The following is a 44,829-nucleotide window of genomic DNA, read 5'->3' on the forward strand; positions in this document are numbered from 1 at the left end:
CGACTATCTGCAGCTTGACCGCATCCTGGGGGCGCAGCTCCCGCGTTCCACCGCCCATGACGAGATGCTGTTCATCATCCAGCACCAGACGTCGGAGCTGTGGATGCGGCTGGCCGTCTACGAGATCCGCGCCGCCCGCGAGGCGATCCGCGAGGACCGGCTGTCGCCCGCCTTCAAGATGTTGGCCCGCGTCGCCCGCATCTTCGAACAGCTGAACTCGGCCTGGGACGTTCTGCGCACGATGACGCCCAGCGAATACACCCGCTTCCGCGACGATCTCGGCCAATCCTCCGGCTTCCAGTCCTACCAGTACCGGGAGATCGAATTCCTGCTGGGCAACCGCAATCCGGCGATGCTGCGGCCCCACGCCCACCGTCCGGAAATCCATGCCCTGCTGGAACAGGAACTGTCCCGCCCCAGCCTGTATGACGAGGCGCTGCGCCTGCTCGCCCGCAACGGCCTTCCCGTCCCGGCGGAGGTTCTGGAGCGCGACGTCTCGCAGACCCACCAGCCCAATGACGGCGTGACCGAGGCGTGGCGAGTCATCTACCAGTCGCCCGAAACCCATTGGCCGCTCTACGAACTGGCCGAGAAGCTGGTGGATTTCGAGGATTACTTCCGCCGCTGGCGCTTCAACCACGTCACGACGGTGGAGCGGGTGATCGGCTTCAAGCGCGGCACCGGCGGGACCGGCGGCGTGTCCTACCTGCGCAACATGCTGGCGGTGGAGCTTTTCCCGGAACTCTGGCGGGTGAGGACGGTGCTTTGACGGGTTTGCACAGGATCGTGGATTGGGACGACGCCTACAGCAACAGCGCCTACATTCCCGGCGGCGACACCTACCCCGCGCGATGGGCGGAGCGGGCCGCCGCCTTCCGGGCGGAGATTGCCGGCGCCGGCCGGGCGGAGCTGGACCTGCCCTATGGCGAGGGGGAGCGGGAACGCTACGACCTGTTCCGGCCGGAGGGGCCGGCCAAGGGAACGGTGGTCTTCGTCCATGGCGGCTACTGGATGGCCTTCGACAAGGGGCGCTGGTCGCATCTGGCCGCCGGGCCGCTCGCGCGCGGCTGGGCGGTCGCCATGCCCGCCTACACGCTGTGCCCGGAAAACCGCATCGCCGGCATCACCCGGCAGGTGGCGCGGGCGGTGGAAACCATCGCAAGGGCACAGGCCGGGCCGCTGCGCCTGACCGGCCATTCCGCCGGCGGTCATCTGGTCAGCCGGCTCGCCTGCGCCGACGCCCGGCTGTCGGAAGAGGTCCGGGATCGGGTCGCGCATGTCGTTTCGATCAGCGGCCTGCACGACCTGCGCCCGCTGCTGAACACCGGCATGAATGCCACGCTGCGGCTCGACAAGGCGGAGGCCGCGGCGGAAAGCCCGGCCCTGCTGCATCCCCGGCCGGGCACCGGCATCACCTGCTGGGTGGGGGCCGATGAACGGCCGGAGTTCGTCCGTCAGTCGGAACTGCTTGCCAACGTCTGGCTCGGGCTGGGGGTGGCGACCGCTCTGCGGCTGGCCGAGGGGCGACACCACTTCGACGTCATCGACGATCTGACGGACCCGGACTCCGAACTGGTGGCGACGCTTCTGACGGCGTGAGCGGGATCACTGGGTGAAGAACATTGCGGCGAAGACGGCGGCGGTGGCGGCGATCACCGTCACCAGCCCGTTGCGTCCCAGCGCGCGCTGGCGGTAGAGCGCCACTGCCACCACGGTGACGGCGACGCTGGTCAGGATCAGGCCCAGCTTGGCTTCGGTCATTGCCGGCTTTCCTTATTCGATGGGACTCAGTGCGGGCCGATCCAGCCCAGCGCGCCGGCGGCGGTGACCAGCAGGATGACCCCGCACAGCAACACCAGCCAGCCGGTCATCGCCAGCCGCCAGCCCGGGCCGGCCTGGTCCAGTTCCAGGTAATGCAGAAGGATTTCCCGCCCCTTGGTCACCGCCAGCGCCAGCAGCAGCGCCGCCCCGGCGATGCCGACATTGCCGCCCGCATCGCCGTGGCGGGCGAACAGAAGGGTGACGAGGGTCAGGCCGATCAGCACCAGCCAGGACAGCGTCAGCCGGTCGAACTTCTTGAGAAACGTCATGGCCGGTCTCCTCAGCGGATAAGATAGACGAGCGGATAGAGGATCACCCAGACCAGATCGACCATGTGCCAGAAGGCCGCGCCCGTCTCCAGATTCTCGACCAGCGTGTCGGGGCCCGAGCGGCTGACCAGCAGCAGGATGACGATCCCCAGCACCACATGCAGGGCGTGGAAGCCGGTCAGCAGGAAATAGAGGGTGAAGAAGGTGTTGGTGTCGATGGTCAGGCCGGCGCCCAGCGTCGCCGAATATTCCATCGCCTTCACCGCCAGGAACACCGATCCGACCGCCGCCGCGATCAGCATCGCCCGGCGGGCCTGCGCCACCGCGCCGCGCCGGGCGGCGGCGACGCCGCGGGCGGCCAGATAGCCGCTGGTGACCAGCACCATGGTGTTCAGCGCGCCCGCCGTGCCGTTCAGATGGGCCTGACCCGCGGCGAAGGTCGCCGGGTCCAGCACCCGGGCGACGGCGAAGCCGATGAAGGCTGCGCCGAACACCGCAAGTTCGCTGAAAATCAGGATCCACATCATCAGGTTGCCGGGCAGGGCGGCAAGGCCGCTCGCCCTTTCGTCCGGGCCCGCCATTTCCAGGTCCGTCATCTCGATGTCGGCCATTTCCAAATCCCGTGTCCAAACCTTGTCATCACGTATGCGAATGATATGTCCGCCATCCCCCATTCGGCTTGATCTCGGTCAAGGAATGCCCTCCTTCCACGGTCAATTATTCGTCCGACCCGTGGCGGTAAGACGCTGCGACGCCCGTCTTCCGGCCCCTGCTTCCAGACTGCGGCTTCGCGCAACCAACGCCTCCCGAACCGACCCCACTCGACCGACAGATCGAGACTTCCAGGGATCCCGAGCGATGACCGAACGCTTTACCAAGGCGGCCGCGCGCAACATCTTCTATGGCGGATCGCTATTTTTCTTTGCGACATTTGTCACGATGACCGCGCTTAGCCACAACTACATCGTCAACACCAGCACCGACAAGAAGGGGCTGACCGAGGCGGTCACCCGCGGCAAGCATGTGTGGGAAAAGAATTCCTGCATCAACTGCCACACGCTGCTGGGCGAGGGCGCTTATTTCGCACCCGAGCTGGGCAACGTCTGGCTGCGTTACGGCGGCGACAAGGACCCTGAAGGTGCGGTGATGGCACTGAAGGCCTGGATGGCGGCCCAGCCCTCCGGGATCGAAGGCCGGCGCCAGATGCCGCAGTTCAACCTGTCTGAGAAGGAGGTCGAGGATCTCGCCGCCTTCCTGGAATGGACCAGCCGCATCAACACCCAGAACTGGCCGCCCAAGCTGTCGGGCTGAGGAGATTTTCGTCATGAAGTACGAATCACAAAAAGTCGCCCTCTATTACTTCGCGGCGGCCATGGGGCTGTTCGGTGTGCAGATCCTGGTGGGTCTCCTGGCCGGCACCGTCTATGTTCTGCCCAACACGATGTCGGAGCTGCTGCCCTTCAACATCATCCGGATGATCCACACCAACGCTCTGATCGTCTGGCTGCTGATCGGCTTCTTCGGCGCCGCCTATTACCTGATCCCGGAAGAAGCTGAAACCGAGCTGCACAGCCCGAAACTGGCGTTGATCCAGCTCGGCCTGTTCGTCTTCGGCGCGCTGGCCGCCGTCGTCGGCTACGTCTTCCGCATCCATGAAGGGCGCGAGTTCCTCGAACAGCCCCTGTGGATCAAGGCCGCCATCGTCGTCGTCGCGCTGATGTTCCTCTACAACGTCACGCTGACGGTGCTGAAGGGCCGCCGCACGGTCATCACCAACATCCTGCTGGTGGGCATGTGGGGCATCGCCATCTTCTTCCTGTTCTCCTTCTACAACCCGGGCAACCTGGCGCTGGACAAGATGTACTGGTGGTACGTCGTCCATCTGTGGGTCGAGGGCGTGTGGGAGCTGGTGCTGGCCTCCATCCTCGCCTTCCTGATGATCAAGATGACCGGCGTCGACCGTGAAGTGGTCGAGAAGTGGCTGTACGCCATGGTCGGCCTGGCCCTGTTCAGCGGCATCCTCGGCACCGGCCACCACTATTACTGGATCGGCACGCCCGGTTACTGGCAGTGGATCGGCTCGCTGTTCTCCACGCTGGAAGTCGCTCCCTTCTTCACCATGGTCGTCTTCGCCTTCCTGATGGTGTGGAAGAGCGGCCGTCGTCACCCGAACAAGGCGGCGATGCTGTGGTCGCTGGGCTGCGCGGTCTTCGCCTTCTTCGGCGCCGGGCTGTGGGGCTTCCTGCACACGCTGGCCCCGATCAACTACTACACCCACGGCACCCAGGTCACCGCGGCGCACGGGCACCTCGCCTTCTACGGCGCCTATGCGATGATCAACCTCGCCATCATCACCTACGCCATGCCCTACCTGCGCGGCCGGGCGCCCTACAACCAGACGCTCAACATCTGGAGCTTCTGGCTGATGAGCGGCGGCATGGCCTTCATGACCTTCGCCCTGACCGCCGCCGGCATCGTGCAGACCCACCTGCAGCGCGTGATGGGGCTGGGCTACATGGAGGTCCAGGAACAGATCGCCATGTTCTACTGGCTGCGTCTGGGCGGCGGCGTCGCCGTCGGGATCGGCGTGGTGGTCTACCTCTACGCCATCTTCGGCCCGGCCCGTGAAGAGCGTCCGGTTGCCGTCGCCGGCGGCCTCCAGGCGGCCGAGTAAGCCTCGAACCTCCGGCCCCCGTTCGCATCCGCGGCGGGGGCCGTCCGTTTTTCAGGAGTTTCCCATGATCCGCAGCGCCGCCCCTCTTGCCGTCGTGCCTGAAACCGCCGATGCCGCCAACAGCGCCGATCTGCCCTACTATCAGCCGACGGGCGACGAGTGCGCGCTGTTCGAGCATGCCTACAACCACCGCCTGCCGCTTTTGCTGAAGGGGCCGACCGGCTGCGGCAAGACCCGCTTCGTCGCCCATATGGCCGCCAAGCTCGGCCGCCCGCTCTACACCGTGTCCTGCCACGACGACCTGACCGCCGCCGACCTGACCGGCCGCTACCTGCTGAAGGGCGGCGACACCGTCTGGGCCGACGGGCCTCTCACCCGTGCCGTCCGCGAAGGCGCGATCTGCTATCTCGACGAGGTGGTGGAGGCGCGCAAGGACGTCACCGTCGTGCTGCACCCGCTGACCGACGACCGCCGCATCCTGCCGCTGGACCGCACCGGCGAAACGCTGGAAGCGCCCGCGGGCTTCATGCTGGTGGTGTCCTACAATCCCGGCTACCAGAATGTGCTGAAGGCGCTGAAGCCCAGCACCCGCCAGCGCTTCCTGGCCGTCGAGTTCGATTTCCCCGCGCCCGAGCGCGAGATTCCCATCGTCGCCACTGAAAGCGGCCTGCCCGAAAACCGCGTCGCCCCGCTGGTGCGGCTCGCCAATGCCCTGCGCGCCCTGAAGGGCCAGGATCTGGAAGAGGGCGTGTCGACCCGTCTGCTGATCTACTGCGCCACGCTGATCCGCTCCGGCATGAAGCCGGAACGCGCCATCCGCGCCGCTCTGATCGAACCGCTGACCGACGATCCGGACATCCGCGCCGCCCTGCTGCGCGTTGCCGAGGTCACGCTGGGCTGATCGGAAAGGGCGGAGGGCATCGTCATGCTGGAGTTCTTCGAGCCGGAAGAGACCGTCGGCCGTCTGTGGCACCGCCTGATCGGCGGGCGGTCGAGCTACCCGCATCATCCGGACGCCGCGGTGACGCTGGAAACCATGCGTCCGCGGCTGGCGGTGTTCTTCCGGGCGCTGGGCGGCGACCGCGGGGTGCGGCTTGCCGCCGGGTCCGCAGCGGTGTCCGGGCACCGGCTGTCGCTGCTCGGCCGCATCGGTCTGGGGGAGGAGCGGGTGGAGCGGGCGGCGCTCGACGGCAATGTGCTCCAGCTGCCGACGGCCATCGACCTGTTCCCCGATTCGGCGCTGAACGAGCGGCTCTATGAATGGCTGGCCGCCTTCTTCGCCCATGCCGAAGCCGAACCGGCTCCCGCCGACCCGCTGCAGGCCGACCTGCAGGCGCTGCGCAGCGCGGCGGCCACCACGGTGCGGGTGCTGACGCGCTGGCCCGGCCTGTCCGGCATGCACGAGGAACTGGCCCGCGCCGTCGCCGCCACCCGGCCCGCCCGCCGCCTGCCACCGGTGGAGGCCGATGTCGAGCGCGCCGCCATGGCGCTGCTCGGCGCCGGTGCCGTCACCAGCGAAGGCGCGCGTATGCTTGCGCCGACTGTGCCGCTGTCTGATTTCACCGCCCCCTATGGCTATGCCCGCATGCTGCCGGTGCCGCTGTGGGGCCTCGTCGCACCGGGTGCCGAGCGCGATGCCGCCGCCGCGACCGACAGCCCCGGCGAGGGCGGGCAGGCGGCCGAGGGCGACCAGCGCCGCCGCGCCGCGACCCGCCGCCAGACAGACCAGATCCAGCGCAACGACCCGCTGATTCTCAACCGCTTCGAAAAGATGCTGAGCCTCGCCGAGGCGCTGAACATTCCGCGCGCGGTCGATGACGACGACGCGGAGAATGCCCGCAAGGCCGCCGACGACCTCGACGAAATCGCCGTGGGCGCGCATCAGCGCAAGGCGTCGACGACGCTGAAGCTCGACCTCGACCTCGGCGCGCCGGTGGTGGACGACACGCCGCTGGTGGCGACCCTGAGCTATCCCGAATGGGACCATGGCCGGCAGGCGCATCTTCCCAACCATTGCCGGGTGATTGCCGAGACGGCACCGGCCGACGGCGAGTCCTGGCAGCCCGACGCCGCCGCCCAGCGCCGCATCCGGCAGGTCCGCCGCCAGTTCGAGGCGCTGCGCCCGCGCCGCATGCTGTTCACCGGGCAGGCCGACGGCGATGAGCTGGATCTGGCCGCCCTGGTGCGCAGCCGGGCCGATCTCCAGGCCGGCGGCTGCGGCAGCGACCGCGTGCACCAGCAGGTGCGCAGCGCCGCCCGCGATCTGGCGGTGGCGGTGCTGGTCGACGGCTCCCTGTCGACCGACGGCTGGATCGAGGGCCGCCGCGTCCTGGATGTGGAGAAGGAGGCGCTGCTGGCGCTGACCCACGGCCTGACCGCCTGCGGCGACGACCATGCGCTCTATTCCTTCACCTCGCGCCGGCGCGACTGGGTGCGGGTGCAGACGCTGAAGGGCTTCGAGGAACCGCTGGGCGCCACCGTCACCCGCCGCATCGGTGCGCTGAAGCCCGGCTATTACACCCGCATGGGTGCGGCGATCCGCCATGTCACCGCCCAGCTTGCCGAACGGCCTAACCGCCACCGGCTGCTGGTCTTGCTGACCGACGGCAAGCCCAACGACGTGGACCATTACGAAGGCCGCTACGGCATCGAGGACACCCGGCAAGCGATCCGCGAGGCGCGGCGCGACGGGCTGGCGGTCTTCGCCATCACCGTCGATGCCCAGGCACGCGACTACATCCCCTATCTGTTCGGGCGCGGCGCCTATGCCATATTCCCGCAGGTTTCCCACCTGACCAAGGCGCTGCCGGCGCTGTACCGGCAGGTCGCCTGCGCCGCCTGACCGAAAAGGACCATCGACCATGAGCGAACCGGTGCAGATCGGACCCGTGAAGATCGGAATCGTCACCATCTCCGACCGCGCCAGCCGTGGCGTCTACGAGGACAAGGGCGGCCCGGCCATCCGGGAGGAGTTGACGCGCATCGTCACCTCCCCCTGGGTGGCGGAGGCGCGGGTCATACCGGACGAGCTGGACCTGATCGCCGCCACACTGACTGAGCTGTGCGACGTTGCGGGCTGCGATCTGGTGGTGACCACCGGCGGCACCGGCCCGGCCCCGCGCGACGTGACACCGGAGGCGACGGAGCGGGTCTGCGACAAGATGATGCCGGGCTTCGGCGAACTGATGCGTTCGGTCAGTCTGCGGGTCGTACCGACCGCCATCCTGTCGCGCCAGACCGCCGGCATCCGCGGCCGCAGCCTGATCGTCAACCTGCCGGGCAAGCCGTCCGCAATCCATGATTGCCTGATGGCGGTATTTCCCGCGATCCCCTATTGCCTCGATCTGATCGGCGCCGGGCGGATCGAAACCGACCCGAAAATCTGCGTCGCGTTCCGGCCAAAATCCTAATATGCGAAATCATCATAGTTTGTGTGGAAATAAAGGATAGCTGCGACAAAATAGCGTCCAGTTCTTCCACTTGACGGCGGTCAAGCAGAGGTCTCGGAGATGGGGTGAATATTCCCTCACAAGAAACACTCAACCGAGACGACGCCATGAAGACCAAGCTCTCTCTCGTCACTGTCAGTGCCGCCGCCCTGATGCTTCTGTCCGGTATCGGTGCCGCTTCGGCGGCTGAAACGCTCTATGCCGACCCGAAGGTCAAGCAGCCCACGGTCAGCGTCGTCCAGGATCCGGCGGCCGTCCCGGCACCGGAGAAGGCCGGCAAGCGGGCGCCGAAGACCCACAAGGTGCAGCTGAACACGTCCGAGGTCGAATCCATCCTCGACGACGGCACCTCCTATACCTACTGGACCTTCAACAACACGGTTCCGGGTCCGATGGTGCGGGTGCGGGTTGGCGATACGGTGGACGTCTCCATCTCCAACGCGCCGGAATCGACGATGAACCACTCCGTCGACTTCCACGCCGCGACCGGCTTCCTCGGCGGCGGCCAGATCACCCAGGTGGAACCTGGCCAGACCAAGTCCTTCAGCTTCAAGGCTCTGACGCCGGGCGTCTTCGTTTATCACTGCGCCACGCCGATGGTCGCCCACCACATCTCCAAGGGCATGTACGGCCTGATCGTGGTGGAGCCGGAAGCCGGTCTGCCGCCGGTCGATCACGAATTCTACGTGATGCAGCAGGAAATCTACGCCACCAAGGCGAAGAACCAGGCGAATGCCGAGGACGACTATGACGGCCTCGTCAACGAGCGTCCGAGCTACCTGGTGTTCAACGGCACCGTCGGCGCGCTGACCAAGGACAAGCCGCTGAAGGCCAAGGTCGGCGAGACGGTCCGCCTGTTCTTCGGCGTCGGCGGCCCGAACCTGACCTCCTCCTTCCACGTCATCGGCGAAATCTTCGACAAGGTCTATAACCTGGGTGGCCTGGAAAGCGAGCCGTCGAAGGGCATCCAGACCGTCACCGTCGCCCCCGGCGGCGCCACCATGGTGGAGTTCAAGGTCGAGTATCCCGGCAAGTACGCCCTGGTCGACCATGCGCTCAGCCGCGCCACCAAGGGCCTGATCGGCATCCTGGAAGTCGAAGGCAAGCCGGACGACACCATCATCAAGGACAAGAGCGGCGACAGCCGCAAGCAGCTCGGCGAAATGAAGCACTAAGCACGTCGTCTGCTGTGAAAAAAAGCCGCTCTCCCGCAGGGGAGGGCGGCTTTTTTCGTGCGTGCAGGATCAACCACGATCCCTGGAGCAGCACAGTCACCCGCGGCCCGCCGAACAGGCCGGTTTGCCGGTCCTCGGCGATGGCGTCGGCGAAGCAGGCGAACGAACCAGCCTGCACGGGGCCAGCTTGCGGGCGCCGCGCCTTCGGCCTGCTTGACCCGGCTGATCGAAAGAGTTACACAGCCAAAAATGCGTGAATACCGGTAGGGATGTGCAGCGTAGGGTCGCGTGTTGCGCCATGCCCGCCGCCGGCCATGCCGCTCACGCCGCAAAGGTCGGATGGCGAGATGGCGGACACGGTCGAAAAGACGCGGACGATCCTGGTGGTCGAGGACAATGTGCTGATGCGCAAGCTCTTCGTCCGCTGCCTGGAGGAAGGCGGCTTCACCGTCGTCGAGGCGTCCGACGCCTCCTCCGTGCTGGACCTGATGCGCGACATGGCGCCCGATCTGGTGGTGATGGACATCGTCATGCCCGGCCTGTCCGGGCTGGACCTGATCCGGCAGATCCGCGCCGATGGCGATCTCGCCGCCACGACGGTCATTGCCGTCACCAACCTCGCCACGCCCGCCGACAAGCGCCGGCTGGCCGATGCCGGCTTCGACGGCCATGTCTCCAAGCCGATCAAGCCCAAGGAATTCCAGGCCGCGGTCGCCGGTTTCCTCGGCACTTGAGCCGCAAGATCTGATCCGGCGGCTCTGACTTCGCGTATCACCCAAAACACACGCAAAAGAGGAGGAGCCGCGGCGATGGCGCGTTATCTGGTTACCGGCGGCTGCGGCTTCATCGGCTCGCACCTGATCGAGCGGCTGCTGGCGGCCGGGCACGAGGTGCGGGTGCTCGACGATCTGTCGACCGGCAAGCGCGAGAACCTGCAGGATGGCGTGCCGGTCACCGTCGGCGATGTGGCCGATGCCGAGGTGGTTCGGTCGGCGATGGCCGGCGTGGATGGCTGCTTCCATCTGGCCGCCGTCGCCTCTGTCGACCGCTCGCGCGAGGCGTGGCTGGAGACCCATCACGCCAACCTGTCCGGCACCATCGCCGTCTTCGATGCCGCCCGCCGCGCCAACCCGGCCGGGCCGGTCCCGGTGATCTACGCCTCCTCCGCCGCCGTCTATGGCGACAACCCGAACATGCCGCTGACCGAGGATGCGGCGACCCGCCCGCTGTCCGCCTATGGCGCCGACAAGCTGGGCTGCGAGCTGCATGCGCGGGTGGCGGACGGGGTGCATGGCGTGCCGACCGCCGGTTTCCGCTTCTTCAACGTCTATGGCCCGCGCCAGGACCCGAAATCGCCCTATTCCGGCGTCATCTCCATCTTCGCCGGCAAGATCGCCCGCGGGGAGCCGATCACCATCAACGGCGACGGCGAGCAGGTGCGGGATTTCATCTTTGTAAAGGACTTGGTGCGATATCTGACCGCGGCGATGGACCGTCCGCAGTCCGGCGCGCCCGTCTACAACGTCTGCACCGGCCGCCCGACCTCGGTCAACCGGCTGGCGGAGGTGCTGGCGGAGCTGTCGGGCCGGCCGCTCGACCGGCGTCATGGTCCGGCACGGCCGGGCGACATCCGGGTGTCCATCGGCGATCCGTCCCGTCTGGTCGCCGCCTTCGGCATGAGCTGCGACACGCCGCTGGAGGATGGGCTGCGCCAGACGCTGGCGTGGCTTGGCTGAGCAAGAGAGCATTGAGCAAAGGATAGGGGTGGCGTGACCGGTGGTTCGATCGGGCGGCGGGCTGTCGCCGGGGGGCTGATGTCGGGTGCGGCGCTGCTGGCGCTGCCCAACAGGGGCCTGCGGGCCGCGGATTCCGGTCAAGCTTCCGCATCCCCTTGGGCGGTCTATTACGCCGACGCGGCCCCGCTGTCCGCCTTCCAGCCCTACCGGCTTCTGGTGCTGGACAGCCGCACCCACCCGCCGCTTTCGCCGCTTGCCGACCGCGGCAAGATCCTGCTCGGCTATCTCAGCGTGGGCGAGGTCGAGACGCACCGCCCCTGGTTCGAGCGGGTGAAGGCCTGGGGCATTCTGGACCAGGAAAACCCCAACTGGCCCGGCAGCTTCTATGTCGACGTGCGCGACCGCCGCTGGGTCAAGCTGGTGGTGGAGGAACTGGTCCCCGCCATCCTGCGCCAGGGCTTCCACGGCGTCTTCCTCGACACGCTCGACAACCCGCCGCATCTGGAGCGCACCGACGCGAAGCGCTGGCGCGGCATGACCGACGCGGCGGCGGCACTGGTGCGCGCCATCCGCCGCAACTGGCCTGACATCGGCCTGATGCAGAACCGCGCCTATGAAATCCTGCCGCAGACCGCCCCGCTGCTGAGCCATGTGCTGGGCGAGAGCGTCTATGCCGGCTGGGATTTCGCCGCCAAGCGCCCGCACCGCCAGAGCGCCGAGGATTACCGGTTTCAGGTCGAGGCATTGAAGGGCGCCGGGGCGCTGAATCCCCGGCTCTCCCTCCATACCCTGGATTACTGGGATCCGGCCGACGCCGCCGGCATCCGGGCCATCTACGATCTGCAGCGCGCCAACGGCTTTTCCCCCTACGTCTCGACGGTCGAACTCGACCGCCTGATCCCGGAGCCGCCGCGGTGAGAGCCTTTCTGCGACGCAGCAAGAGATCCCCTCTCCCCGGGGGGGAGAGGGAGATTATCCCGGTTTGGACGACCTGCGCATTCCAAGCCGCGGCCCTCACCCTCGCCCTGCTTCTGCCCGCCACGGCCCTTCCCGTGCTCGCTGCCGACCCGCCCCCGACAGCGACGACGGCCCAGCAGACGGTGCCGCGCACCATCCTGGCGCTGGTCGATTTGCGCGAGGAAAGCACGATCCGTCTCAGCCGCATCCACACGATGGTGGAACTGCCGCTGAACCATCTCGGCCTGTCGGTGGTCTATTGGAACGTCGCCGACGGGCTGCCCGACCTGTCGCGCTATCCCGACCTGCGCGGTGTCGTCAGCTGGTTCGCGGGGGAGCCCTTCACCGATGTCGGCGCCTACATCGCCTGGGCCGGACGGGCGATGGACCGCGGCGTCCGTTTTGCCGTCCTGGGCCAGTCGGGCGTGCGGCTGGAGCGCGGCGGCAAGCCGGTGCCGCTGGCGCTTTCCAACCGCTTCTTCGCCCGGTTCGGACTGCGCGACGACGACGGCTATTCCGACCTGACCTACAAATCCCGGCCGGCGCTGGCCGACGGCATGATCGGGTTCGAACGGCCGCTGTCGGGGGTGCTGCCCGGCTATCCGCTGTTCCGCAAGACCGACGAGCGCTTCGCCTCCCATCTGGTGATGCGGCGCGGCGACGATCCGGCCAGCGACAGCCATCTGGTGGTCACCGGCCCGTCCGGCGGCCTGGTCACCGACGGTTACGGCCGCCATTTCGACGCCGAGTACAACCGCCGGCAATGGATCGTCGATCCCTTCGCCTTCTTCCGCGACAGCTTCGCCACCGACGACCTGCCGAAGCCCGACGTCACCACCCTGTCGGGCCGGCGCATCTATTTCAGCCACATCGACGGCGACGGCTGGCGCAACGTGACGGAGGTGGCGCCCTATGCCGCCCGCCGCGTGCTGTCCGCCGACATGGTGCGCACCGCCGCCATCGAACCCTTTCCCGACCTGCCGGTCAGCGTCGCCCCCATCGTCGGCGACCTCGACCCGACATGGAAGGGCACGCCGGACTCTCTGGAGGCCGCGAAGAAGCTGTTCGCCCTGCCGCAGGTGGAGCCGTCCAGCCACACCTGGACCCACCCGTTCCAGTGGTCCTTCTTCAAGGATTACAGCCGGCAGAACGAGGCGCCCTTCCTCAACCGCGAGAGCAGCTATCGCCCCGGCAAGGCCGACGACCATGCGGCGGAGGAGGCGGGGGAGGTGTCGGACATCGGCCGCTATGCCGTGCCGCGCGCCTATCTGCAGCAGCCCTTCGACCTCGACCAGGAGATCGGCGGCGCGCTGGATTACTTCACCCGGCTGGCCCCGACCGGCAAGCGGGCGGTTCTGGTGCAATGGTCGGGCGACACCTCGCCGTTCGAGGCGGCGCTGGCCGCGGTGCGCAAGGCGGGCGGGGTCAACATCAACGGCGGCGACGCCCGCTTCGATGCCGATTTCCCCTCCATCACCGGCCTGCCGCCGGTCGGCCTGCCGGTGGGGGCGGAGCGGCAGATCTACGCCGCCGGCAGCAACGAGAACACCTATACCGAGCTGTGGACCGGCCGCTTCTACGGCTACCGCAATCTGATCAACACGATGCGCCACGCCGGCAGCCCGATCCGGCTGAAGCCCTTCAACGTCTATTACCACATGTACAGCGGCCAGAAGGCGGCCAGCCTGAACGCGCTGGTCTCGGTGCTGACCGCCGCCCGTGAGCAGGAGCTGGCGCCCGTCGCCGCCTCCACCTACGCCCGCATCGCCGAAGGTTTCTACACCACCCGGTTCGAGCCGCTGCCAAGCGGGGCGGATGTCGGGCGGCGCTGGCGCGTGCTGGATCGCCGGGCGTTGAACACGCTGCGCTTCGACCATGCCAGCGCCAGCGCGATCGATTTCACCCGCTCCATTGGCGTGCTGGGCCAGCGCCACAGCCAGGGCAGCCTCTATGTGACGCTCGACCCGGCGGTGGCGGAGCCAGTGGTGGCACTGACCGAGACCGACCGCGCCGACCGCGACCCGCCGGCCGCAGCGCCCTATCTGGTCCAGGGACGTTGGGCCTTTTCCGCGCTTGCCGCAGAAGGGCAGGGCTTCCGCGTCGCCGCCACCGGCTATGGCGAGGGCGCCATGGTCTGGCATGTGCCGCGCTCCGGCCGCTGGACGGTCACGGCGGAGCGCGACGGAGCCCGGCTGTGGTCCGGCACCGCCGATGCGGATGCAGACGGCCGGCTGGCGCTGACGGTGCCGGTGTCCGCCATCGCGCCGCTGCTGCTGCGGATCCGCCCGACCGGTGGCGCTTCTGGCGGCACGGCGGGGTAGGGCGGCGATGCGCGCGAACATCCTCGTCGTTCTGCTGGTGCTGCTCGTGGGCATCGGTGCCAGCCTGCTGCTGATCCCGCACAGCGGCGAGCTTGCCCTGCAGAAGTTCCGCGACCGCGATTACGACAGCGCCCGCGCGGTCTACGAGCAGCGCTATGCCGCCGGCGACCGCAGCGGCACCACGGTGATGCCGCTGACCCGCCTGTCGCTGGCCCAGGGCGACGTCGAGCGCACCATCGCCCTGACCGAGGAGTTCGTCGCTGCCGAGCCGTCCTCCGTCGAAGCGCGGGAGTTGCTGAACCGCCTCTACCAGGATGCGCAGCGGCCCGGCGATTATCTGGAAAACCTGAAGGCCCTGGCGGAGCTGCGCCACAGCGCCGACCTCTACCGCGACCTCGCCTATGCCGCCGGCTTTCGCAACCGGATGGCGTTGAAGGTGGAGGCGCTGACCCGCTACTGCACCCTGCGTCCCGATGATGTCGAGGCTCCGCAGGAACTGGCGGCACTGCTGGCCGCGCGCGGCGATCCTACCGGGGCGGTGGACTGGCTGTTGCGCGCCGACGACCGTGCCAAGGGCGAGATCCAGCCCGACAGCCGCGAATTGCTGATGAGCCTGCTGATCGACCTCGACCGCGAGGAGGAGGCATTCGACCGTGCCCGGCGCTGGCTGGGCGAGAATCCCACCGTCGCCGACATGATCGGTCTGGCGAGCCAGCTTGCTGCGGCGTCCCGCCCCGACCTCGCCCTGCGGCTGATCGAACCACAGGTGACGGGGCGCAATCCTGTGCTGGCGCTGGAGCTGACCTACATCGACCTGCTGATCGCCGCCGACCGCCGGGAGGAGGCGCGGACCCGCCTGTCGGCGCTTCCCGGCCCGGTCGAGGATGTCCAGTTCGGGCGGCTGCTGGCGCTGGAGGTGAATGCCGGCCTGCTTCGTCCGGCGCTGGCGGCGACCAAGGGGCGCGACCTGCATCTGGTGCCCGACTGGGTCCTCGCCGGGCTGGCGGAAAGCGCGTTGCGCGAGGGTGACCGCAGCTTTCCCGACCGCCTCTATCGCGAGTTGGGCGACGAATTCCTGGACGATTATCCGCTGCTGGCCGCCAACATCGCGCTCGGCCGCGGCGACCCCGCCGCCGCCGCGGGATGGGCGGAGCGCGGCCTTGCCGGCGGCGGGCTGACCCCCGGCGACCAGCTGGCCGCCATTCGCATCCTCGACCGTGCCGGCCGCCATGGCGCGGCGACCGCTGCCTTCGACCGGCTGCCGCTGTCCGGCGGCATTCCCGACGAGCAGTTGGAGGAGCTTGCCGCCCTGTTCATCGACCTCGACCGCGCGCCGACCGGGCTCTCCTGGTTCACCGCCCGGCGGCAGACCACGCCGTCGCCGGCCGCTGGCCAGGGTTGGGCCCGGCTGGCGGCCAAAGCCGGCGATCCCACCGCCGTCGCCGATTGGCTGGCCGGGCAACCCAAACTGCCGATCGGCCTGTTGCAGGACATCGCCGGCAGCGCCGCCGAACGCGCCGTCAATTCCCCCTCGGCGGCGGCGCTTGCCCTTGCCGCCTCGCAACGCGCCTTCGCGCTCGATCCCTCGCCGCGCAGCCGTCTGGCCCTCGCCAACGCCCTGACGGCCACCGGCAAGCCCGCCGAGGCGCTGCCGCTGCTGGCCCCGCTGCTGGCGGATGGCGGCACGGAGGTGGAGGCCGCCTATATCGCCGCGCTGGCCGGCGCCGGCCGGTCGGAGGAACTGACCCGTCACCTGACCGCCAAGCTGGCGAAGGGCAATTTGTCCGATGCGGACCAGCAGGCCATCGTCACCATGCTGCTCGACGACAAGGCCTATCGCGCCGCCCTCCCGCTTCTGCGCAGCTGGGCCGAGGGGCAGGGCGGGGATTGGCTCGGCGTTTATGCCGATGCGGCGGCCAAGGCCAATGCGCTGCCCGACCTCGCCGCCTTGCTGCAAAGCCGGGCCGCCGCCGCCCCGCTGGCCGAGGCGGAGGATGCGCTTTACCGCGACACGCTGACGACGCTTGGCCGCAAGGCCGACCTGCGCCGCTATCTGCTGGCGCGTGCCACCGACAGCCGTCTGCCCGCCGACAAGCGGCGGGAGCCGGTCTCCGCTCTGCTGACGCTTGGCGACAAAGCGGGGGCGGAGCAGGCCCTGCAGCGGCTGGCGGCCGGGCAGGGGCCGCAGAGTGAGGATTTCCGGCAGCTCGCCTATCTTTGGGGACCGCGCCCGCCTGCCGCCGGTCTGGACTGGATCGAGGCGCGGGCCAAGGCGGCGTCCAGCCCGGCCGAACAGGCGGCATGGTATGACCGCCTCGCCGAGTATGGCGGCGGGCGCCGCGTTATCGCCGGGCTCGCCGGCCAGGGGGCCGCTCCGGTGCAACCGGCGTTGAAGGCCCCCTACATCGAGGCGTTGGCGGCGGCCGGCAAGGGCAAGGAACTGGCCCAGGCCCTGCGCACCGCCGTTCCCGAAGAAGCCGCCCCCGACCGCCTGCGCCGCTACGCCCGCCTCGCCGAGCAGACCGGGCAGCGCGCCGCCGCCGCCCAGGCCTGGACCGCCCTGCTGGCGCGCAAGCCCGACGATGCCGACGCGCTGCGCCAGCTCGGCATGCTGGCCTATGACGAGAACCGCCTCGCCGACGCCGAACGGCTGCTGCGCCGCTACGTCGCCACCGGCCCCGACGATTACGAAGCCTATTATTTCCTGGGCGAGGCGCTGACAGCGCTGAAGCGTCCGGCCGCGGCGGTTCCGTTCTACCGCACCGCCCTGTCCCAGCTGCGCCACCGCGCCGGCCGTGGCGACGCGGCTGTCCAGACGGAAGCGAATTTGCTGAACCGGCTGGGCAAGGTCGACGACGCCGTGGCTCTGTTCGAGGGCTTGCGCAAGCGCCGCCCGACCGACCGCCAACTGAGGGCCGACTACGCCTCGATGCTGATCGAAAACGGACGACTGCCGGAGGCCCGCCGTGTCCTGGCCCTTCCGTAATCGCCTCTTAACTCCCCCGCTTTCCATCCCCTCTCCCCCCCGGGGAGAGGGAGGGACCCCGCGCCCGTGGCGCGGGGAGGGTGAGGGGGATGCACCGCGTGGCTTCCCGAGAATCCTCGCCACGCATCCCCCTCACCCTAACCCTCTCCCCGGGGGGGAGAGGGGATTGAGGGCGGGTGTGCTCGCCCTCGCCCTAACCCTCCTCGCCGCGACCCCCGCCTACGCCCAATCGGCTGCCCGCCTCGAAGCCGTGCGTGAGGACCGCGCCGCCCATTTCGCCCTGCATTGGCCCGGCCCGGTCGCCACCGAAATCCAGCGCGACGGCCGCGAACTGATCCTGCGCTTCAACCGCCCACTCGGCGAGGTCGCGCTCGACCGCGTGCCGGAGCGGCTGGAGTCCTGGGTCGACAACATCCTCTACGGCTATGACAGCGTCGTCCTGGTGCTCGCCACCGGTGTCGAGGCGACGGTTGCGACCGATCGCACCGGCCTCAGCGTCGCCCTGAACCGTGCCCCCGCCGCCGCCCCCAGCCGCGAGGCGCAGGCCGCCGATCGTGCCGCCGGCCGGCGTCTCGACTATTTCCGCGCGCTGGCGCTGATGGAGGGCGGCGACGTCCGCCCGGCGCGGAACCTGCTGCGCGACCTGCTGGAACAGGATCCCAACGATGCTCAATCCACGGCGCTGCTCGCCCAGGCGGAGGAACGGCTCGGCCGCTGGCGCGAAGCGATCCGGGCCTATGACACCGCGCTGGAACTGACGCCCGACGAACCCTCCCTGATCCAGGGCAAGGCGCTGCTTCTGCACGAGAATGGGGATCGCAGCCGCCTCGACATCGATTGGCAAAAGGTGCGCAACGCCGACATGCAGCGCATCGCCCGCTTCAGCGGCGTGCAGGAGCTCGGCCGCTCCACCGCCTTCACCTGGAGCCTTGAGCGTCGCGAGGTCGATGTCGACGCCGCCCGCCGCGAAGATGGCCGGCTTGAGCCTTTCCACGGCGCCCGCTCCCGTCTGGAGGCGGCGCTGGTCCATGACTGGCCGGAGGCGGAACGCTCCACCCTGTCGCTCTACGCCGCGCCGCAGACGCTGGGTGCCGGCTTCATCCAAGGCTGGCGCGGTGAGGAAACGGAGACCCGCGCCGGCTTCGCCTGGAGCGAGCCGAGCTTCGCCTTTCTGGAGGGCATCGTCGACGGTGGCCGGCGCGACCGCCTGTTCGTCCAGCATGAGGACCGGCTGTCCGACCGCTGGTTCCTGTCGCTGGGCGCCGGCTACAACCGCTATGGCCTTGCCGGCGACGCCGATCTGGCGCGCAGCGCGACGGTGGAGGGATCGCTCCGCTACACGCTGAACGTGGCGGGTCCGCTGACCAGCGTCGCCTATGTGCTGGACGCCGAATATGTCGCCCGCCGCGAGGAACGGCAGGACGCGCTCGGCCAGCCCTACGTCCCGCTGCCGGCGGCGACGCGCGAGGTTCATGCGCTGCAGCTGAATGCCGAGGATTACCTGACCGATTACGTCCGCTATGCGGTGCAGGTCGGCTACGCCTATGACCGGCGGGGCCGCAGCGGACCGCAGGGCGCCGTCTCGCTGGGATGGGAACCAGCGGACAATCTGGAGCTGAATTTCCGGGCCAGCCATGCCCGCTCCACCTCGCGCGGCACGGCCAGCGCGGTGAACAGCGCGGGTGTCACGCTGGTCTGGCGTTATTGACGGTGTGTCAACACTTTATGGTTAAAAAAGGTGGGCTGGTGATGAGGCGAGAGGGTGTGGGAATGACGGGCAAGGGTGTGCGGGCCTGCGGGGCGCTGCTGGCGGTGGGGCTGCTGCTGGCGGGCTGCAGCTTCGGCCGGATCAACAGCCGCGACTTCGCCCAGCCGGGCGCCGTGCTGCCGGCCGGCTCGACCGTCGCCGTCCTGCCCTTCGAAAATCTGACCAACCATCCCAACGCCGGCCAGATCGCCGCCGACATCGTCTCCACCGAACTGTACGGCGTCGACGGCCTCCGCAGCATGGATGCGTCCCGCGTCCGCAGCCGCCTGTCCGCCGCCAAGCCCACCGTCGACGCAGCCGCCGCAACCGATGCGCCGGCCGACGCCGCCCCGCCGGACGCCCAGGCCGCCGGCCGGACGCTGGGAGTGGATGCGGTGCTGTCCGGCAGCGTGTCGGAATATGGTTACCAGCATGGCCTGCGCGAGGAGCCGGTGGTCGGCCTGAACGCCCGGCTGGTCCGCAGCTCCGACGGCGCCGTGCTGTGGACCTCCAGCCAGTCGGAGGCCGGCCGCGGCTATTTCAGCCGCGACAGCGTCAACAACGTCGCCCAGCGGGTGGTGACCCGCATGATCGACAGCCTGCGGCCGGTGGTCGCCGCACCCGCCGTGCCCACTTCGGCGTATCCCCCGGCCCAGGCCGGCCGCGCCTCCGACAGCGACTTCTCCAACGACCTGCACCGCGAGTGAGCGTGCAGGCATGAGCGCAGAGTCCAGCCCCTCTCCGGCATCCCCCCGCCGCTGGTTCGGCCTGCGGCCGGTCGCGCTGCTGGAGCTGCTGCTGTTCTTCGCCGTGGCGCTGGGGCTGGATGTCTGGCTGGGCGCCGGGCTGCGCTTCGACGGGGTGCAGCCGCATCCCTTCTGGATCCCGGTCCTGCTGTTGGCGATCCAGTACGGCACGAGCGAGGGCGTGCTGGCGGCGCTGGTGGCGTCGGTGGCGCTGCGGCTCGGCAACATGCCGGATGCCGGCATCGACCAGGATCTCTACGACCATCTCTTCACCCTGACGCGCGAGCCGATCCTGTGGCTGGTCGCCGCCGTGCTGTTCGGCGAGCTGCGCATGCGCCAGCTGCGCGAGCGCGAGGAACTGCGCGCCGGCCTTGCCGCCGCCCGGCAGGAGGCGGAGGCCATCGCCCGGTCCTACCGTGCGCTGAAATCGGTGAAGGAAAGCCTGGAGACCCGCGTCGCCGGTCAGCTGCGCACCGTCTTCACCCTCTATCAGGCCGCCAAGTCCATCGACCATCTGGACGAGGGGGAGGTGATGCTGGGCGTCGCCGACCTTGTCCGCACCGTCATGAAGCCGGAGAAGTTCTCGCTGTTCCTGCTGAACAACGACGTGCTGGAATCGGTGACGAACGAGGGGTGGGACGACGACAACGACAGCTATTCCCGCTGGTTCGACAGCGGCACCCCGCTGTTCCAGACCGTGATCGCCCGCCAGCGCCAGCTCTGCGTCAACCGGGTGGAGGACGAGCGCATCCTGGCCGGCGAAGGCGTGCTGGCCGGGCCGCTGGTCAGCAGCGACACCGGCGAGGTGGTCGGCATGGTGAAGGTCGAAAGCCTTGGCTTCACCGACCTCAGCGTCAACACGGTCGAGAATTTCCGCATCCTGTGCGAATGGATCGGCACCGCACTGGCCAAGGCGCGCCAGTTCCGCACCGCCAACGAACAGCGCGTCTTCACCGACGACGCGCTCTATTCCTCCAGCTACATCGGCCGGCAGGCGGAGTTCCTGGCCCTGCTCGGACGCCGCATGGGGTTCGAGACGACGGCCATCACCATCCGCCCCACCGGCCTGTCCCGCCTGTCGGTCGGCCAGCGTGCAGACCTTGCCGCCGCCATCGGCACGGCGGTGCGCGGCAGCCTGCGCGACACCGACCTCGCCTGCGACTTCGGCCAGCAGGGCGCGTCCTTTGGCGTGATCCTGGCCGGCACGCCGCTGGAGGGCGCGAAGCTGGTCGAGGCGAAGCTGGAACGCGCGGTACGGCGGGAATTGCCCGACGGGCTGTCCAACATCCCCATCGGCTTCGTCACCCGCCGGGTCGAGCCGCCAGAGCCGGAGCCGGAGCCGGCCGCCGGAAAAGCCGTGGCGGAGAGTGCGGGATGACCGGCTCCGCCTCCGAATTTCCCGATTCCGCCGGCACGCTGGCGGGCGACCGCCCGGTCGCCGGTACGGGCGAACTGGTGGTGGCGACGCTCGGCGCCGGGCTGCTCGATTCCGGGGCACTGGCGGTCGGCCTGTCCGGCATCCCCTTCGCCGCACCGTCGGCCGTGGCGCTGCATCTGCTGCTCTGCGGACTGGTCGGGCTGTGGCTGCGCAGCCGGGCTCGCCGGGGCCGCGACCTGCGGCTTGCCGGGCTGCTGCTGGTCACCATGGTGCCGCTGGGGCCGCTGGGCGCCCTCTGCACGCTGGTGACCGCGGCGCTGCTGGCGCTCTTCAGCCGCTATGCCACCGGCTTCCAGGACTGGTATCTCTCCCTCTTCCCCGAAAGCGAGACCGGCCCGGCGCAGGAACTGTACGAGCTGATCGTGTCGGGCCGCGAGAATGCCCATCTGGTGGCCGGCGAATCCTTCACCGACATGATGTGGATGGGCACGCCGCAGCAGAAGCAGGCGGTGATCGCCCTGGTCGCCCGCCATTTCCGCCCCGCCTTCACGCCCGCGCTGAAGGCCGGCCTCGCCGATGCCGACCCGTCCGTCCGCGTCCAGGCCGCCACCGCCACCGCGCGGGTGGAGCATGAGTTCAACGAGCGCTGGCTTTCGCTCGACCATGCCGCCCGCGCCCATCCCGACGACGCTGGCGCCCTGGCCGCCCTTTGCCGCCATCTCGACGATTATGCCTTCTGCGGCCTGCTGGATTCCAACCGCGAGGCGGAGATCCGCGAGAAGGCGTTGGACGGCTACCGCCGCAGCCTGGAACTGGCGCCCGACGACGACGGCATCCGCCTCGACCTCGGCCGGCTGCTGCTGCGCTGCGGACTGGCGGCGGAGGCGGCGGCGCGGCTGGAGCCGCTGATCGACCGCACGTCCGACAGCCGCATCCTGTTCTGGTATGCCGAGAGCCTGTTCCGGCTCGGCCGCTTCGGCGATCTGCGGGCGCTGCCCATCCGCCGGCCCGACCTGCTGGGCGACGGGGCGACGCTGCCCGATGCGCTGCGCGACGTCTTCGCCCTGTGGCGCGACGACGAAACGGCCGCCCCGGAGACCGCAGCGAAGGAGCTGGCCGCATGAGCCGCTCCTCGTCCCAGCCGCTGCCGCCCGAAGCGCCCCGCGCCCCCAAGGCCGACGTCTGCCTGCTGATGGAGGGATCCTATCCCTATGTCGCCGGCGGCGTGTCGACTTGGACGCATGACCTGATCCGCTCGCACTCCGACCTGACCTTCCACATCGTGGCACTGGTCGCCGACCGCGGCGCCCGCAAGCTTGCCTACGATCTGCCGGCCAACGTCACCGGCCTGACCCATGTCTATCTGCAGGACCCGCCCGCCGGATGGCGCTGGCAGCCCGGCACCTCGCGGCTGATGACGGCCCTGGAAAAGCCGCTCGCCCGCCTGCAGCAGGGTGGAGGGCTGACCGAGGTCGCCGAGGTGCTGCGGCTGCTGGCCCCCCGGCGCGGGCGCATCGGCAAGCGGGCGCTGCTGAATTCCGAGGACGCCTTCCAGATGGTAGTGCGCATGTGCAGGGCCGCCCTGCCGGACGCCTCCTTCCTCGAATATTTCTGGGGCAGCCGGGCGCTGATGAGCGGGCTGTTCGCCACGCTGCTGGTGCCGATGCCGCAGGCGTCGGTCTATCACGCCATTTCCACCGGCTATGCCGGGCTGTTCGCCGCGCGGGCGCGGCTGGAGACCGGGCGGCCGGCCCTGCTGACCGAACACGGCATCTACACCAACGAACGGCGCATCGAGATCCTGATGGCCGAATGGCTGTTCGAGGGCGCCGACACCTCCCTGGCGCTCGACCGCAAGAAGCGCGACCTGCGCGATCTGTGGTTGGACACCTTCGCCAGCTACTCCAAGGCCTGTTACGACGCCTGCGACCGCATCATCACCTTGTACGGCGGAAACCAGGAGTTCCAGCGCCGCCAGGGCGCCGACCCGGCCAAGCTGATGATCGTGCCCAACGGCATCGACTATGCCGGCTATTCCCAGGTCCGGCGCGACCCCACGCCGCGCCCGCCGACCATCGCCCTGATCGGCCGCGTCGTGCCGATCAAGGACGTGAAGACCTACATCCGCGCCGCCGGCATCCTGCGCGAGGACATCCCCGACCTGAAGGCGATGATCCTCGGCCCGCTGGAGGAGGACCCCGGCTATGTCGAGGAATGCCGGACCATCGTGAAGCATCTGGGGCTGGAGCAGACGGTGATCTTCGCCGGCCGGGTCAAGCTGACCGACTGGCTGGGCAAGATCGACGCCATCGCGCTGACCAGCGTTAGCGAGGCGCAGCCGCTGGTGATCCTGGAAGCCGGGGCGTCTGGAGTGCCAACGGTGGCGACCGATGTCGGCTCCTGTTCGGAACTGCTGATGGGCCGTCCCGACGAGGTGCCGCCGCTGGGTCCGGGCGGGGCAGTGACGCCGCTGGCCAGCCCGCTCGACACCGCGCGGGAACTGCGCGCCCTGCTGCTCGACCGCCCGTGGCGGGAGCGCTGTGCGCAGGCCATCGCCCGGCGCGTCGCCCAATCCTACGACAAGGTCGCCATCGACCGCGTCTATCGCGCCATCTATGACGAGCACATCGCCATGCCGACCCGGCCGACCCTCGATGGCGCCGATTTCGACCTGAAGGGAGCCGCCTGACATGGCCGGCATCGGCTTCGCGCTCCGCCGGCTGGCCCGGCGCGACGATCTGCTCGGCGTGCTGCAGGGCTATGCCCATTCCGCCTTCATCACGTCCGGCCCCTGGATGTTCACCATCCTGGCGCTGGCCGGCATCACGCTGTTCGGCCGCGATCTGGTGGGGCCGGAGCAGCTGACGCTGTTCCGCGTGGTGGTGATCTACAATTTCTGCTTCTCGGTGGTGTTCACCGGGCCGCTGGTTCTGGTCGCCACCCGCTATCTCGCCGACGCCATCTATGCCAAGGAGGTGGAGGCGGCGCCCGGCATGCTGCTGGCGACGCTGGGGCTGGCCTATGCCATCGCCGGCCTGACTGCCGGCCCCTTCTACCCGCTGTTCAGCGGCCTGCCGCTGCCGATCATGCTGGGCGGGCTGACGAATTTCTTCCTGGTCTGCGGCATCTGGGTGGTGTCGATCTTCCTGTCGGCGTTGAAGGACTATCTGGCGGTCACTGTCGCCTTCGGCGTCGGCATGACCACCGGCATGGCCGGGGCGGTGCTGCTGGGCGACCGCTTCGGCGCGGCGGGGATGATCTGGGGCTTTTCCGCCGGGCTGGCGGTGATCCAGTTCGGGCTGATCGCGCGGGTGCTGGCCGAATATCCCTATCCGGTCGGCCGGCTGTTCGACTTCCTGTCCTATTTCCGCAAATACGCCGATCTGGCGCTGATCGGCTTTTTCGCCAACGCCGCGGTCTGGACCGACAAGTGGATCATGTGGTTCGCGCCGGAGCGCGAATTGGTCTCCGGCGCCATGGCGATCTACAGCGCCTATGACGGCGCCATGTTCATCGCCTATCTGACGACGCTGCCGGCGCTGACCCTGTTCACGGTGAACATCGAGACCCGCTTCTTCGAGCATTACCAGGCCTTCTACCGCGACATCCAGAAGCACGCGACCTTCGATCAGATCGCGCGCAACCACCGCGCCATCATCGCCGCCCTGCTCGACAGCAGCCGCAACCTCGTCATCCTGCAAGGGGCGGTCTGCGCCGTCTGCATCTTCCTGGCTCCGGCCATCGTCGGCGCCATCGGCCTGCAGTACCAGCAGATCGGCATGTTCCGCTTCGGCGTGCTGGGTGCCTTCTTCCAGGTGATGTTCCTGTTCTGCACGGTGATCCTGGCCTATTTCGACCTGCGGGCACGGAACCTGACGGTGCAGCTGGTCTATATGGCGGCCAATGCCGGATTCACCCTGCTGTTCAGCCGGATGGGCTTTCCGTGGTATGGCTACGGCTATTTCCTCAGTTCGCTGCTGGCCTTCGCTGTGGCTTATCTGATGGTGGCCGATGCGGTGCGGCGGCTGCCCTATTTCGCCTTCGTCGCCAACAACCCGTCGGTGCGATGACCCGCCGTCTCATCCCTCCGCTTCTTGTCGTCCTCCTGCTTCCGGCCGCCGCCGGCGCGCAGGAGGTTCTGCGCACCGACCGCACCGACCCCAGCCATCTGCGCCCGCCCTTCCGCGCCTATGAACCGCCGCCGCCCGGCCACGAGCCGCGCCTGCGCCGTACCGAAAGCCGCGCGGTCTACAAGCTGCCCGACGGCCTGAAGGGGCTTGCGACGCTGGACCGCACCCTGTCGCACCTGTGCCAGCGCGGCGCCTTCCTGCAGCAGATCGACGGCCTCTATTGGGCGGCGACCCCGGATTACCGTTATGGCGTCGCCTTTTCCGGCGGCGCCAATCTGATCGACCCCCAGAACCGCCGCCAGCCCGGGAAAGCCTATTTCTTCCGTAACCAGGACAGCCGCTGCAGCGTCTGGATCGGCGATCAGGCGAAGCTGATGCCGCACTACATCGGCGGCTAAACTCCCTCTCCCCCCGGGGAGAGGGAGAATCCCGCAACCATATCCACGTTTTTCAGCCCACCGTTACCCGCTCCCCCGCATCCATGATACGAATGACCGCCGGTCCCCACCCGCGGAGGTCACCGCCGATGCCGCCCAGATGGAACAGTGAACACACCCTCGAAAACTGTTTCATGCTGTTCCAAACGTCGCATCCGGCCCCCTCGCATCCTGCGGACTCAACCCCATATAGGGCCGGTCATCGGCCAGAGGTGAACGTCCGCCCGTGCGCATTCCCGACCTGAACAGCCTGTACGATGCCGGCAGCCGGCTTCTTCTGGAATCGACGGTGCGCGTGGGCGTCACCGGACTGCGGCGGGCGGGCAAGACCGTGTTCGTCACCGCCCTGGTAGACAACCTGCTGAAGGCCGGGCGGCTGCCCTTCCTCGACGTCATGTCGTCGGGCCGCTTCCAGGCGGCGCGGCTGCGGCCCCAGCCCGATCCCGACGTGCCGCGCTTCGATTTCGAAGGCCATCTCGCCGCCCTGACCGGCCCCGATCCCCATTGGCCGGAGCCGACGCGCGGCATCGGCCAGATGCGCGTGTCCCTGCGCTACCGCCCGGAGTCGGCGCTGAAGCGCTCGGTGCAGCCGGTGGCGACGCTGAACCTCGATCTGGTCGATTACCCCGGCGAATGGCTGCTCGACCTGCCGCTTCTGCGCCAGAGCTTCGCGGAATGGAGCGCCCAGACCCTGGAGCTTGCCGCCCGCCCCCCGCGCGACGAGCTGTCGGCCTCCTGGCGCGGCTGGCTCGCCACCATCGACCCGGCCGCATCGGCGGAGGAGGAGACGGCGCGGCGCGGGGCGGCGCTCTACACCGACTATCTCCACGCCTGCCGCCGCGCCGACACGCTGCTCAGCCTGATCCAGCCCGGCCGCTTCGTCGAACCAGGCGACATGAAGGACGCGCCGCTGCTGACCTTCTGTCCGCTTCATGGGAGTCAGCGGGGCCGCGGTAGCCTGTGGGCGCTGATGGAGGAGCGGTACGAGGCCTACAAGACCAACGTCGTCCGCCGTTTCTTCGCCGAGCATTTTTCCCGCCTCGACCGCCAGATCGTACTGATCGACGTGCTGGGGGCGCTGAACGCCGGCCCGGCCGGGATGGCCGACATGAAGCGGGCGCTGGAGCTGAGCCTGGAGCCGTTCCGCCACGGCGCCTCCGGCTGGTTCGACTGGCTGTTCGGCAGCAAGATCGACCGCGTGCTGTTCGCCGCGACCAAGGCCGACCACATCGCCGCCCATCAGCATGCCCAGCTTCGCGCTCTGCTCGACCGGCTGGTCGGCGACGCCCGCAACGCCATTCGCTTCGAAGGCGCCCAGGTCGAGACCATGGCCATCGCCGCGCTGAAATGCACCGAAAGCGTGGTCACTGAGCATGAGGGCCGGCAACTGCGCTGTGTCCGCGGCATCCCCGTCGGGCGCGACCGCCCGACCGTGCTGTTCCCCGGCGAGATTCCGGAGGATGCCGAGGCGTTTCCGCCCGGCCGTGACCGTCCGTACAATTTCCTGCCCTTCCGCCCGCCCGATGACCTCGGCCGCGACCCGCGTGGTCTGCCGCACATCCGCGTCGATCAGGCCCTGCAATTCCTGCTGGGGGATTACCTGACGTGACGGAGCGCGACACCCGCAATGCCTCAAAGGACTGGGTCCCGCCGATGGAGCTGGACCTCGACCGCGCGGCCCCCGTTCCGGCGGAGGAGGAAACCGCCCTGCTGACCGGCTCCGGCGACCCGGCCGACCTGCTGCCGGCCCCCGCCACGCCGGTGCGTACCACGCGCCGGCTCGGGCGCTGGCTGTTCGGGGCGCTGGCGGCGCTGGTTCTGGTGGCTCTGGGCTTCGACACCGCCGACCTGCTGGCCCGTGCCTTCGCCACCAGCATCGCGCTTGGCGTTCTGGTCGCCCTGCTGGCCGCCACCGCAGGTATAGCGGCAATCGCGATGCTGGTGACCGAACTGCTGTCACTCCGCCGCCTGCGCCGGATCGAGGAGTTGCGGGCGGAGGCCGGCAGGCTGGAGATCGACGCTCCCGGCGGCCGGGCCGACCGCTTCGCCGGGTCGCTGGTGGCGCTCTACGCCGACCGGCGCGAACTGGCCCCGGCTCTGGCCCGCGTGCGCGACCATGTCACCGACGCCCATGACGAGCATGAGGTGGTGCGGCTGCTCGACCGCGAGGTGCTGAGCCCGCTCGACCGCGCCGCCTATCAGCGGGTTCTGCGCGCCTCGCGCGACACCGCCGTCGCCACCGCGCTCAGCCCGGCGGCGCTGCTGGATTTCGCGGTGGTGCTGTGGCGCAACCTGAAGCTGGTGCGGGAGATCGCCTCCCTCTACGGCGCCCGGCCCGGCTATGTCGGCTCGCTGCGGCTCCTGCGCCGGATGCTCGCCAACATCGCCGTGGCCGGGGTGACGGAAAGCGCCCACCATGTCGCGGTGGAGGCGCTGGGCGGGTCGCTCGCCGCCGCCATTTCCACCCGGATGGGGCAGGGGGTCATCAACGGCCTGCTGACCGCCCGGGTCGGGCTGACTGCCATGCACCTGTGCCGCCCCATCGCCTTCAGCCCCGACAACCGCCCCAGCCTGAACCGCATCAGGAAGGAGCTGTTGTCGTTGCCCAAGCAGGTGTTGTGACGTGACCCTAGGCGAGGTCGAAGACCAGCACCTCCGCCTCGTCCGCCCGGTCCAGCGTCACCGCCTCCTCGTCCGTCAGCGCGGCACCGTCGCCGGCCTTCAGCAGCGTGCCGTTCAGGTGGACCCGGCCGCGGGCGACCTGAACCCAGGCATGGCGGCCGGGACGCAGCGGCAGCGTGGCGCTTTCCTCGCCGTCCAGAAGCGCGGCGTACAGGTCGACATCCTGGTGGATGGTGACGCTGCCATCGCGCCCGTCACGCGACCCGACCAGCTTCAGCGTGCCGCGCTTCTGCTCGGCCGGGAAATCCGCCTGCTGGTAGCCGGGCGCCAGGCTGTTGGCTTCCGGCAGGATCCAGATCTGGAGGAAATGCACCGGCTCGGTGTCCGACGCGTTGTACTCGCTGTGGCGGATGCCGCGGCCGGCGCTCATCACCTGAACCTCGCCCGGCCGGATCACCGACCCGGTGCCGATGGAGTCCTTGTGCTCCAGCGCGCCGTTCAACACGTAGGAGACGATCTCCATGTTGGCGTGCCCATGGGTGGGGAAGCCGGCGCCGGGGATCACGCGGTCCTCGTTGATGACGCGCAGGGCGCGGAAGCCCATGTGGCCGGGATCGAAGTAATGGCCGAACGAGAACGTGTGATTGCTGTTCAGCCAACCCATGTTGGCGACCCCACGCTCGTCGCGATGGCGAATGGTGATCATGATGGAACCCTCCGTACCGTTGGGGTGTGTGTCGTTGTCTGGAGGGGAATTTGGCACCCAACGCCTTGCGGAACAATCCGGTGCATTAACACCAGATCGTTCCTGTCAGAGCGACAATCTCACCCCACCAGCGGCACCCCCACTGCGAACACGGTTCCGCGTCCCTCCGCCGAACGCACCGTCACCGGATGACCCAGCAGCCTTGCCAGCCTCTCGACGATGGCAAGGCCCAGCCCGATGCCCTCGCTGCGGTCGCGGTCGGGGCGGTCGAGCTGGACGAACTCCTCGAAGATGCGCTGGCGGTCGGGTTCGGCGATGCCGCGGCCGGTGTCATAGACCTCGATCCACAGCGTATCGCCGCGGGTGCGGCAGCCGACCAGGACGCCGCCGGTCTCGGTATAGCGGATGGCGTTGGCGATCAGGTTGCGGAGGATGCGCTCCAGCAGGGCCGGGTCGCTATGCACCACCGCATCGGTCGGGACGGCGCGCAGCCTCAGCCCCTTCGCTTCCGCCTGTCCGCCGAACTCAGCCTCCAACTGATCGAGAAGGGGGGAGAGCGGCAGGTCGGTCGGCTTCGGCGTCACCACCCCCGATTCCAGCTTGGAGATGTCGAGGATGGCGTTCAGCAGATCGCGCATCGACCGTTGCGCCGCCTTCAGGTCGGTCAGCAGGGCCGCCGCCTTGCCGCTTTGTGGCTGGCGCTCCAGAATGCCCGTGAACATGCCGATGGCCTGAAGGGGCTGCTGCAGGTCGTGGCTGGCGTGGGCGAGGAAGCGGGATTTGGCGCGGTGGGCCTGTTCGGCGGCGGTCTTGGCGGCGTGCAGTTCCGCCGTCCGTTCGCGCACCTGCTGTTCCAGCGTGGCGTTGGCGCGCTCGATGGTCTCCGCCATGCGCAGGATCTCGGTGAACTGGCGGCGCACCTGTCGGGTCATCGGCCGGAAGATCGCCAGCGCTTCCACCGCCAGGATCAGCAGTGTGATCAGCAGCGCCGCCAGCCCCAGCCGATGCAGGGTGTGGAAGCCCGCCTCTCCCTCCTCCTGATAGAGCGCCACCACCTCTTCCAGACGGTCCAGCAGCGGGCCGAGCGCCTGGGCGGTGATGCGGTCCGCTTCCGCCGGGTCCGGCGGCTGACCGGCGGATGCGGCGGCGATGACACGGCGCAGGGCGGCGATATGCTCGGTCACCACCGGGTCCAGCGGGTCGGATCCGCCGTAGAACAAATCCTGCGGCGTTGGTCCCAGCGGCGGCCCTTCCTCCGGCCCGGCACGGCCGCTCAGCCGCCGGTGGGCAGCTTCGAACATGTCCGTGGCACCATCCAGCCGCCGGGCGAGGTCGACGCGCGTTGTCGGATCGGTCGCGGTCTTCAACTGCTCCACCAGCAGGGCCGTCCGCTGCGACAGCATGCGCTGCCGGCCGGAAACGTTGACGACCTCCAGCATGCGTTCGTGCTGGCCGATGACCCGCTCGGTCATGACGAAGCCGGCCAGCGTGCCCAACGCGATCAGTGTCAGCGCCAGGGCATAGCGCAAGGTCATCCAGCGGGCTGTCGTCGTGCCGATCGGTATCATGCGCTCGTCCCTCCGGCCGTGATCGCCCCATCGCCGACAGTGATCATGGGGCAGTCTGCCGCGTTGCAGCAAGGACGGAGGGTAGCGGTGAAGCTATGAAGCCTCGGTAAAGCCGCAAGCCGTCAACGCCGCCTGCATGTGCGGCGGGACCGGCGCCACCGCACCGACCGGATCGCGCTTCGGGTAGAGCGGCAGCGAGATGGCGCGGGAATGCAGATGCAGCGGCTTGCCCTCCGGCCCGCCATATTGCGGATCGCCGACCAGCGGACAGCCGATGGACGCGCAATGGACGCGGATCTGGTGGGTACGGCCGGTGTGCGGCGTCAGTTCCAGCCACGTCAGCCCATCGGCCTGCCCACGCACGACATAGTCGGTCACCGCCGCCTGCCCGTCGGGCGAGCCGACGATGCGCCAGCCGCCGGTCTTGTTGGAGACCTTGGCGAGCGGCAGCTCGATCCGCCCGGACTCCTGCGGCGGAGTGCCGGCGACCACGGCCCAATAGGTTTTGTCGACCTTGCCGTTCTGGAACAGGATGCCGATCTTGCGCAGCGCTTTGGCATGCCGGCCCAGGATCAGGCACCCCGACGTGTCGCGGTCCAGCCGGTGGGCCAGCGACGGCGGTTTGGGAAAGCCGAAGCGCAGCGCGTCGAAGTGCCGCTCCAGGTTCGGCCCGCCAGCGGGACCGGCATGGACCGGCAGCCCGGCGGGCTTGTCGAGGATCAGCATCAGCCCGTCACGGTACAGGATGCGGTCTTGGATTTGTAGTGTAGTCACGATAGTCTACCTAGTCTGATTTTTTTGCAGAGAAAAATCTGCTGCCTTCACCAGCATTTCTGTTATATGCCTGACTTTTTCTCCAGGAAATCCGTATATCTGCGAGAGGTATGCTGATATCCTATAAGGATCTTGTTCAGCTGCAACGAGGTAATCACACAAGAAAACCAAAGAAATTCCTCTTGGGATAGATGTTACGCTCTTGTTTTCACTATTTTTGAAGATGTCTAGTAGAAAATCACGTATTAGGTCTCCATGGTTTTCTACATTGTCGGAAAGTTCCTTTGAGTTCTTTATGCCGATCCAGTTCAGAGCTGAAGCTGTTCTCCCATAATCAATCTCAAAATCGATTTTTGATTTCGTAATATCGGCAATGTATGCATCGCATCTTTCCACAAAATCATTGGAATATACATATGATTGCAAAAATTCAGCATCAATATCTATTTCCTCATAATGTAATGATCCAACTTTTTCTGTTGCGTTTTTTATAGATAGCCTGTGTTCATTAATGTCCGAGACGACACTAGAGAATTCCTGATCGGCTATTTCTAGCAGACCTGAGATTCTTGAAAATCTACGGCGAATTTTATTAGGTACATCAGATCCTGATTTATAACCTAGGTCATGTTCGATTTCGGCCCAAGCATGTTGTAATATCGATCTAATTTGGATTTCGAACTTTATATCTGATATGTTCTTGTATTCAAAGAGTTCTGCTCTTGATTGGCTAATCTTCGAAACGAGATGAATAGATACGTAACCGAACCTGTCGGGTTCCAATGTTGATGATTTGTCTATGCTGTTTTCTCTATCTATTTCAAAATTGCTTTCAATTAATGAGGAAACCTTGCTCACTTCGTGATTGAAGTGGGTTATGATCCGAAATCCTACGATATCTGTTATCTCTGATATATCGGTGTACTTAAAGTGCTTTCTTGCAATTTTTCCAGATAAGCTGTCCCGCTCTTTAACTCGCGCCTCAACAGAATGCGCCCGAATTCCGTTCGCTTTAAGGAGATCCTTAATCAAACCCGAGATTTTTGTTGAGCATTCGGTATATATGACAGCATTATTATCGTATTGTGATAAAATTTTATGATCTGACATTATTTAGAGCCTCAAATGAAGTGTGTAGAATCCGCGAAGGAACCATGTTTTTCGTCGAACTGGTTCCACGCTTCGATCACGTCATCCAGGCGGCGCTCACGATCCGCCTTCGCCACCTCGTCGGCCAGCATCTTTTCGACCCGTTCCGACAGATCGCCGGGAAGGGCCTGAGCGCGTTGCAGGATGTCCTCGTCCAGCGACAAGGTGACGTCCCGCTTCGGCGTGCGCCGGTCATAGACACCGTCCATTGCAAAGCTCTCCCCGATCCCGATGCACTGAAGATAGACGCCCCAGGTGCCGCCCGGCAAGCGGGCAGGAAAAAGGGCGCGGGGCCTCTCGCAAGGCGCCGCGCCCCCTTCACATCCCGTCAGCCCGGATCAGGCGAGCTTCAATTCCTTGAAGAAGTCGTTGCCCTTGTCGTCGACGATGATGAAGGCCGGGAAGTCTTCGACCTCGATGCGCCAGATGGCTTCCATGCCGAGTTCGGGATACTCGACGCACTCCACCTTCTTGATGCAGTCCTGGGCCAGCCGGGCGGCAGCACCGCCGATCGAGCCGAGATAGAAGCCGCCATGCTGCTTGCAGGCTGCCGTCACCTCGGGGCTGCGGTTGCCCTTGGCCAGCATGACCATCGAACCACCCGCTGCCTGGAACTGGTCGACGAAGCTGTCCATGCGGCCCGCCGTCGTCGGCCCGAAGGAGCCGGAGGCGTAGCCTTCCGGCGTCTTGGCCGGACCGGCATAGTAGATCGGGTGGTTCTTGAAATAATCCGGCAGCGGCTCGCCGGCGTCCAGGCGGGCGCGCAGCTTGGCATGGGCCAGATCGCGGGCGACGATCAGCGGGCCGGTCAGCGACAGGCGGGTGCGGATCGGGTACTGCGACAGCGTGGCGCGGATCTGCTCCATCGGCTGGTTCAGGTCGATCTTCACGACCTCGTCCGACAGGTGCTCGCCGCCGATCTCCGGCAGATATTGCGCCGGATCGGTTTCCAGCTGCTCCAGGAAGATGCCGTCCTTGGTGATCTTGCCCACCGCCTGACGGTCGGCCGAGCAGGACACGCCAATGCCGATCGGCATGGAGGCGCCGTGGCGCGGCAGGCGGATGACGCGGACGTCGTGGCAGAAATATTTGCCGCCGAACTGGGCGCCGATGCCCATATTCTGGGTCAGCTTGTGGACCTCGGCCTCCATCGCCAAATCGCGGAAGGCGTGCGCGTCCTCGCCGCCCTCGGTCGGCAGATTGTCGAGATAGCGGGCCGAGGCCAGCTTCACCGTCTTCAGGTTCTGCTCCGCCGACAGTCCGCCGATGACGATGGCGAGGTGGTAGGGCGGGCAGGCCGAGGTGCCGAGATAGCGGATCTTGTCTTCCAGGAACTTCAGCAGCCGGTCGGGCGCCAGCACCGACGGCGTGGCCTGATGCAGGAAGGTCTTGTTGGCCGACCCGCCGCCCTTGGCCATGAACAGGAACTTGTAATAGTCCTCGCCCTCGGAATAGATGTCGATCTGCGCCGGCAGGTTGTTCCGGGTGTTCTTCTCCTCATACATGGAGATTGGCGCCAGCTGGCTGTAGCGCAGGTTGCGCTTCAGGTAAGCGTCGCGCGCACCCTCCGACAGGGCGGTCTCGTCGCCGCCCTTGGTCCAGACGCGGCGGCCCTTCTTGCCCATGATGATGGCGGTGCCGGTGTCCTGGCACATCGGCAGGGTGCCGGCGGCGGCGATGTTGGCGTTCTTCAGCAGGTCGAGCGCCACGAAGCGGTCGTTGGCCGACGCTTCCTCATCGTCCAGAATCTTGGCGAGCTGGGCCAGATGGCCCGGACGCAGCAGATGGTTGATGTCGGAGAAGGCAGCCTCGGCCAGCAGGCGCAGACCTTCCGGCTCGACCTTCAGGATCTGCTCGCCGTCGAATTCGACGACCGAGACATGGTCCGAGGTCAGCTTACGGTAGTGCGTGTCGTCCTTGGCGAGCGGAAACAGACCGCGGGCTGAGGCGATGTCGTCGGGCATTGGGGCGTTCCTTCATCACGATCCAACGGCGTCCGCTCGCCTCCGCGGTACGCGCCCGGCCGGGCGCGCGAAGGGGGCAGGCCGCGCTCGGCCCCCCTTATACACCGCTGCGGGGCTGAGACAACCATCGGAGAGAGTAACTGCGCGCGACGGTTTGTCGTTGGCCGAAGATGGGCAAAAGAAAAGGCCGGCACACCGCAATGGTATGACCAGCCTCGTCTTTTCGCCGCTGATGCCGGCTGCTTACGCCGCGGCCTTCACCTGTCCGTCGACCGTTGCATGGACATGAACCGCCGGTTCGGCCGGGGCGCCGACCCAGTCGCCGTGGGCGGGGATTTCCTCGCCCTTCATCACCAGGGTCAGCGGGCCGAGGCGGGCGAAGTCGCCGACATGGGTGTCGTACAGCACCGTGGCGCCGGCCCCGATGGTGACGCCGGTCCCGACCGAAACCCGGCCGACCTTCATCACGCGATCCTCGTACAGGTGGGTCTGCAGCGCCGACAGCGCGTTGATGGCGCAATAGTCGCCGACGGACACGCAGTCGAACTCGGTGATGTCGGTGGTGTCCATGTAGACGCCCTTGCCGAACTTCGTGCCGAAGATGCGCAGAACCCAGGGCAGCATCGGCGTGCCGCGCAGGTGGTCGAGCAGCACCTTGCCGGCCAGACCCCAGTACAGCACGGCCACCGCCTCCGTCCGCATGGCCCACCAGGACCACATCGGCTTCATGGTGGGGGCATAGCGGCCCATCAGCGCCCATTTCACCAGCGCCACCACCAGCACCATTGCCATGGGAATGGCGACGCTGACCGCGAGGAACTGCCAGGCGAAGGCGCCCCAGCGCTGGTCAAGAATGGCCTTGGCGAAGAACTCCACCGCGAAGGTGCCGAAGGTGATGAACAGCATCGACGGCATCGACAGGCTGAAGGCCTCGAACACGGCGCGGCCGAGACGGCGGGTGCGCGACGGCTCAAACGTCCAGTTGGCCGACACGTTGTCGAACTTCTGGCGCACCGGCAGCTTGATCGGCGGGCTGCCGAACCAGGTGTCGCCGGCCTGCATCTCGGCATTCGCCGGCGGCTTGGACTTGATGCCGATCAGCGTGCCGGTGGGGATGCAGGCTCCCGGCGGGACCACGGCGTCGTTGCCGACGAACACGCGGGCTTCGGTCTTCACCGGCTGCAGATGCATCCAGCCGCGGCGGATATCCTCGTCGCCCAGCACCACCTCGTCGGCGATGAAGCACTTCTCGCCGATCTCCACCAGATCGTAGCGGCCGGCGAGGTTGGTCGAGATCTCCGCGTCGCGCCCGATCTTCGCCCCCATCAGGCGATACCAGGCCCGCATGTAGACGGTGGCGTAGAGCGAGCTGAGGGTTTCCAGCATCACCTCGGTCGCCAGCGCCACGACCCACTTGCGGACATAGAACCAGCTGTGGACCGAGTAGGAACCGGCTTCCACCTTCGGCAGCACGATCCAGCGCATGGCGGCGATCAGCAGGACGGTGAAGGCCACCAGGAACATGGCGGTCGGCCAGGCGATGGCGGGGACATAGTAGAGATAGTTGACCTTGAACACCCCGCCCATCCAGGCGTCGAGCTTGTCGAACAGGTAGAAGGCCGGGAAGATCGGGATCAGCGCCACCGGCGGCAGGCCGACCAGGGCAACCAGATAGATCAGCCCCTGGGTGGCGCGCTTGACGATGCCGGCGCGGGGTTCCTGGGGCAGGGCGGCGCTGTCGACGGTGCCGACCTTGCGGGCGGGCGAACCGTCCCAGGATTCATAGGCGCCGGTGCGGGTGCCGGCGGCCAGCGCGGTCAGGTCGGCCAGTTCGGTGCCCTTGCCGATCACGGCATCATGGCCGATGACGCAGGAGGTGCCGATATAAGCGTCCTCGCCGATCTCGATGGTGCCGATCACCAGCTCGTTGCCGATCACCTCGGCATTGGCCAGCTTCACCTTGCCGCCGGTGGAGGCGCCGCGGCCGATGCTGACCAGATCGATGGCGCCGGATTCGAACTCGCCGATCATCGCGTCGGCGCCGACCTTTGCGCCGAGGGCGCGCAGGAACAGCCGCATCAACGGCGATCCCTGGAACCACTTCAGGTGGACCAGCGCGACGAAGCGCTGGGCCAGCCACCAGCGGTAATAATAGACGCCCCACAGCGGATAGCGGCCCGGCTTGGTCCGGCCGATGATCAGCCACTTCGCCGCGATGGCGATGGCGACGGTGGCGATGTTGATGACGACATAGACGCCGAACAGCGTGGTGATCTCGCCCAGCAGCCCGGCATCCTCGCCGGACAGCAGCATGTAGCTGACGAACACGCCCAACCACTGCACCGTCATCAGCGCCAGGATGACCGGCAGCGCCACGGCCTGGGCCAGACCGCACAGCAGGCGGCGGCCGAGCGGCGGCGGATCGAAGGACAGGTCGGCCGGTGCCACGCCATGTCCCGCCGGCGCCTTGGCATCCAGCCGTTCGGCCATGGCGCGCAGGGTGCGGGCGCCGTAGACGTCCTGCAGGGTCAGGCTGGCCAGCCCGGCGGTTTCGCGCACCGCCGAGACGAAGCGCGCGGCCAGCAGCGAATGGCCGCCCAGATCAAGGAAGAAGTCGGCCTCCAGAGGGATCGACTGACCGGGGAAGACGCGGCGGGCGGCCTCCAGCAATACGGCCTCGGTCGGGCTCCGCGGCTCCTCCTGCTCACCCGAGCCCGCATCCTCGGTCAGCGCCATGGCTTGCAGGGTCTTGCGGTCGGCCTTGCCGGAGGTCAGGCGCGGCAGCTCCGCCACCTGTTCATAATGCGCGGGCACCATGTAGGCCGGCAACTGCGCCCGCAGAGCGTCGCGGAGTACGATCCTGTCGAGGTCCGCACCCGGCTGCGCGACGAGGAAGGCGACCAGACGGTCCAGCCCATTGTCATTGCGCAGCACGACCGTCGCCTGGGAGATGCCGGGCAGGTCGGTCAGCTTGGCCTCGATCTCGCCCAGTTCCAGCCGGAAGCCGCGGATCTTCACCTGATCGTCGATGCGGCCATGGAAACGCAGGTTGCCGTCGGCATCGACGCTGACCGCGTCGCCGGACCGGTAGAGCAGCGGGTCGTGGGCGCCGGTGCGGTACGGGTTGGCGATGAACTTCTCCGCCGTCAGCTCCGGCCGGCCGAGATAGCCCTGGGCCACGCCGGGACCGCCGATCAGCAATTCGCCCTGGATGCCTGCGGCGACCGGCTGCAACGCCTCGTCCACCACATAGCAGGTGTAGTTGGGGATCGGGCGGCCGATGGTGACGGGGGTGTCGGGCAGCACCTCGGCCACGGTGGCGACGACGGTCGCCTCGGTCGGGCCATAGCTGTTGAACAGGCGCCGGCCCGGCCGGCACCAGCGCGAGGCGACCGCGGGCGGGCAGGCCTCGCCGCCCAGGATGACGATGCGCAGCGACGGCACGTCCTTCGGCAGCATCGCCAGCAGGGTGGGGACGGTGTCCAGAACGGTGACGCCGGCCTCGTTCAGCAAGTCGGCCAGCCGGTCCACCTCGTCCAGCACCTGCCGGCTGGCGACCCACAGGGTGGCGCCGGCCAGATAGGGGACGAAGATCTCTTCCAGCGACAGATCGAAGGCCACCGACGCGCCCTGGAAGGCCACGTCGTCGGCGGTGATGCCGTAGACGCTGTTGGCGGCGCGCAGATAGTGGCAGATGTTGCGGTGGCTGATGACGATGCCCTTGGGCTTGCCGGTCGAGCCCGAGGTGTAGATGGAGTAAGCCGGGCTGTCCGGCGTCACCCCGTCGGCGCGCAGGTCGAACGCCCGCTCGTCATCGCTCAGCACGTCGCCGATGCGCAGGACCTGGACGTCCGCCCCGGCCTCGGCCAGCGTCGCCGCCTTCGTCCCTGTCACCAGATCGATCAGGATCGCCGGGGCGGCGCAGTCGGTCAGGCTGACCGCCACGCGCTCGGCGGGAGCGTCGGCGTCGAAGGGCAGATAGGCCGCGCCTGCCTTCAGGATGCCCAGCAGCGCGACATGCAGGTCGAGCGACCGCGCCATCCACAGCCCGACGAAGCAGCCGGGGCCGATCCCGCGCGCCCGCAGGCCGCGGGCGACCCGGTTGGCGCGCGCGTCCAGTTCGGCATAGGTGACGCGCCGGCCTTCATAGACGATGGCCGTGCGGTCCGGGTGCGCCGCGGCGGTCGCCTGCGGAATGTCGGACAGCAACTCGTCGCGGAGAAGGGAGGGATCGATCGGGCCGCTCAAGGTCGGCACCAGAGGAGTGGCGTTCCACGGAGCGGAGATCGTCGATTGACCGGCCGGGGAAACATCGGTCGGGCCGTTGGCCCGCGCAGTCAGCAGAGTCACGCTGTGTCAGCCTTCCAAAAGGAATCAGCGCGGTGGCGCCAAACGGATCCGTTTTTCATACGGTCCCGGCGGTCGGCTGAACGCGGCGATGGGCCGCTCGCTAGTTGTGGTGCTTTATGGTTAACGAAAGCTTGCCATCCGGCTCGGAGGCACCTGTGCCGATGGGAGATGCCAAGTCTTGGGCTGCCCAAGCGCTGCGAAAGCAACATTCGCCCGACCGAAAGAAAGAGAAAGACCCGACGGCACCCGATACATGCGGATACATGAAGCGGCATGTTCGCGCCTTCATGATCCGTTGTGCGGCGGCGGTCAAGCTTATCCTCAAGATGCCGGATCGAAGGGGAGGGCCGTGTGTCGGGCTCACCACATGGCCCCGGATCCGTGACTTTCGCCATGGCGGGTGCCGTGTGCCGTTCCGGTTGCCGGTGTTCGGCAGCGTTGCAACCAGGGCAAGAATAGACCTCCCGGATGGGTGGGCATCGCCGGACCGGCGCCTGCAATTCGCGGCCCCCACCCGTGCCCGTGCAGATGTGGTGTCGCCCGTCGTCGCGCGCCATTCGGGCCACGCATGGCTGAGGTTCAGGGATTCACGGCTCGGTCGGCATTTTAATGATGGACATCATGAAAGCCCATATTAATGATGATCGTCATTAATAGGGCCCGGCACCCGCCGGAGCGCAGAATCCGGATGACGGACAGGAGAGGGTCATGAGCAGTGCAATGAACACGACAGGGGCGGACATGAGCGGGCGGGTCGCCCTGGTCACCGGCGGCACGTCCGGCATCGGCCGTACGACGGCACTGGCCTTCGCCGGAGCGGGGGCGACGGTGATCGTCACCGGCCGGCGCGAGGCGGAGGGGTTGGAAACGGTGGACCTGATCGGCCGCGCTGGCGGCATCGGCCAGTTCGTGGCCGCCGATGTGGCCGATGCAGCGGAGGTTGCCGCGCTGTTCGAGCGGATCGAGCGCGACCATGGCCGCCTCGATGCCGCCTTCAACAATGCCGGCATCCATCAAGTGGCGCCGCTGACCGAGATGGAGGAATCAGCCTTCGACCGCGTGCTGACCGTCAACGTGAAGGGCGTCTGGCTCTGCCTGAAGCATGAATTAGCGATCATGCGCAACCAGGGCCGTGGCGCCGTCGTCAACACCGGGTCGGTGCTGGGGCAGATCGGCATGGCCGGGAATGCCGCCTATTCCGCCAGCAAGGCGGCGGTGGAGGGGCTGACCCGCACCGCGGCCATCGAGGTCGCGGCCTTCGGCGTGCGCGTCAACGCCATTTGCCCGGCGATCATCCAGACGCCGATGACCCAGGCCTCGTTCGGCGGCGCCGACCGGGTGGAGGCGGTGATGGGCCCCCGCCATCCCATCGGCCGCGTCGGTCGCCCGGAAGAGGTGGCGGCAGCCGTGCTCTGGCTCTGCTCCGACGCCGCCGGCTTCGTCACCGGCCAGTCGATCAACGTCGATGGCGGCGTGACTGCGCAATAATCAGGCTGGTTACCGGAGTTACGAGCCGATGCTGTCCACACCCCTTGCCGCCACCTTGGCCCGTCGTGACATCCATTATGGATGGGTCGTCGTCGCCGTCACCTTCCTGTCCATGCTGGTGTCCGCCGGGGCGGTGGGCGCTCCCGGCGTCCTTTTGCTGCCGCTCCAGCGGGACTTCGGCTGGGACACCGCCGACATCTCCTTGGCCATGGCGATCCGCCTGCTGCTGTTCGGGTTGATGGGGCCGTTCGCCGCCGCGATGATCAACCGCTTTGGTGTCCGCCGCATGGTGCTGTCCTCGCTGACGCTGGTCGGCTGCGGGCTGCTCGCCTCGCTGGCGATGCGGGAAGTCTGGCAGCTGATCCTGCTGTGGGGCTTCGTCGTCGGCTTCGGCTCCGGCCTGACCGCCATGGTGCTGGGCGCCACCATCGCCACCCGCTGGTTCGTCGCCCGCCGCGGGCTGGTGATCGGCCTGCTGACCGCCAGTTCCGCCACCGGGCAGCTGGTCTTCATGCCGATGCTGTCGATGCTGACCGAAGCCTATGGCTGGCGAAGCGCCATTGCCTTGCTGTGCGGCCTGATCGCGGTGGCCGCCCTGGCGATGCTGGCCCTGATGCGCGACCGTCCGGCTGACCTCGGCCTGTCCGCCTTCGGCGAGGTCGGGGGCGCGCCGCCAGCCGCGCCGGCCGGCGCCATCCTGCCGGCGGCGCTGGGGGCGTTGCGCGAGGCCGCGGTGACGCGGACCTTCTGGGTGCTGTTCGCCACCTTCTTCATCTGCGGCGCCAGCACCAACGGCCTGATCCAGACCCACCTGATCCCCCTCTGCGTCGATTTCAGTGTGCCGGAGGTCCAGGCGGCCGGTTTGCTGGCGGTGATGGGAATCTTCGACTTCATCGGCACGGTGGGGTCCGGCTGGCTGTCCGACCGCTACGACAACCGCTGGCTCCTGGTCTGGTATTACGGCCTGCGCGGACTGTCGCTCCTCTATCTGCCCTATTCGGACTTCACCCTCTACGGCCTGTCGCTCTTCGCCGTTTTCTATGGCCTCGACTGGATCGCCACCGTTCCGCCGACCGTGCGGCTGACGGCGGAGCGCTTCGGCCGGGAGCGCGCCAACCTCGTCTTCGGCTGGGTTTTCGCCGGTCACCAGTTGGGCGCCGCCGCCGCGGCCTTTGGCGCCGGTCTTTCGCGCACGGCTCTTCAAAGCTATCTGCCGGCCTTCGCCACCGCCGGCGCTCTGTGCCTGCTCGCGGCTTTGCTGGTGCCGATGATCGGCAGCCGAGCCAAGCCGGCAACGGCCAAAGCATGACGCTCTACTCCCCCAGATGCTCCAGCGGCAGGGCGGTGCGGTAGCGCACCTGCTTCAAGGCGAAGCTGGAGCGGATGTTGGCGACGCCGGGAATGCGGGTCAGATGTTCCTTCAGGAACCGCTCGTAGCTGGCAAGGTCCGGCACCACCACCCGCAGCAGGTAATCGGCGTCGCCGGTCATCAGATAGCATTCCAGCACCTCCGGCCGCGCCATCACCGCCGCCTCGAACCCGTCGAGCCGCGCCTCCACCTGCCGCTCCAGGCTGACATTGACGAAGATGTTGACCGGCAGGTCGACGGAGGCCGGATCGACCAGTGCGACGTAGCGGGCGATCACCCCGGCCTCCTCCAGCGCCTTGACCCGGCGCAGGCAAGGGGAGGGCGACAGCCCGACCCGTTCGGCCAACTCGTTGTTGGGGAGCCGGCCGTCCTGCTGAAGGGCGGACAGGATCTTGCGGTCGATGCGGTCGAGGGGCTGTTTTGGCATGGAATGCCGTTTCCACTGTTATGCTGGCATTCGATGCTAAAGCGCAACCGCGTCCGGCGCCACTTCGCAAGCATCTGCCGGGTCACAAATGATAGGCTGCTCCAATCATAAACCTGCGTTCGGGAGCATCCCCATGACCGCGATCCAGCCGTCCTCCGCCGATCTCGCCTGCCTGGCCGAGCTGGAGCGCAAGGTACTCTGGCTCGCGTCCTGGACCATCCACAACGCCAACCATGTCCGCCCCAACCTGGATGGGTTGAAGATCGGCGGCCATCAGGCCTCCAGCGCCTCGATGTCCACCATCCTGACGGCGCTGTACTTCTCGGCCCTGCGGCCGGAAGACCGGGTGGCGGTGAAGCCCCATGCCAGCCCGATCTTCCACGCCATCCAGTATCTGCTGGGCAACCAGACGCGGGAGAAGCTGGAGAATTTCCGCGGCTACAAGGGTGCCCAGTCCTACCCGTCCCGCACCAAGGACATGGACGATGTCGATTTCTCCACAGGCTCGGTCGGGCTGGGGGTGGCGCAGACCCTCTTCGCCTCGCTGGTCCAGGATTACCTGAAGGCCAAGGGCTGGGCCGCCGACCTGCCGGAAGGCCGCATGGTCTCGCTGGTCGGCGATGCCGAGATGGACGAGGGCAACATCTTTGAAGCCCTGCAGGAGGGCTGGAAGCATGGCGTGCGCAACACGTGGTGGATCGTCGACTACAACCGCCAGAGCCTGGATGCGGTGATCCGCGAAGGGCTGTGGGAGCGGCTGGAGAACATCTTCCGGGCCTTCGGCTGGGACGTGGTGATCCTGAAATACGGCACCCTGATGCAGGAGGCGTTCAAGGAGCCGGGCGGCGAACGCCTGCGCCAGTGGATCGACACCTGCCCCAACCAGCTCTATTCGGCCCTGACCTATCAGGGGGGAGCCGCGTGGCGCCGCCGCCTGATGGACGAGTTGGGCGACCAGGGCGATGTCACCCGCCTGATCGAGCGCCGCAGCGACGAGGAACTGGCCCGGCTGATGGGCAATCTCGGCGGCCATGACCTGCCCTCGCTGCTGGAGGCCTTCGCCCGGGCGAGGACCCACGACCGGCCGGTCTGCTTCATCGCCTACACCGTCAAGGGTTTCGGCCTGCCGCTGGCCGGCCACAAGGACAACCACTCCGGCTTGCTGACGCGCGAGCAGATGGACGGCTTCCGCGCTGCCAACAAGGTCCGCCCCGGCCGTGAGTGGGACCGTTTCGAAGGCCTTTCCCTGCCGGAAGCCGCCCTGGAGGAGTTCCTGCGCCGCGTTCCCTTCGCGCAGAAGGGCCGCCGCCGTTTCGAGGCGCCGGCGGTGACCGTACCCGCCGCGCTGGTGACCCCGACGCAGAAGAGCCTGTCGACCCAGGCCGCCTTCGGCTTGATCCTGAACGAGATCGGACGGGAGCGCTCGCCGCTGGCCGAACGCATCGTCACCACCGCACCCGACGTCACCGTCTCGACCAACCTCGGTGCCTGGGTGAACCGCCGTGGCCTGTTTGCCAAGAGCGAGATGGCCGACCTGTTCAAGAAGGAGCGCATTCCCTCCACCTACAGCTGGGAATTCTCGCCGAAGGGCCAGCATCTGGAACTGGGCATCGCCGAGTCCAACCTGTTCATCCTGCTGTCGGCGCTCGGCCTGTCGCACAGCCTGTTCGGGGAACGTCTGCTGCCGATCGGCACCGTCTATGATCCCTTCATCATGCGCGGCGCCGACCAGTTGAACTATGCCTGCTATCAGGATGCCCGCTTCATGCTGGTGGCGACCCCGTCCGGCATCACGCTGGCGCCGGAGGGCGGGGCACACCAGTCCATTGCCACGCCTCTGGTCGGCATGGCCCAGGACGGGCTTGCCTATTTCGAACCCGCCTTTGCCGACGAACTGGCGGTGGTGATGCGCTGGGCCTTCGACTATATGCAGCGGGACGGGGAGGGCAGCCCCAGCGAGCGCAACTGGCTGCGTGACGAGACAGGCGGTTCGGTTTATCTGCGCCTGTCGTCCCGCGCGCTGGAGCAGCCGACCCGAACGATGGACGAGGACCTCGCCCATGACATTGTCGACGGTGCCTATTGGATGCGCCGGCCGGGACCGAACGCCCAGGTGGTGATCGCCTACACCGGCGCTGTGGCACCCGAGGCCATCGCCGCCGTCGGTATGCTGGGGGAGGACCGGCGCGACGTCGGGCTGCTGGCGGTGACGTCCGCCGATCGACTGAATGCCGGCTGGAGCGCCGCCCAGCGGGCGCGCGAACGGGGCCTCACCCATGCCCGTGGCCATATCGAGAGACTGTTGGAGGGGGTGCCGCCCCATTGCGCCCTGGTCACGGTGGTGGACGGTCATCCGACGACGCTGGGCTGGCTCGGGTCCGTCGCCGGCCACCGCACGCGGGCGCTGGGGGTGGAGCATTTCGGCCAGACCGGCACCATCGCCGACCTCTACCGCCATTACGGCATCGACGCCCACGGCATCGTCGCGGCGGCCGAGGCGGCATCCCCCGGCCGGCCGGTCCGTCATCTGCGGGCGATCGGATGAACCTTTGTCACCGGGGGCGCTCAGCCCGCTTTTCGAGCGCC

Annotated in this window: 37 protein-coding genes (2 of these 37 running past the window's edge); 25 read left to right on the forward strand and 12 right to left on the reverse strand. The window is 67.6% G+C overall.

Going from position 1 to position 44,829, the window contains the following annotated elements; translation table 11 throughout:
• Both kynA and M5E06_RS22080 read left to right on the forward strand, forming a co-directional pair.
• Positions 1 to 769, forward strand: partial view of a tryptophan 2,3-dioxygenase gene (kynA, locus tag M5E06_RS22075; protein ID WP_252140026.1) — the 3' portion only. Its footprint begins 83 nt before the window's first position; 769 of the gene's 852 nt are visible here — the last part of the coding sequence; its start codon lies beyond the left edge, outside the window; it ends in the stop codon at positions 767 to 769.
• A complete protein-coding gene (locus M5E06_RS22080) occupies positions 766 to 1,599 on the forward strand; it encodes a hormone-sensitive lipase (protein ID WP_252140027.1) in 834 nt (277 codons plus the stop codon). Before kynA ends, M5E06_RS22080 begins: the two co-directional genes overlap by 4 nt.
• Positions 1,600 to 1,605: 6 nt before the next feature.
• On the opposite strand, the gene M5E06_RS22085 is transcribed toward M5E06_RS22080, so the two are convergent.
• The 3 genes from M5E06_RS22085 to M5E06_RS22095 are packed head-to-tail and all read right to left on the reverse strand — an operon-like array spanning position 1,606 to position 2,701.
• Positions 1,606 to 1,761 carry a hypothetical protein gene (locus M5E06_RS22085; RefSeq protein WP_167393274.1) on the reverse strand — a complete coding sequence of 52 codons (156 nt, stop codon included), beginning with the start codon at positions 1,759 to 1,761 and terminating at the stop codon, positions 1,606 to 1,608.
• 26 nt (positions 1,762 to 1,787) lie between these two features.
• Positions 1,788 to 2,090: a cytochrome C oxidase subunit IV family protein gene (locus M5E06_RS22090; protein WP_252140028.1), complete on the reverse strand. Its 303-nt coding sequence runs from the start codon at positions 2,088 to 2,090 to the stop codon at positions 1,788 to 1,790.
• 11 nt (positions 2,091 to 2,101) lie between these two features.
• The gene (locus M5E06_RS22095) at positions 2,102 to 2,701 is read right to left on the reverse strand and encodes a cytochrome c oxidase subunit 3 (protein ID WP_252140029.1); all 600 of its coding nucleotides are present in this window, start codon (positions 2,699 to 2,701) and stop codon (positions 2,102 to 2,104) included.
• A gap of 247 nt (positions 2,702 to 2,948) precedes the next feature.
• On the opposite strand from M5E06_RS22095, the gene M5E06_RS22100 reads away from it, so the two are divergent.
• The 20 genes from M5E06_RS22100 to M5E06_RS22195 all read left to right on the forward strand — a co-directional run bounded on the left by M5E06_RS22100 (position 2,949) and on the right by M5E06_RS22195 (position 28,448).
• On the forward strand, positions 2,949 to 3,401 hold the full coding sequence (locus M5E06_RS22100; RefSeq protein ID WP_109156390.1) for a c-type cytochrome: 453 nt from the start codon (positions 2,949 to 2,951) through the stop codon (positions 3,399 to 3,401).
• A gap of 13 nt (positions 3,402 to 3,414) precedes the next feature.
• Complete coding sequence (locus M5E06_RS22105; protein ID WP_109156391.1) at positions 3,415 to 4,764, forward strand: cbb3-type cytochrome c oxidase subunit I; 1,350 nt, start codon at positions 3,415 to 3,417, stop codon at positions 4,762 to 4,764.
• Between the two features lie 64 nt (positions 4,765 to 4,828).
• Positions 4,829 to 5,665 (forward strand): CbbQ/NirQ/NorQ/GpvN family protein, encoded by an 837-nt coding sequence (locus M5E06_RS22110; RefSeq protein WP_252140030.1) that lies wholly within the window; start codon positions 4,829 to 4,831, stop codon positions 5,663 to 5,665.
• Positions 5,666 to 5,689: 24 nt separating this feature from the next.
• The gene (locus M5E06_RS22115; RefSeq protein ID WP_252140031.1) at positions 5,690 to 7,606 is read left to right on the forward strand and encodes a nitric oxide reductase activation protein NorD; all 1,917 of its coding nucleotides are present in this window, start codon (positions 5,690 to 5,692) and stop codon (positions 7,604 to 7,606) included.
• 19 nt (positions 7,607 to 7,625) lie between these two features.
• On the forward strand, positions 7,626 to 8,174 hold the full coding sequence (mog, locus tag M5E06_RS22120; protein WP_286208926.1) for a molybdopterin adenylyltransferase: 549 nt from the start codon (positions 7,626 to 7,628) through the stop codon (positions 8,172 to 8,174).
• A 146-nt stretch (positions 8,175 to 8,320) separates the two neighbouring features.
• Entirely contained in the window at positions 8,321 to 9,388 is a 1,068-nt protein-coding gene (gene nirK / locus M5E06_RS22125) for a copper-containing nitrite reductase (RefSeq protein ID WP_252140032.1), read from the forward strand.
• A 347-nt stretch (positions 9,389 to 9,735) separates the two neighbouring features.
• Positions 9,736 to 10,122, forward strand: a complete 387-nt coding sequence (locus M5E06_RS22130; RefSeq protein WP_252140033.1) for a response regulator — start codon at positions 9,736 to 9,738, stop codon at positions 10,120 to 10,122.
• Between the two features lie 75 nt (positions 10,123 to 10,197).
• Positions 10,198 to 11,124: an NAD-dependent epimerase/dehydratase family protein gene (locus M5E06_RS22135; RefSeq protein ID WP_252140034.1), complete on the forward strand. Its 927-nt coding sequence runs from the start codon at positions 10,198 to 10,200 to the stop codon at positions 11,122 to 11,124.
• Positions 11,125 to 11,157: 33 nt separating this feature from the next.
• The gene (locus M5E06_RS22140) at positions 11,158 to 12,042 is read left to right on the forward strand and encodes a glycoside hydrolase family 191 protein (RefSeq protein ID WP_252140035.1); all 885 of its coding nucleotides are present in this window, start codon (positions 11,158 to 11,160) and stop codon (positions 12,040 to 12,042) included.
• A 134-nt stretch (positions 12,043 to 12,176) separates the two neighbouring features.
• A complete protein-coding gene (locus M5E06_RS22145) occupies positions 12,177 to 14,402 on the forward strand; it encodes a polysaccharide deacetylase family protein (protein ID WP_252140036.1) in 2,226 nt (741 codons plus the stop codon).
• Between the two features lie 7 nt (positions 14,403 to 14,409).
• Entirely contained in the window at positions 14,410 to 17,388 is a 2,979-nt protein-coding gene (locus tag M5E06_RS35645; RefSeq protein WP_286208927.1) for a tetratricopeptide repeat protein, read from the forward strand.
• A gap of 166 nt (positions 17,389 to 17,554) precedes the next feature.
• Positions 17,555 to 19,096: a tetratricopeptide repeat protein gene (locus M5E06_RS22155; protein WP_252140037.1), complete on the forward strand. Its 1,542-nt coding sequence runs from the start codon at positions 17,555 to 17,557 to the stop codon at positions 19,094 to 19,096.
• Between the two features lie 62 nt (positions 19,097 to 19,158).
• Positions 19,159 to 19,842 carry a hypothetical protein gene (locus tag M5E06_RS22160; protein ID WP_252140038.1) on the forward strand — a complete coding sequence of 228 codons (684 nt, stop codon included), beginning with the start codon at positions 19,159 to 19,161 and terminating at the stop codon, positions 19,840 to 19,842.
• A 10-nt stretch (positions 19,843 to 19,852) separates the two neighbouring features.
• Positions 19,853 to 21,259 (forward strand): GAF domain-containing protein, encoded by a 1,407-nt coding sequence (locus M5E06_RS22165; protein WP_252140039.1) that lies wholly within the window; start codon positions 19,853 to 19,855, stop codon positions 21,257 to 21,259.
• The gene (locus tag M5E06_RS22170) at positions 21,256 to 22,383 is read left to right on the forward strand and encodes a hypothetical protein (RefSeq protein WP_252140040.1); all 1,128 of its coding nucleotides are present in this window, start codon (positions 21,256 to 21,258) and stop codon (positions 22,381 to 22,383) included. The genes M5E06_RS22165 and M5E06_RS22170 overlap by 4 nt, the downstream gene beginning before the upstream one ends.
• Positions 22,380 to 23,948, forward strand: coding sequence for a GT4 family glycosyltransferase PelF (pelF, locus tag M5E06_RS22175; RefSeq protein ID WP_252140041.1), 1,569 nt, complete (start codon positions 22,380 to 22,382; stop codon positions 23,946 to 23,948). Before M5E06_RS22170 ends, pelF begins: the two co-directional genes overlap by 4 nt.
• A 1-nt stretch (position 23,949) precedes the next feature.
• Positions 23,950 to 25,329: an exopolysaccharide Pel transporter PelG gene (pelG, locus tag M5E06_RS22180; protein ID WP_252140042.1), complete on the forward strand. Its 1,380-nt coding sequence runs from the start codon at positions 23,950 to 23,952 to the stop codon at positions 25,327 to 25,329.
• Positions 25,326 to 25,787 (forward strand): DUF8265 family protein, encoded by a 462-nt coding sequence (locus M5E06_RS22185; RefSeq protein ID WP_252140043.1) that lies wholly within the window; start codon positions 25,326 to 25,328, stop codon positions 25,785 to 25,787. Before pelG ends, M5E06_RS22185 begins: the two co-directional genes overlap by 4 nt.
• 265 nt (positions 25,788 to 26,052) lie before the next feature.
• Complete coding sequence (locus tag M5E06_RS22190) at positions 26,053 to 27,435, forward strand: YcjX family GTP-binding protein (RefSeq protein ID WP_252140044.1); 1,383 nt, start codon at positions 26,053 to 26,055, stop codon at positions 27,433 to 27,435.
• Positions 27,432 to 28,448: a TIGR01620 family protein gene (locus tag M5E06_RS22195; RefSeq protein WP_252140045.1), complete on the forward strand. Its 1,017-nt coding sequence runs from the start codon at positions 27,432 to 27,434 to the stop codon at positions 28,446 to 28,448. Before M5E06_RS22190 ends, M5E06_RS22195 begins: the two co-directional genes overlap by 4 nt.
• A gap of 7 nt (positions 28,449 to 28,455) precedes the next feature.
• Here the strand turns inward: M5E06_RS22195 and M5E06_RS22200 are convergent, their stop codons facing one another.
• From M5E06_RS22200 to M5E06_RS22230, 7 genes are all read right to left on the reverse strand, one after another.
• The gene (locus M5E06_RS22200) at positions 28,456 to 29,154 is read right to left on the reverse strand and encodes a pirin family protein (protein WP_252140046.1); all 699 of its coding nucleotides are present in this window, start codon (positions 29,152 to 29,154) and stop codon (positions 28,456 to 28,458) included.
• Positions 29,155 to 29,273: 119 nt separating this feature from the next.
• Positions 29,274 to 30,722 carry an ATP-binding protein gene (locus M5E06_RS22205; RefSeq protein ID WP_252140047.1) on the reverse strand — a complete coding sequence of 483 codons (1,449 nt, stop codon included), beginning with the start codon at positions 30,720 to 30,722 and terminating at the stop codon, positions 29,274 to 29,276.
• Between the two features lie 93 nt (positions 30,723 to 30,815).
• Positions 30,816 to 31,496 (reverse strand): RluA family pseudouridine synthase, encoded by a 681-nt coding sequence (locus tag M5E06_RS22210; protein ID WP_252140048.1) that lies wholly within the window; start codon positions 31,494 to 31,496, stop codon positions 30,816 to 30,818.
• A 6-nt stretch (positions 31,497 to 31,502) separates the two neighbouring features.
• The gene (locus tag M5E06_RS22215) at positions 31,503 to 32,606 is read right to left on the reverse strand and encodes a GTP pyrophosphokinase (protein ID WP_252140049.1); all 1,104 of its coding nucleotides are present in this window, start codon (positions 32,604 to 32,606) and stop codon (positions 31,503 to 31,505) included.
• Between the two features lie 11 nt (positions 32,607 to 32,617).
• Entirely contained in the window at positions 32,618 to 32,854 is a 237-nt protein-coding gene (locus M5E06_RS22220) for a type II toxin-antitoxin system CcdA family antitoxin (protein WP_252140050.1), read from the reverse strand.
• Positions 32,855 to 32,983: 129 nt separating this feature from the next.
• On the reverse strand, positions 32,984 to 34,609 hold the full coding sequence (locus M5E06_RS22225; protein WP_252140051.1) for a fumarate hydratase: 1,626 nt from the start codon (positions 34,607 to 34,609) through the stop codon (positions 32,984 to 32,986).
• 243 nt (positions 34,610 to 34,852) lie between these two features.
• On the reverse strand, positions 34,853 to 38,959 hold the full coding sequence (locus M5E06_RS22230) for a Pls/PosA family non-ribosomal peptide synthetase (protein WP_252140052.1): 4,107 nt from the start codon (positions 38,957 to 38,959) through the stop codon (positions 34,853 to 34,855).
• 708 nt (positions 38,960 to 39,667) lie between these two features.
• Between M5E06_RS22230 and M5E06_RS22235 the strand changes: the two genes are divergently transcribed.
• Together M5E06_RS22235 and M5E06_RS22240 are read left to right on the forward strand one after the other, a co-directional pair.
• Entirely contained in the window at positions 39,668 to 40,447 is a 780-nt protein-coding gene (locus tag M5E06_RS22235; protein WP_252140053.1) for an SDR family oxidoreductase, read from the forward strand.
• A gap of 28 nt (positions 40,448 to 40,475) precedes the next feature.
• On the forward strand, positions 40,476 to 41,756 hold the full coding sequence (locus M5E06_RS22240; protein ID WP_252140054.1) for an MFS transporter: 1,281 nt from the start codon (positions 40,476 to 40,478) through the stop codon (positions 41,754 to 41,756).
• Positions 41,757 to 41,760: 4 nt separating this feature from the next.
• Here the strand turns inward: M5E06_RS22240 and M5E06_RS22245 are convergent, their stop codons facing one another.
• Positions 41,761 to 42,243, reverse strand: a complete 483-nt coding sequence (locus M5E06_RS22245; RefSeq protein ID WP_109153393.1) for an Lrp/AsnC family transcriptional regulator — start codon at positions 42,241 to 42,243, stop codon at positions 41,761 to 41,763.
• A gap of 133 nt (positions 42,244 to 42,376) precedes the next feature.
• On the opposite strand from M5E06_RS22245, the gene M5E06_RS22250 reads away from it, so the two are divergent.
• On the forward strand, positions 42,377 to 44,788 hold the full coding sequence (locus M5E06_RS22250; protein WP_252140055.1) for a thiamine pyrophosphate-binding protein: 2,412 nt from the start codon (positions 42,377 to 42,379) through the stop codon (positions 44,786 to 44,788).
• 7 nt (positions 44,789 to 44,795) lie between these two features.
• Here the strand turns inward: M5E06_RS22250 and M5E06_RS22255 are convergent, their stop codons facing one another.
• Positions 44,796 to 44,829 carry the 3' portion of a FadR/GntR family transcriptional regulator gene (locus M5E06_RS22255; protein WP_252140056.1) on the reverse strand. Its footprint extends 716 nt past the window's final position, so only the last 34 of its 750 coding nucleotides appear in the window; its start codon lies off the right edge, out of view; it ends in the stop codon at positions 44,796 to 44,798.

Source organism: Azospirillum sp. A1-3 (genome assembly GCF_023806445.1).
Taxonomy (GTDB): domain Bacteria; phylum Pseudomonadota; class Alphaproteobacteria; order Azospirillales; family Azospirillaceae; genus Azospirillum.

What these genes read in the sequence shown, in the direction of transcription:
- M5E06_RS22085 (WP_167393274.1), bottom strand. Translation starts at nt 1,761, where the DNA reads ATGACCGAAGCCAAGCTGGGCCTGATCCTGACCAGCGTCGCCGTCACC.
- M5E06_RS22090 (WP_252140028.1), bottom strand. Translation starts at nt 2,090, where the DNA reads ATGACGTTTCTCAAGAAGTTCGACCGGCTGACGCTGTCCTGGCTGGTG.
- M5E06_RS22095 (WP_252140029.1), bottom strand. Translation starts at nt 2,701, where the DNA reads ATGGCCGACATCGAGATGACGGACCTGGAAATGGCGGGCCCGGACGAA.
- M5E06_RS22100 (WP_109156390.1), top strand. Translation starts at nt 2,949, where the DNA reads ATGACCGAACGCTTTACCAAGGCGGCCGCGCGCAACATCTTCTATGGC.
- M5E06_RS22105 (WP_109156391.1), top strand. Translation starts at nt 3,415, where the DNA reads ATGAAGTACGAATCACAAAAAGTCGCCCTCTATTACTTCGCGGCGGCC.
- M5E06_RS22110 (WP_252140030.1), top strand. Translation starts at nt 4,829, where the DNA reads ATGATCCGCAGCGCCGCCCCTCTTGCCGTCGTGCCTGAAACCGCCGAT.
- M5E06_RS22115 (WP_252140031.1), top strand. Translation starts at nt 5,690, where the DNA reads ATGCTGGAGTTCTTCGAGCCGGAAGAGACCGTCGGCCGTCTGTGGCAC.
- mog (WP_286208926.1), top strand. Translation starts at nt 7,626, where the DNA reads ATGAGCGAACCGGTGCAGATCGGACCCGTGAAGATCGGAATCGTCACC.
- nirK (WP_252140032.1), top strand. Translation starts at nt 8,321, where the DNA reads ATGAAGACCAAGCTCTCTCTCGTCACTGTCAGTGCCGCCGCCCTGATG.
- M5E06_RS22130 (WP_252140033.1), top strand. Translation starts at nt 9,736, where the DNA reads ATGGCGGACACGGTCGAAAAGACGCGGACGATCCTGGTGGTCGAGGAC.
- M5E06_RS22135 (WP_252140034.1), top strand. Translation starts at nt 10,198, where the DNA reads ATGGCGCGTTATCTGGTTACCGGCGGCTGCGGCTTCATCGGCTCGCAC.
- M5E06_RS35645 (WP_286208927.1), top strand. Translation starts at nt 14,410, where the DNA reads ATGCGCGCGAACATCCTCGTCGTTCTGCTGGTGCTGCTCGTGGGCATC.
- M5E06_RS22160 (WP_252140038.1), top strand. Translation starts at nt 19,159, where the DNA reads ATGACGGGCAAGGGTGTGCGGGCCTGCGGGGCGCTGCTGGCGGTGGGG.
- M5E06_RS22165 (WP_252140039.1), top strand. Translation starts at nt 19,853, where the DNA reads ATGAGCGCAGAGTCCAGCCCCTCTCCGGCATCCCCCCGCCGCTGGTTC.
- M5E06_RS22170 (WP_252140040.1), top strand. Translation starts at nt 21,256, where the DNA reads ATGACCGGCTCCGCCTCCGAATTTCCCGATTCCGCCGGCACGCTGGCG.
- pelF (WP_252140041.1), top strand. Translation starts at nt 22,380, where the DNA reads ATGAGCCGCTCCTCGTCCCAGCCGCTGCCGCCCGAAGCGCCCCGCGCC.
- pelG (WP_252140042.1), top strand. Translation starts at nt 23,950, where the DNA reads ATGGCCGGCATCGGCTTCGCGCTCCGCCGGCTGGCCCGGCGCGACGAT.
- M5E06_RS22185 (WP_252140043.1), top strand. Translation starts at nt 25,326, where the DNA reads ATGACCCGCCGTCTCATCCCTCCGCTTCTTGTCGTCCTCCTGCTTCCG.
- M5E06_RS22200 (WP_252140046.1), bottom strand. Translation starts at nt 29,154, where the DNA reads ATGATCACCATTCGCCATCGCGACGAGCGTGGGGTCGCCAACATGGGT.
- M5E06_RS22205 (WP_252140047.1), bottom strand. Translation starts at nt 30,722, where the DNA reads ATGATACCGATCGGCACGACGACAGCCCGCTGGATGACCTTGCGCTAT.
- M5E06_RS22215 (WP_252140049.1), bottom strand. Translation starts at nt 32,606, where the DNA reads ATGTCAGATCATAAAATTTTATCACAATACGATAATAATGCTGTCATA.
- M5E06_RS22220 (WP_252140050.1), bottom strand. Translation starts at nt 32,854, where the DNA reads ATGGACGGTGTCTATGACCGGCGCACGCCGAAGCGGGACGTCACCTTG.
- M5E06_RS22225 (WP_252140051.1), bottom strand. Translation starts at nt 34,609, where the DNA reads ATGCCCGACGACATCGCCTCAGCCCGCGGTCTGTTTCCGCTCGCCAAG.
- M5E06_RS22235 (WP_252140053.1), top strand. Translation starts at nt 39,668, where the DNA reads ATGAGCAGTGCAATGAACACGACAGGGGCGGACATGAGCGGGCGGGTC.
- M5E06_RS22240 (WP_252140054.1), top strand. Translation starts at nt 40,476, where the DNA reads ATGCTGTCCACACCCCTTGCCGCCACCTTGGCCCGTCGTGACATCCAT.
- M5E06_RS22245 (WP_109153393.1), bottom strand. Translation starts at nt 42,243, where the DNA reads ATGCCAAAACAGCCCCTCGACCGCATCGACCGCAAGATCCTGTCCGCC.
- M5E06_RS22250 (WP_252140055.1), top strand. Translation starts at nt 42,377, where the DNA reads ATGACCGCGATCCAGCCGTCCTCCGCCGATCTCGCCTGCCTGGCCGAG.